Annotated in this window: 55 protein-coding genes and 1 tRNA gene (1 of these 56 only partly in view); 23 read left to right on the forward strand and 33 right to left on the reverse strand. The window is 70.5% G+C overall.

Features of this window, described 5'->3' with window-relative positions; translation table 11 throughout:
* The 5 genes from FLV34_RS03160 to FLV34_RS03180 form a co-directional block, all read right to left on the reverse strand.
* Positions 1-292, reverse strand: partial view of an enoyl-CoA hydratase-related protein gene (locus FLV34_RS03160; RefSeq protein ID WP_142649777.1) — the 5' end (the start) only. 479 nt of this gene lie to the left of the window's left edge; the window shows 292 of its 771 coding nt (coding positions 1-292); it begins with the start codon at positions 290-292; its stop codon lies off the left edge, out of view.
* A 51-nt stretch (positions 293-343) separates the two neighbouring features.
* Complete coding sequence (locus FLV34_RS03165; protein ID WP_260617394.1) at positions 344-1519, reverse strand: nitric oxide synthase oxygenase; 1176 nt, start codon at positions 1517-1519, stop codon at positions 344-346.
* Between the two features lie 485 nt (positions 1520-2004).
* On the reverse strand, positions 2005-2154 hold the full coding sequence (locus FLV34_RS03170; RefSeq protein ID WP_240971780.1) for a hypothetical protein: 150 nt from the start codon (positions 2152-2154) through the stop codon (positions 2005-2007).
* A 767-nt stretch (positions 2155-2921) separates the two neighbouring features.
* Positions 2922-3572 carry a DUF3800 domain-containing protein gene (locus FLV34_RS03175; protein ID WP_147942302.1) on the reverse strand — a complete coding sequence of 217 codons (651 nt, stop codon included), beginning with the start codon at positions 3570-3572 and terminating at the stop codon, positions 2922-2924.
* A 517-nt stretch (positions 3573-4089) separates the two neighbouring features.
* A tRNA-Asn gene (locus tag FLV34_RS03180) sits at positions 4090-4165 on the reverse strand.
* 261 nt (positions 4166-4426) lie between these two features.
* Between FLV34_RS03180 and FLV34_RS03185 the strand changes: the two genes are divergently transcribed.
* Complete coding sequence (locus tag FLV34_RS03185; RefSeq protein WP_142649780.1) at positions 4427-4729, forward strand: YtxH domain-containing protein; 303 nt, start codon at positions 4427-4429, stop codon at positions 4727-4729.
* A 405-nt stretch (positions 4730-5134) separates the two neighbouring features.
* Here the strand turns inward: FLV34_RS03185 and FLV34_RS03190 are convergent, their stop codons facing one another.
* The 3 genes from FLV34_RS03190 to dnaG form a co-directional block, all read right to left on the reverse strand.
* Positions 5135-5638 carry a hypothetical protein gene (locus FLV34_RS03190; RefSeq protein ID WP_261985631.1) on the reverse strand — a complete coding sequence of 168 codons (504 nt, stop codon included), beginning with the start codon at positions 5636-5638 and terminating at the stop codon, positions 5135-5137.
* Between the two features lie 210 nt (positions 5639-5848).
* Positions 5849-6988 (reverse strand): RNA polymerase sigma factor RpoD, encoded by a 1140-nt coding sequence (rpoD, locus tag FLV34_RS03195; protein WP_221889969.1) that lies wholly within the window; start codon positions 6986-6988, stop codon positions 5849-5851.
* A gap of 146 nt (positions 6989-7134) precedes the next feature.
* On the reverse strand, positions 7135-9054 hold the full coding sequence (gene dnaG / locus FLV34_RS03200; protein ID WP_261985632.1) for a DNA primase: 1920 nt from the start codon (positions 9052-9054) through the stop codon (positions 7135-7137).
* 147 nt (positions 9055-9201) lie between these two features.
* Between dnaG and FLV34_RS03205 the strand changes: the two genes are divergently transcribed.
* A complete protein-coding gene (locus FLV34_RS03205) occupies positions 9202-10050 on the forward strand; it encodes a M23 family metallopeptidase (RefSeq protein WP_142649783.1) in 849 nt (282 codons plus the stop codon).
* A gap of 160 nt (positions 10051-10210) precedes the next feature.
* Here the strand turns inward: FLV34_RS03205 and FLV34_RS03210 are convergent, their stop codons facing one another.
* Entirely contained in the window at positions 10211-10954 is a 744-nt protein-coding gene (locus FLV34_RS03210; protein WP_142649784.1) for an SDR family oxidoreductase, read from the reverse strand.
* 71 nt (positions 10955-11025) lie between these two features.
* Here FLV34_RS03210 and FLV34_RS03215 point away from each other — a divergent pair, with 71 nt between their 5' ends.
* A complete protein-coding gene (locus FLV34_RS03215; RefSeq protein ID WP_168066232.1) occupies positions 11026-11883 on the forward strand; it encodes a LysR family transcriptional regulator in 858 nt (285 codons plus the stop codon).
* A gap of 51 nt (positions 11884-11934) precedes the next feature.
* Here the strand turns inward: FLV34_RS03215 and FLV34_RS03220 are convergent, their stop codons facing one another.
* From FLV34_RS03220 to ppdK, 3 genes are all read right to left on the reverse strand, one after another.
* Positions 11935-13239 carry a deoxyguanosinetriphosphate triphosphohydrolase gene (locus FLV34_RS03220; RefSeq protein WP_142649785.1) on the reverse strand — a complete coding sequence of 435 codons (1305 nt, stop codon included), beginning with the start codon at positions 13237-13239 and terminating at the stop codon, positions 11935-11937.
* A 67-nt stretch (positions 13240-13306) separates the two neighbouring features.
* Positions 13307-14788: a M14 family metallopeptidase gene (locus FLV34_RS03225; protein ID WP_261985633.1), complete on the reverse strand. Its 1482-nt coding sequence runs from the start codon at positions 14786-14788 to the stop codon at positions 13307-13309.
* Between the two features lie 150 nt (positions 14789-14938).
* Positions 14939-17575: a pyruvate, phosphate dikinase gene (gene ppdK / locus FLV34_RS03230; protein ID WP_147942304.1), complete on the reverse strand. Its 2637-nt coding sequence runs from the start codon at positions 17573-17575 to the stop codon at positions 14939-14941.
* Between the two features lie 476 nt (positions 17576-18051).
* Here ppdK and FLV34_RS03235 point away from each other — a divergent pair, with 476 nt between their 5' ends.
* Positions 18052-19701, forward strand: a complete 1650-nt coding sequence (locus FLV34_RS03235) for an alpha/beta hydrolase (protein ID WP_261985634.1) — start codon at positions 18052-18054, stop codon at positions 19699-19701.
* 173 nt (positions 19702-19874) lie between these two features.
* On the opposite strand, the gene FLV34_RS03240 is transcribed toward FLV34_RS03235, so the two are convergent.
* The 4 genes from FLV34_RS03240 to FLV34_RS03255 all read right to left on the reverse strand — a co-directional run bounded on the left by FLV34_RS03240 (position 19875) and on the right by FLV34_RS03255 (position 23075).
* The gene (locus FLV34_RS03240) at positions 19875-20477 is read right to left on the reverse strand and encodes an ATP-dependent Clp protease proteolytic subunit (RefSeq protein WP_142649788.1); all 603 of its coding nucleotides are present in this window, start codon (positions 20475-20477) and stop codon (positions 19875-19877) included.
* Between the two features lie 188 nt (positions 20478-20665).
* A complete protein-coding gene (locus FLV34_RS03245; protein ID WP_205830665.1) occupies positions 20666-21043 on the reverse strand; it encodes a YciI family protein in 378 nt (125 codons plus the stop codon).
* Between the two features lie 163 nt (positions 21044-21206).
* On the reverse strand, positions 21207-22592 hold the full coding sequence (locus tag FLV34_RS03250) for a glycine--tRNA ligase (RefSeq protein ID WP_142649789.1): 1386 nt from the start codon (positions 22590-22592) through the stop codon (positions 21207-21209).
* A 165-nt stretch (positions 22593-22757) separates the two neighbouring features.
* The gene (locus tag FLV34_RS03255) at positions 22758-23075 is read right to left on the reverse strand and encodes an antibiotic biosynthesis monooxygenase (RefSeq protein WP_142649790.1); all 318 of its coding nucleotides are present in this window, start codon (positions 23073-23075) and stop codon (positions 22758-22760) included.
* 116 nt (positions 23076-23191) lie between these two features.
* Here FLV34_RS03255 and FLV34_RS03260 point away from each other — a divergent pair, with 116 nt between their 5' ends.
* The 3 genes from FLV34_RS03260 to FLV34_RS03270 all read left to right on the forward strand — a co-directional run bounded on the left by FLV34_RS03260 (position 23192) and on the right by FLV34_RS03270 (position 24715).
* Positions 23192-23614, forward strand: coding sequence for a DUF6703 family protein (locus tag FLV34_RS03260; RefSeq protein ID WP_312845767.1), 423 nt, complete (start codon positions 23192-23194; stop codon positions 23612-23614).
* Positions 23615-23669: 55 nt separating this feature from the next.
* On the forward strand, positions 23670-24077 hold the full coding sequence (locus FLV34_RS03265; RefSeq protein ID WP_142649791.1) for a Fur family transcriptional regulator: 408 nt from the start codon (positions 23670-23672) through the stop codon (positions 24075-24077).
* An 89-nt stretch (positions 24078-24166) separates the two neighbouring features.
* Positions 24167-24715, forward strand: coding sequence for a CGNR zinc finger domain-containing protein (locus FLV34_RS03270; protein ID WP_221889967.1), 549 nt, complete (start codon positions 24167-24169; stop codon positions 24713-24715).
* A 35-nt stretch (positions 24716-24750) separates the two neighbouring features.
* Here FLV34_RS03270 and FLV34_RS03275 read toward each other — a convergent pair whose 3' ends face one another.
* Positions 24751-25548 (reverse strand): isoprenyl transferase, encoded by a 798-nt coding sequence (locus FLV34_RS03275; RefSeq protein ID WP_142649792.1) that lies wholly within the window; start codon positions 25546-25548, stop codon positions 24751-24753.
* Between the two features lie 185 nt (positions 25549-25733).
* The gene (gene recO / locus FLV34_RS03280) at positions 25734-26498 is read right to left on the reverse strand and encodes a DNA repair protein RecO (protein WP_142649793.1); all 765 of its coding nucleotides are present in this window, start codon (positions 26496-26498) and stop codon (positions 25734-25736) included.
* A 266-nt stretch (positions 26499-26764) separates the two neighbouring features.
* Here recO and FLV34_RS03285 point away from each other — a divergent pair, with 266 nt between their 5' ends.
* Together FLV34_RS03285 and FLV34_RS03290 are read left to right on the forward strand one after the other, a co-directional pair.
* Complete coding sequence (locus FLV34_RS03285; RefSeq protein ID WP_142649794.1) at positions 26765-28372, forward strand: CDP-alcohol phosphatidyltransferase family protein; 1608 nt, start codon at positions 26765-26767, stop codon at positions 28370-28372.
* Complete coding sequence (locus FLV34_RS03290; protein ID WP_142649795.1) at positions 28369-29079, forward strand: DUF5941 domain-containing protein; 711 nt, start codon at positions 28369-28371, stop codon at positions 29077-29079. The genes FLV34_RS03285 and FLV34_RS03290 overlap by 4 nt, the downstream gene beginning before the upstream one ends.
* Before the next feature lie 159 nt (positions 29080-29238).
* Here the strand turns inward: FLV34_RS03290 and FLV34_RS03295 are convergent, their stop codons facing one another.
* Positions 29239-29733 carry an ATP-binding protein gene (locus FLV34_RS03295; protein WP_142649796.1) on the reverse strand — a complete coding sequence of 165 codons (495 nt, stop codon included), beginning with the start codon at positions 29731-29733 and terminating at the stop codon, positions 29239-29241.
* A 224-nt stretch (positions 29734-29957) separates the two neighbouring features.
* Here FLV34_RS03295 and FLV34_RS03300 point away from each other — a divergent pair, with 224 nt between their 5' ends.
* A complete protein-coding gene (locus FLV34_RS03300) occupies positions 29958-30857 on the forward strand; it encodes a helix-turn-helix transcriptional regulator (protein WP_142649797.1) in 900 nt (299 codons plus the stop codon).
* A 1-nt stretch (position 30858) separates the two neighbouring features.
* Here the strand turns inward: FLV34_RS03300 and FLV34_RS03305 are convergent, their stop codons facing one another.
* From FLV34_RS03305 to FLV34_RS03315, 3 genes are all read right to left on the reverse strand, one after another.
* Entirely contained in the window at positions 30859-31758 is a 900-nt protein-coding gene (locus FLV34_RS03305) for a LysR substrate-binding domain-containing protein (protein ID WP_142649798.1), read from the reverse strand.
* Between the two features lie 78 nt (positions 31759-31836).
* Positions 31837-32565 carry an ABC transporter permease gene (locus tag FLV34_RS03310; protein ID WP_142649799.1) on the reverse strand — a complete coding sequence of 243 codons (729 nt, stop codon included), beginning with the start codon at positions 32563-32565 and terminating at the stop codon, positions 31837-31839.
* Positions 32562-33305, reverse strand: coding sequence for an ABC transporter ATP-binding protein (locus FLV34_RS03315; protein WP_142649800.1), 744 nt, complete (start codon positions 33303-33305; stop codon positions 32562-32564). The genes FLV34_RS03310 and FLV34_RS03315 overlap by 4 nt, the downstream gene beginning before the upstream one ends.
* A 64-nt stretch (positions 33306-33369) precedes the next feature.
* On the opposite strand from FLV34_RS03315, the gene FLV34_RS03320 reads away from it, so the two are divergent.
* The 3 genes from FLV34_RS03320 (at position 33370) to FLV34_RS03330 (ending at position 36076) form a co-directional block, all read left to right on the forward strand.
* A complete protein-coding gene (locus FLV34_RS03320; RefSeq protein ID WP_147942305.1) occupies positions 33370-34011 on the forward strand; it encodes a TetR/AcrR family transcriptional regulator in 642 nt (213 codons plus the stop codon).
* Positions 34012-34347: 336 nt separating this feature from the next.
* Positions 34348-35487, forward strand: a complete 1140-nt coding sequence (locus FLV34_RS03325) for an acyl-CoA dehydrogenase family protein (RefSeq protein ID WP_142649802.1) — start codon at positions 34348-34350, stop codon at positions 35485-35487.
* 127 nt (positions 35488-35614) lie between these two features.
* Positions 35615-36076 (forward strand): cupin domain-containing protein, encoded by a 462-nt coding sequence (locus FLV34_RS03330; protein ID WP_185949028.1) that lies wholly within the window; start codon positions 35615-35617, stop codon positions 36074-36076.
* A gap of 116 nt (positions 36077-36192) precedes the next feature.
* On the opposite strand, the gene FLV34_RS03335 is transcribed toward FLV34_RS03330, so the two are convergent.
* Positions 36193-36891 (reverse strand): TetR/AcrR family transcriptional regulator, encoded by a 699-nt coding sequence (locus FLV34_RS03335; RefSeq protein ID WP_261985635.1) that lies wholly within the window; start codon positions 36889-36891, stop codon positions 36193-36195.
* A 125-nt stretch (positions 36892-37016) separates the two neighbouring features.
* On the opposite strand from FLV34_RS03335, the gene FLV34_RS03340 reads away from it, so the two are divergent.
* The 4 genes from FLV34_RS03340 (at position 37017) to rocD (ending at position 40736) form a co-directional block, all read left to right on the forward strand.
* Entirely contained in the window at positions 37017-38048 is a 1032-nt protein-coding gene (locus tag FLV34_RS03340; protein WP_142649803.1) for a DMT family transporter, read from the forward strand.
* Positions 38049-38122: 74 nt separating this feature from the next.
* A complete protein-coding gene (locus FLV34_RS03345) occupies positions 38123-38572 on the forward strand; it encodes an Lrp/AsnC family transcriptional regulator (protein ID WP_030506266.1) in 450 nt (149 codons plus the stop codon).
* A gap of 107 nt (positions 38573-38679) precedes the next feature.
* Positions 38680-39534 (forward strand): dimethylargininase, encoded by an 855-nt coding sequence (gene ddaH / locus FLV34_RS03350; protein ID WP_142649804.1) that lies wholly within the window; start codon positions 38680-38682, stop codon positions 39532-39534.
* Positions 39531-40736 carry an ornithine--oxo-acid transaminase gene (gene rocD, locus FLV34_RS03355; RefSeq protein WP_147942306.1) on the forward strand — a complete coding sequence of 402 codons (1206 nt, stop codon included), beginning with the start codon at positions 39531-39533 and terminating at the stop codon, positions 40734-40736. Before ddaH ends, rocD begins: the two co-directional genes overlap by 4 nt.
* On the opposite strand, the gene FLV34_RS03360 is transcribed toward rocD, so the two are convergent.
* Positions 40705-42288 (reverse strand): alkaline phosphatase D family protein, encoded by a 1584-nt coding sequence (locus FLV34_RS03360; RefSeq protein ID WP_147942307.1) that lies wholly within the window; start codon positions 42286-42288, stop codon positions 40705-40707. The genes rocD and FLV34_RS03360 overlap by 32 nt on opposite strands.
* Before the next feature lie 257 nt (positions 42289-42545).
* Between FLV34_RS03360 and FLV34_RS03365 the strand changes: the two genes are divergently transcribed.
* Entirely contained in the window at positions 42546-43868 is a 1323-nt protein-coding gene (locus tag FLV34_RS03365; RefSeq protein ID WP_147942308.1) for a Glu/Leu/Phe/Val dehydrogenase, read from the forward strand.
* A 96-nt stretch (positions 43869-43964) separates the two neighbouring features.
* Here the strand turns inward: FLV34_RS03365 and FLV34_RS03370 are convergent, their stop codons facing one another.
* From FLV34_RS03370 to FLV34_RS03380, 3 genes are read right to left on the reverse strand one after another with little or no spacing between them, the layout of a single operon-like run.
* Entirely contained in the window at positions 43965-44870 is a 906-nt protein-coding gene (locus FLV34_RS03370; RefSeq protein WP_142649808.1) for a Gfo/Idh/MocA family protein, read from the reverse strand.
* Positions 44867-45832, reverse strand: coding sequence for an NAD-dependent epimerase/dehydratase family protein (locus FLV34_RS03375; RefSeq protein ID WP_142649809.1), 966 nt, complete (start codon positions 45830-45832; stop codon positions 44867-44869). The genes FLV34_RS03370 and FLV34_RS03375 overlap by 4 nt, the downstream gene beginning before the upstream one ends.
* Positions 45833-45842: 10 nt before the next feature.
* Positions 45843-46190 (reverse strand): YrdB family protein, encoded by a 348-nt coding sequence (locus tag FLV34_RS03380; RefSeq protein ID WP_142649810.1) that lies wholly within the window; start codon positions 46188-46190, stop codon positions 45843-45845.
* A 112-nt stretch (positions 46191-46302) separates the two neighbouring features.
* Here FLV34_RS03380 and FLV34_RS03385 point away from each other — a divergent pair, with 112 nt between their 5' ends.
* Together FLV34_RS03385 and FLV34_RS03390 are read left to right on the forward strand one after the other, a co-directional pair.
* Positions 46303-47001: a TetR/AcrR family transcriptional regulator gene (locus FLV34_RS03385; protein WP_142649811.1), complete on the forward strand. Its 699-nt coding sequence runs from the start codon at positions 46303-46305 to the stop codon at positions 46999-47001.
* Positions 47002-47045: 44 nt separating this feature from the next.
* The gene (locus tag FLV34_RS03390) at positions 47046-47282 is read left to right on the forward strand and encodes a type IV toxin-antitoxin system AbiEi family antitoxin domain-containing protein (RefSeq protein ID WP_222709392.1); all 237 of its coding nucleotides are present in this window, start codon (positions 47046-47048) and stop codon (positions 47280-47282) included.
* A 25-nt stretch (positions 47283-47307) separates the two neighbouring features.
* On the opposite strand, the gene FLV34_RS03395 is transcribed toward FLV34_RS03390, so the two are convergent.
* From FLV34_RS03395 to leuA, 3 genes are all read right to left on the reverse strand, one after another.
* A complete protein-coding gene (locus FLV34_RS03395; RefSeq protein ID WP_142649812.1) occupies positions 47308-47718 on the reverse strand; it encodes a type II toxin-antitoxin system VapC family toxin in 411 nt (136 codons plus the stop codon).
* Complete coding sequence (locus FLV34_RS03400) at positions 47715-48008, reverse strand: type II toxin-antitoxin system Phd/YefM family antitoxin (RefSeq protein ID WP_142649813.1); 294 nt, start codon at positions 48006-48008, stop codon at positions 47715-47717. Before FLV34_RS03400 ends, FLV34_RS03395 begins: the two co-directional genes overlap by 4 nt.
* A 366-nt stretch (positions 48009-48374) precedes the next feature.
* Positions 48375-50102, reverse strand: a complete 1728-nt coding sequence (leuA, locus tag FLV34_RS03405; protein ID WP_221889970.1) for a 2-isopropylmalate synthase — start codon at positions 50100-50102, stop codon at positions 48375-48377.
* A 276-nt stretch (positions 50103-50378) separates the two neighbouring features.
* Here leuA and FLV34_RS03410 point away from each other — a divergent pair, with 276 nt between their 5' ends.
* The 3 genes from FLV34_RS03410 to FLV34_RS03420 all read left to right on the forward strand — a co-directional run bounded on the left by FLV34_RS03410 (position 50379) and on the right by FLV34_RS03420 (position 53265).
* Positions 50379-50624 (forward strand): DUF2630 family protein, encoded by a 246-nt coding sequence (locus tag FLV34_RS03410; protein ID WP_142649815.1) that lies wholly within the window; start codon positions 50379-50381, stop codon positions 50622-50624.
* A gap of 74 nt (positions 50625-50698) precedes the next feature.
* A complete protein-coding gene (locus FLV34_RS03415) occupies positions 50699-51811 on the forward strand; it encodes a GNAT family N-acetyltransferase (protein ID WP_168066236.1) in 1113 nt (370 codons plus the stop codon).
* Between the two features lie 407 nt (positions 51812-52218).
* Positions 52219-53265: an alpha/beta fold hydrolase gene (locus FLV34_RS03420; RefSeq protein WP_142649817.1), complete on the forward strand. Its 1047-nt coding sequence runs from the start codon at positions 52219-52221 to the stop codon at positions 53263-53265.
* Between the two features lie 38 nt (positions 53266-53303).
* On the opposite strand, the gene FLV34_RS03425 is transcribed toward FLV34_RS03420, so the two are convergent.
* From FLV34_RS03425 to FLV34_RS03430, 3 genes are all read right to left on the reverse strand, one after another.
* The gene (locus FLV34_RS03425; RefSeq protein ID WP_142649818.1) at positions 53304-54491 is read right to left on the reverse strand and encodes a PqqD family protein; all 1188 of its coding nucleotides are present in this window, start codon (positions 54489-54491) and stop codon (positions 53304-53306) included.
* Between the two features lie 162 nt (positions 54492-54653).
* A complete protein-coding gene (locus FLV34_RS42160) occupies positions 54654-54776 on the reverse strand; it encodes a hypothetical protein (RefSeq protein ID WP_260617397.1) in 123 nt (40 codons plus the stop codon).
* A 57-nt stretch (positions 54777-54833) separates the two neighbouring features.
* Positions 54834-55757: a ThiF family adenylyltransferase gene (locus FLV34_RS03430; protein ID WP_147942309.1), complete on the reverse strand. Its 924-nt coding sequence runs from the start codon at positions 55755-55757 to the stop codon at positions 54834-54836.
* Positions 55758-55759 lie beyond the last annotated feature (2 nt).

Genomic DNA, 55759 nt, shown 5'->3' on the forward strand with positions numbered 1-55759 from the left:
CCGCCGCGACCACCGGCGTGCGCAGGGTGGTGGGGAACGTGTTGGGCCGGGGATCCTGCTCGTCTGCGTACTCGCCGGACTGGATGGCCGTCAGGTCGGCGAAGTCGGCCCCGGCGCAGAAGCCCTTCCCCGCGCCGGTCACCACGATCGCCCGTACGGACGGGTCGCGGTCGGCCTCCTCCAGCAGGTCGAAGTAGCGCCGTCCCATCTCGGCGGTCCAGGCGTTCAGCCGTTCGGGCCGGTTGAACGTCAGGATCCGCACGCCCCCGTCGTCCTCGGACAGCACCACCATCGCACGCACTCCCCTTCACCCGAACTATGTTCTACACAGTTCTACACGGTTCTACGCCAGGGGAGGGCGGTGGACGTACGCCGGCGTCAGCGCTACGTCGTCGTAGTAGCGGTGGAAGACCGGCGTCGCGGCGCCGGACATGGGGGGCACGATCCACGACCAGTCCGCCGGGCAGACGCGCCCGCTGCGCTCCTCCCGCTCCAGATGGGTCAGGAAGCGCCGCGCCTCGGTGTGGTGGTCGGTGATGGTGACGCCGTCCTCGGCGAAGGAGTGCAGCACGGCGACATTGAGCTCCACCAGCGCCTGGTCGCGCCAGAGCGTGCGGTCGTGGGAGGTGTCGAGGCCGAGCCCCTCGGCGACCACCGGAAGCTGGTCGTAGCGATCCCGGTCGGCGAGGTTGCGCGCGCCGATCTCGGTGCCCATGTACCAGCCGTTGAACGGCGCGCACGGATAGGTGACCCCGCCGATCTCCAGCGACATGTTGGAGATCGCCGGCACCGCGTGCCATTTCAGCCCGAGACCGGCGAACCACGGGAAGGCCGGATGCCGGAGCGGCACCTCGAGGACCACCTCATCCGGCACCTCGCGCATGATCAGGGCGCCCTTGGCCTCCACGACCAGCGGCAGGACGTCGAACCTCGTGCCCTCCCCCCGCCAGCCCATCCGCAGGGCCCGCCTGGTGATCTCCGCGTTGGCCGGGTCGCCGAGCACCGAGCCGTCCTCGCGGGTGTAGCCGGCGTACCGGATGAGCTGGTCGTTGAGGATCCGCGGCGCCCGTTCGCCCGGCCGGTCGGGGGCGAACACCGTGATCGTGGGGCGGATCCTGCCCTTCCCGGTGGCCGCCCTTAGATGCTCGACGCACTCTTCCGCCACGCCGTCGGCGGTGTCGATGTGCCGCCGGTCGCGCACCTGCAGCGACTTCCAGTACAGGCGCCCGATGCATCTGCTGCTGTTGCGCCACGCCACCCGCGCGCCGAAGGTCAGCTCGCTCGTGGTGTGCGTGTACGTCCCGGTCTGGTCGATCTCCGAGAGGACCTCCCGGAGCCGGAGATCCACCGGGCCCGCACCGGGATTTTCCGCATGGTGGAGCCGGATGAAGTCCTCCGCCTCCCGCCTGTCGATCTCCTCCCCACGCTCCCGTACGGGTGCGGGGGTCTTCCCTTCGGCCTTCTCCCCGCATGCGCGCACGGGCGCCGGGGTCTTCTTCGTCTTTCGCCAAGTCAGCACGACCGCCACACACTTCGCGCTCACGAGCGTCCCGCGCCGGTTCCGGGCCGGCGGTGACACCCTTCCGCAGTGGCCCTCACCCCACTGCGCCGTCGTGGTCCGCGGCAACCGCGGCCGGTACGGCCACGGCGATCACATTTTCCGCGAAGTCTTTGGATTTGTCCGCCAAATCCACACACCGACGGCTTCAGATCTCCAGCGCCGCAAGGCTCTCCCCCACTCGTGCGGTCATCGGCCGGCCCTTGCCCGACCGCTGCCGCGGGGCAAGCACGCAGAGGGCGGCAGGCAGGCCCCGGATCCTCCGCCTCAACGAACAGCGCTTTTATCGTCACCATGCGTGAGACATGCTGGGACGTGCCGTGCTCCCTGGAGTACGGAAGTGAGGCCGGGACTACCGAGGGATATCGGGTGCCCGGCCTTCGCGTTGTCGCCTCATTCCAAGCAGATCAGGTGGATCCAGGCCGGCTCCCCTGTCGTGGCACCACTCACTCGGCAATGGCTTCCTGCTCCGCGATGGCCCGGCTCAGCTCGCGCAGATCGTCGCCGTCGGCCGTACGGCACGCCCCCGCTTCCTCTGCCGCGATCGGGAACGGCCGCTCCCGGCTGGCCCACAACCGCCCGGCGTCACTGTGCATGATCCTCCATCCGGCGAACCCAGAACCGAAGGAAAGCGCTCTACGGTGTGGCATAGGTCAGGAGTCACCTTCCCGATCCAGGACCTGCCGGTGCGCTACCACCGCGGCTGGTCCGTCTCGACCCCATGAAGCCAGATGCCTCACCGCGACGACTCTGTCATGGCTCGGAGATTCGGCGGCCGAGTCGTACGCCCGAGGCGTGTCGCCCGGTTGCAGTCCACGACCGACGCCCCGCCACGACCGACGCCCCGCCACGACCACGCAGAGCCGTGTCGGCACGGCTCGACCTGGCGCTGGCACTCCTCGCCGCCGACCAACCCGAAGAGGCCGGGCATGCGGCCCTCACCGCGATCACGAGCGGGTGCCTGGTGCCCTCGAACTACTGGCGCGCGGCCGAGGTGATCAGGGCGTTGGAAGCGCGACGCCCACCCCGAGGCCGCCGAACTGCACGAGGCGTATCAAGAACTCTGCAGCCCCCGAACGGCCATAGCCGCGCTTCTTGGGCCCAGCGCCTGGCCCTTGGCCGCTCCGCCTTCCTGCTCGCCGAGAGGCTTCCGGGACCCCTTCAGGCTCCGGCATCGTCCTCTCACAGAGTCTCCGCCACACTCCCGTATAAACCATGTCATCTGACCTCCTCAGCAGAAATGATCTATCTGCAGGAATGCCAAAGCGCTTGACGGAGCCGACGGCATGGCATGTACTTGCAGTGGTCGGTGACAAGGGGTCCAGGGGACCTCTTCCCGGGAGACCGGGATAGCCGACCTCATTCATGCGGTGCCCCAGGGGGTCATCAACGAGTGGAGCTGCGGTTCAACGTGGCTCTCGAACCATTTACACGGCCGTTCTTCGAGAACGCGTTGAATCGCCCACAGGCTGTAGTCCGCAACTTGGATTCCCCAGGCGCTCTGCGCATCCCAGACACACAGGACGATTTCCCGATCAGCGGCGAATCGGTGACATACATCCTTCAGCGCCTCGCTGGCGTTTATGAGCTTACGACTCGTCGTCAGGCTGGCGGCGATCACGTAGAGGGTGTCGCCCGGCGCGCTGATCTGACACACGACATGCCTGAAGTGAGAGTGCCAGGCGAGCTTGTAGAGCCACTGCTGGCGGTCCCGCACTGCTGGATGCGCCTTGGCCTTGCACAGGAATGTCGCATCAAGGCGCGGTCTCTGCTGCCCGATCAAGTCGAAGACTTCGTCTCGGGTGAATTGCGAGTCATTCTTCGCATGAAGCCCTCTAGGCAGGTTGACCCCGCGTCGCTCCAAGTCGCAGCGAAGCCTCAACCCTTGCCAGATCTGCTCGCCATGATCACCCCGGAACACAGCCGTACCGAATCCGAAATAGCGACTCACGCCAGGTATTCCCGGGACTCCCAGGTCGCCCGTTTCGTCGACATACATATAGATTTCCGCCATATCGCGCCTCACACAAGCAATAGAACAGCGGAAATCTTCCTAGCACATAGGCAGGACCGCTATCTCACTATCAGCAATCACCCAGCCTGCACCTCATTGCGAGATCCGCACGGAACGTGTGGCCGGTCTGGCGCTGCACGCCTCCCGCCGCGGGGCAAGGTGCGGCAAGTGGCGGCTCGGACGGCAGGCTTCCCTTGAGACGCCCTCAGATCGAGGAGGCCGCCCACGGCCTGTATGTGGGCGATGCGGCGGGTTTCCGGCATCACCGCCAAGCCGTACGCAGTCTGGCCGCCCAGGCGGCAGGCGGCGGCCTCGGACAGGGTGATCCGGGATCGATGGCCAGAACTCGTCCGGGCGCGCAGACGGGTCCGTTCGGGGTCGTGCCGACAGGGCGCGGCGGCCTGCGGCAGGTGCGAGGTGAATGGCCGTGAGGGGTGCGCCGTCACGGGCGAGGCACCGACCAAGCGCCTACACAAACAACCCGGGGCGGTGGTCTGTGACCACCGCCCCGGGTGAATGGCTCCCGCGATAGGACTCGAACCTATAACCTGCCGGTTAACAGCCGGCTGCTCTGCCGATTGAGCTACACGGGATCGTGCTGTGTACTGCTGGTACTGCCTGCTCCGCTCGTTCCTGCCTTTCGGCTTTCCTTGCGGCGCGGAACTAGATTAGCGCACTCCTGGGGGTGCCTGTCACATCGAATCCGTCCGCGAGTCGTCGGGTCTTGATCGGCGTACGGCAAAGAGCGCCGGGACGGCCCCGGAGCCCACCCGGGCGGGGCCGGGACGGCTGCGGTTGGATAGAGACAGGCCCTCGGGGTAGGGGGCCGGGGAACACGAGCGCGGAGGTGGAAGATGCGATACAAGGCGATGTTCGCCACCGGGCTGGCCATCGGCTACGTCCTCGGCACGCGGGCCGGGCGTGAGCGGTACGAGCAGATCAAGCGTTTCGCGCAGCGGTTCGCGGACAGCCCCACAGTCCAGGAAGCCGCCGGGCTGGTCGGCGCCCAGGCGTCGAAGGTGGCGGGCAAGGCCAAGGACCTCGCGAGCGACAAGGTGCCGTTCCTGAGGCGAACGGAGACCTGGGAGCAGGCCGACAGGAACGACCGGGTCGGGACGGCCACCGGCTGGCCCGCCGGCTCCGACCAGATCCCCTGAACCGTCCCCCGGCAGACCATGCCCTGACCACGGCCTGCGGGCCTCAGGAACGGACGACGGGCCCCGTTGCGGGCCCCGGAGGCCCGTCGCCTGTCCCCCGCCTCTCCAGGGCGCGAGCGCGCGCCGTGAGGCCCTCCCGCGACCCGCATGCCGCGCTGTAGGCCCCTTCCGCACGTGCCGCACCGTGAGAACCCTTCCGCACGCGTGCAAGGCCCTTTCCGCGCGCACGGCCCGCTCCGTAGACCCCATACCGCACGGCCCACGCCGTAGGCTCCTTCCGCACGCCGGCGCAACGCCGTGGGCCCCTTCCGCACGCACGGCCCGCGCCGTAGAGCACGCCGCCGACGCCGCGCACCCGATGCGTCGCCGAGCCGAGCATGGCAAGGTCTCCCGGCTCCGGCGGCGTCAGACGCCGAGGCTGCGCCGCACCTCTTCGAGCGCCTGTTCGGCATGGGCGCGCAGGCCCGGGTCGTCGGAATCGAGCCCGGGGTCGAAGATGAACTCCCAGCGCGGGGTGTCGTAGCCGGGGATCCGCCGGGCGACCAGGCGCACTCCCCCGCGGCCGTCGATGGTGACGTGGCGGCTCGCGACGATCGTCGAGGTCACCCGCTCGCGGATCGTCTCCGGCAGCCTGCCCGGCTCGGTCAGGAGAGCCCGGTGGACGGCCCCGTCCGTCATCGTGACCGTCACGCCCTCCTCGTCCCACACGGCCCTGTCCATCAGGTGCCACGGCAGGCGCGGCCCGTCCGGCAGGTGCAGGGCAAGAGTGGTGGCGACGATGTGGCCGCCCCCCGGCGTCACCGCGTGGCTGACGGGACGCTCGCCACGCTCCAAAGCGAGGGCCGCGCGGGCCTCACGGGGCAGCCGGGAGCCGAACAGGCGGGACAACGAGGGCTTCTGATAGGTCAAGGGAGCACCGCCAGCGTACGACGACCGTTAACACCCCCGAGGCTATCCGGCGCCCCGTCCCTCCTGTCGTACGGCTCCGCACCCGGGAGCCCCGGGGGACCGTACGCGAGCCGCTTCGCGCTCAGGAGAGCCACCCAGCGCCGAATCGGGGGCATAAACGGCGACGAGCGCCTCCCCGGGGGCGGGAGGCGCTCGTTCGCGGTCGTGCCGTCAGTCCAGGTAGTCCCGGAGCATCTGGGCGCGGGTGGGGTGGCGCAGCTTGGCCAGCGTCTTGGACTCGATCTGGCGGATGCGCTCACGCGTGACGCCGAACTCCCGGCCGACCTCCTCCAGCGTGCGGGGGTGACCGTCGGAGAGCCCGAAGCGGAGCTGGATGATCCGCTGCTCGCGCTCCGACAACGTGGCCAGGATGTCGTCGAGCTGGTCCTGCAGCATGATGAAGGCCGCGGCCTCCATCGGCACCACCGCGTCGGCGTCCTCGATGAAGTCGCCGAGGTCGGAGTCCTCCTCGCCGATGGGCGCCTGGAGCGAGACCGGTTCCTGCGCGATGCGCTGGATCTCCACCACGCGGTCGATCGGGAGGTCCATCTCGGCGGCGATCTCCTCGGGGGCGGGCTCCCGGCCGAGATCCTGGTGGAGCTGCCGCTGCACGCGGACCAATTTATTGATCGTTTCGACCATGTGCACGGGAATCCGGATCGTTCTCGCCTGGTCGGCGATCGCCCGGGTGATCGCTTGGCGAATCCACCAGGTCGCGTACGTCGAGAACTTGTATCCCTTGGTGTAGTCGAATTTCTCGACCGCCCGGATGAGACCGAGATTGCCTTCCTGAATGAGATCCAGGAACAGCATTCCGCGGCCGACATAGCGCTTGGCGATGGAGACCACGAGCCTGAGGTTGGCCTCGATGAGGCGCTGCTTGGCGCGGACGCCCTCCCAGACCAGGTCTTCCAGCTCCGGCCGGGCGAACCTGGCGGCCGGGCTCTCGCAGAGCTTGTCCTCCGCGAACAGACCGGCCTCGATGGCCTTGGCGAGCTCCACCTCCTCCTCGGCGGTGAGCAGCGGAACCCTGCCGATCTCTCTGAGATAGATCCTGACCAGGTCGCTGGTCGGAGCGCGTTTGCCGAGATCCTCCTCGTCCGGCTTGCTGGGCTCCTCGTCGCCTTGCGGCTCGAGGACCTCAACCCCGTTCTCGGCGAGCATCCGCACGACGCGCTCCAGCGCGTCGGCGGGAAGCTCGGATCGGTCGAGCGCGGCGGCCACGTCGTCAACCGTGACGCTCCCGCGTTCCCTTCCCTTCGCGACGAGGTCCGCCACCTGGTCTACCGATGGCGGCCTGCTTGGCAGCACCGATGCACCCACGCAACACAGTGTGCAGGAAAGGCACCACTAAATGGCAGGCCTATTTTTGTCACCCAAGGTAAGGCGGAAGTCAATACCGAATCGAGATCAAAACATATGTTTGGCGACTGTGAGATCTGGAAAGGGACGTTTATTCAGGCCCCGCTGGCGCGTTCTCGCAACACGCGTCGCTGCTGTTCCAGCGCCACGAGTTCGCCGAACAGCCGGTTGTACTCCTGCTGCTCCTCGACCGGGTTGAGCCGCTGCAGCCGGGACTTCACCTGGGCGATGGCCCGGCCGACCGCGACCTCCTGGATCTTGGCCAGGACGGCCGCGCCGTACCGCTCCTCGATGTTGACGTCGGCGCGGACGGCCTCGACGGCGAACCGGGTGACGAGCGACCTCAGATCGACGCCGGTTTCGCCGGGCGCCGCGGCGTCGGCCTGCTCCAGCAGCCGGTCGACCCACTCGCGTCCGCCGGGCCCCCCGGCGACGGTCCCGCCCGCCGCCACGATGAGCTCGTAGAGCGCGACATGCTCGGGCAGGGTGAACGTCGCCGCGCCGAGCGCGTCGAACTCCGGTCCGAGCAGCGCGGGCCGCTGGACGGCGAGCTTGAGCGCCTCCGCCTCCAGGCGGACCGCGGGGTCCAGGGGCTCCTGGCGTGCCGGGGCGGGCCGCGCGGGCGCGGCCCCACGCGCCGCCTGCCGGCGTCCGGGAGCGTGGCCGCCCTCCTGCGCCCGCCCAACGACCTGCTGTACGCGCTGGATGACGAAGCCCTCGTCGATGAAGCCGAGCCAGCGGTCGAGGTCGACCACGTAGGTCTTGCGCAGCCCGGGGTCCTTGATCGAGGCCACGATGGGCGCGGCGGCGTCGAGCGCGGCCAGGCGTCCCTCGTTGGTGTCGAGGTCGTAGCGCGACAGGGTGCTGCGGATCGCGAAGGCGAACAGCGGCTCGCGGCTGGCGATCAGGTCGCGCACGGCGGCGTCGCCCTGCTTGACCCGCAGGTCGCAGGGGTCGAGGCCGTCGGGCTGCACGGCGACGAAGGTCTGCGTGACGAACTTCTGCTCGTCCTGGAACGCGCGCAGGGCGGCCTTCTGTCCCGCCGAGTCGCCGTCGAAGGTGAAGATCACCTCACCCCGGAACTCGGCCTGGTCGAGCAGCAGCCGGCGCAGCACCTTGATGTGGTCCTCCCCGAAGGAGGTGCCGCAGGTGGCCACCGCGGTCGGCACACCCGCCAGATGGCAGGCCATGACGTCGGTGTAGCCCTCCACGATGACGGCCTGCGACCTCTTGGCGATCTCCCGCTTGGCGAGGTCGACGCCGTAGAGCACCGAGCTCTTGTGGTAGATCGGGCTCTCGGGGGTGTTCAGGTATTTGGGACCGTCGTCGGAGTCGAGCAGCTTGCGCGCGCCGAACCCGATGACGTCGCCGGTGATGTCGCGGATCGGCCAGATCAGCCGGCCGCGGAACCGGTCGACGGGGCCGCGCCTGCCCTCGCGGGCCAGCCCGCCCTTGATCAGCTCCTGGGAGGTGAACCCGCGGCCCATGAGGTGCCGCGACAGCGCCTCCCACTCGTTGGGGGCGTAGCCGACGCCGAAGTGCTCCGCGTCGGCCCGCTCGAAGCCGCGCTCGGACAGGAAGCGCCGGCCGGGCGCCGCCTCGGGGGCGGACAGCCGTTCGGCGTAGAACTCGGCGGCGGCGCGGTGCGCCTCGATGAGCCGCAGCCGCTCGCCCTGCTCGCGGCCGGGCACGTAGCCGCCCTGCTCGTAGCGGAGCTGGATGCCGGCGCGCTGGGCGAGCCGCTCGACCGCCTCGGTGAACGTCAGGTTCTCGATCTTGCGGACGAACGTGATGACGTCGCCGCCCTCGGCGCAGCCGAAGCAGTAGTAGTAGCCCCGGGCCGGGGTGACGTTGAAGGATGGAGACTTCTCGTCGTGGAAGGGGCACAGCCCCTTGAGGTTGCCTCCGCCCGCGTTGCGGAGCTGGATGTGCTCGCCGACGACGTCGGCGATCGGCGAGCGCTCCCGCACGAGCGCGATGTCCTCGTCACTGATCCGACCGCTTCGCCCTGCCACGCTCGCGAGTCTAGAGCCTGCCCCCGACAGCCCGGGCGCCCCACCACGGATGGCCGAGGACATGTCACGACTTTTCGGAACCGGTCGTGATGTGCGGCTTGGTCCGTTAGAAAGGAAAGGTTCGGTAACGTCGACCAGGTGGAGATCATGCGATCGGGGAGACTGGCCGCCCTCGCCGGCGCCGCGTTCGTCGCGGCGTCCTGCGGAGCGCCCGCCGGGGTCGCGGGAGTGAGCACGCTGCCGCCCACGCCGCCGCAGGGAAACGGCATCACGGCCGCCATGGACGACGCCCAGCCCGGCCACATCGTGCCTCCGCCCGGCGACGAGCCGGTGCGGGTCCCGCCGCCGAAGGTGTCTCCCTACACGTACGCCTTCCCCATCAAGGGCTGCAGGGTGTCGTACTCCCGCAAGCTGCTCGTGCTGCCCAAGACGATCATCTGGGCGGCCAAGGGCTGCGCGTTCGTGTCGCCGGTCGACGGGGTGGTCCAGGAGGTCAACCTCAGGAACCTCTGGTCGCCCTCCACCGACCGCGGCCCCGACCGCGAGGGCCGGTTCGTCACGATCAAGGGCGAGGACGGCGTGCTGTACCTCGGCGGCCACCTCGACTCCGTGGAGGAGAGCGTCACGCCGGGCACCAAGGTCAAGGCCGGGCAGTTGCTCGGCCGGGTGGGCAACACGGGCAACGCGCGCGACACCGCGAGCAACCTCTACTTCGCCATGTCGTGGCCGGTCGCGCCCCAGTATTGGTGGATACGGCGGGGCGTGGTGCCGCCGTGGCCCTTCCTGGACGCCTGGGACGACGGCAACCGCACCGTCTCGCCGCGCAAGGCCATGCTCACGCTGCGCAAGAAGATGGGCGAGACCCCGCCCTGCACGCAACTGTGCACCTCCAAGCAGGTCACGCCCGTCCCCGAGGAGACCAAGCCGCCCACGAAGAAAAAGAAGAAGAACCGCGGCGGTGGCGGTGACGACGACGTCGTGGTCATCCCGCTCTAGACGAGCGGGCCCCGCGCCGCGGAGAACCGCTTCCGGGCCTCGTGACGGACGGCCGGACCGGCCGTGCCGCCGAGGGAGCGGGGCGGCGGGCTTCGCACGCGGATGACCGTCGCGGCGGGGGGGGGCGTCGCACACGGCCCCGCCCGCGGGACGAGGACGGTCACCAGGGCACCGGGCCGTCCTCGGCGAAGAACCCGCCCGACGGTCCGTCGGCGCCGAGCGTCGCGAGCGTGACCGCGACCGCCGCGCCCTGCGCCGCCGTACGCGGCAGGGACATGCCGAGGTCCCTGGCGAAGTCGGTGTCGCACGCCCCGGGGGCGATGGCGTTGACCAGGATGCCGAGCGGCCGCAGCTCCTTGGCGTACTGGATGGTGAGCATGTTCAGCGCGGCCTTCGACGGCGGGTAGCCCGCGACGGTCTGCCTCCGGGCGAAGTAGTGATCGGGGTCGGTCATGTGCGTCATCGACGCCGTGCCGCTGCTCACGTTGACGATCCGCCCGGCCGGCGACCGCCGCAGCAGCGGCAGCATCGCGTCGGTCACCCGGATGACGCCGAACACGTTGGTCTCGAACACCTCGCGCACCGCACCGAGGTCGACCGAGCCGGGCGTCTGCCGGGCGCCGCCGGAAATGCCGGCGTTGTTGACGAGCACGTCGAGACGGCCGAACCGCTCCCCCACCTGTTGCGCCGCCGCCCGCACGCCCTCCTCGTCGGTGACGTCGATCGTCAGGGGGTGGACCTCCAGGCCCTCCGCCCGCAGCTTCGCGGTCGCCTCGTCCCGGCGCCCCGGATCGCGCGCCCCGAGCAGCACGGTCATGCCGAGCTCGCCGAGCTGCCTGGCGATCTCGTGTCCGATTCCCTTGTTCGCGCCCGTGACCAGGGCGATGGTGTCAGTGCCGTTCATGGAGGCAAGCCCCCCATCCCGTCCCTCCCGGTGCCCAACCCCGTCTCGGTCACGGGCGATACCCTCGCGGTATGACCGCCGGTGACGACACCGTGGAGACGCGGGAGCTGACCTATTTCGTGGCGGTGGCAGAGGAGCTGCACTTCGGGCGGGCGGCCCAGCGGCTCGGCATCGCGCAACCGCCGCTGTCGCGGGCGATCCAGCGGCTCGAACGCCGCCTCGGGGTGCGGCTGCTGGAGCGCGACCACCGCACGGTGGAGCTGACCGAAGCGGGCGAGACGCTGCTGCGGGAGGGCCACGCCGCGCTCGCCGCGGTGTCGGCGGCCGTACGCAGGACCCGGCGGGCCGGCCGCGACACGCCCTCGCTCGTGCTCGCCGCCAAACCGGGCGGGGACGCCGACCTGCTGCCGGAGATCCTCGCGGCGTACGCGGCCACGCCGGGCGCGCTGCCCGTCGACATCGTCTTCAGCGCCCGGGAGCGAGGGGCGATGGTGCGGGACGGCCGGGCCGACGCCGCCCTGCTGCACGCGCCGCGCGAGGATCTGACCGGCCTGGCGGTCGAGGAGCTCCTGGTGGAAAGCCAGGTGGCGGTGCTCCCCCGGGGGCACCGGCTCGCCGGCCGCGCGGAGCTGTCGATGGCGGATCTCGACGGCGAGCCGCTGCCGCGGTGGCCCGAGGACATCGCCGGGGGCTCCTTCGGCATCGTCGAGAGCGGCCAGCTCATGCATCTTGTGGCGCTCGGCCGGGCCGTGGCGGTCGTCCCCCGGTCGATCCGGGGGAACCTGCGTCACGACCTCGTCGGCGTGCCCGTGCCCGACGCGCCGCCGACGACGCTGGTCCTGGCCTGGCCGCAGGACGCGCGGTCGCGCGCGCTGGCCGCCTTCGTGCGTACGGCGGCGGAGGTGGCGCGGCGGGCCGGACGGCCCTGAGCCGGACACGGTGATCCCCACGCGTCGGCCCGGGGACGGCTCGGGCAGGGGTCAGCCTGCCCTGAGGCTGTGGGCGCCCGCCGACAGGCGGCGGTGCCAGCCCATGGCGGAGGCGTCGGTCAGCGAGGCGATCTGGTCGACCACCGCGCGCAGCCGTCCCGCGTCGTCGGCGGCCTGCTCGAACTGCTGGCGCAGCGCGGGCTCCAGGGTCGCCGGGGCGCCACGCAGGACGAGGTCGCCCAGCTCGGCGATGATCTCGCGCTGGCGGGCCTGGACGGCGTGGTGGTCCTCCCTGGACATCACGTAGCGGGCCGTCACTCCCTTGAGCAGCGCGCACTCCAGGCGGGTCGTCCGCGGCACCACCAGGTCCGCGTCGTACCGGCTCCGGCCGCTCCTGCCGCCCGGCGCGGGGCGGCAGCCGTACGCCTCCCGGGTGGCGTCCTGGGCGGAGCGGCACAGCCGGCCGATGAGGGCGCTGGTGAGCCGCTTGAGCGCGGCGAGGTCGGCGAGCCCGGCGTCGAACGCGGACGGCCACAGCGGCTCGGCGAGCAGCCGGGCGAAGGTCTCCGACAGCTCCTCCAGGGCGGCGTCGGGCGCGTACCACTCCCTCGTCAGGCGGCACACCTCCAGCCGCTCCTCCGGGTCGCGCAGGGCCGCCATCGTGACGTGACCGCACGTCAGCGCGTCCTCCAGATCGTGCACCGAGTAGGCGACGTCGTCGGCCCAGTCCATGACCTGCGCCTCGAAGCCGACCGCGTAGTCGGGCGCCCCCTCCCGCGCCCACAGGAAGACCGCCAGGTCGTCGGGGTAGACGCAGTAGGGCCTGCCCTCGTCGGCGAGCGGGACCCCGGGGATCCGGCAGGAGGACCCGGCCCAGGGATACTTGCAGACCGAGTCGAGCGCGGCCCGGGTGAGGTTGAGCCCGGCGCTGCGGCCGTCCTCGGTGAGGACCTTGGCCTCCAGCCGGGTCAGCAGGCGCAGGTTCTGCGCGTTGCCCTGGAACCCGCCGCACGGCGCGGCCAGCTCGTCGAGTGCTGCCTCGCCGTTGTGGCCGAACGGGGGATGGCCGAGGTCGTGGGCGAGACAGGCGGTCTCCACGAGGTCGGGGTCGCAGCCGAGCACCTTGCCCATCTCGCGGCCGATCTGCGCGCATTCGAGGGAGTGGGTCAGCCGGGTGCGGGGACTGTGCAGGCCGGTGCAGTCGGCGGGGGTCACCACCTGCGTCTTGGCGGCGAGCCTGCGGAGCGAGGCGCTGTGGAGCACGCGTGCCCGGTCCCGCTCGAACGCGCCGCGCTCGGGGTTGCCGGGCGGTTCCGGCACCCACCGTGCCTGGTCGTGCTCGTCGTAGCGGGCCATGCGTCCTCCTTCCTTGTGGCAAACCCCGTGGCTGCGGGGAATGGAGCGTACCCGCGAAGGTCCGGTTTCACGACAGATCCAGTAGTCCGATGGGAGATTGCCCCCTTGCCCGGTAAGCGGCCACGGGTGATGCGCGTCGGCGCCGCCCGGGGACGCCGGTGAGCTGCCCGTCGACGGTGCCGCAGTAGGCGGACTCCTTGCCGATGACCCGGTAGACGCAGTCGGCGTTCTGGACGAGCAGCAGCGCGGCCGCCCGGTTGCGGGAGGTCTCCCGGTCGATCACCTCGTCGGGCGGGTAGAAGCCGGGGTTGCTCCCCCGGGGATACATCTCGAACGTGTACGTGAAGATCTTGTACGTGCCCCACATCCAGTCGTCGATGGAGCCGTCGGTGATGTAGAGGTCGCTCGACTGCTCGGCGGTGTAGCCGTTGGTGGCCGCCATGCGCCGGCCGAGCGCGGCGTGCGCGTCCCGGTCGTCCTGCGTCATGCCCGGGGCGGTGTCGGCCGTCGTGTACCCGTACGGCCAGAGCACCAGCTCGCTGTAGGTGTGCCAGTCGATGGCCGCCTTGATCTGCTGGACGCCGCCGACCACGCGGCTGCGCACGAAGTCGGCCGCCGCCCTGACCTCCGGGGCCGACTCGGCGGCCGAGCCGCGGTAGGTCTCGCTCGACGGGGTGCCGGAGGAGCCGCCGCAGCAGCCCCACCGGTAGGCCCAGTTGCGGTTGAGGTCGGTGCCCACGCCGGAGGACCCGGAGGTGGGCTGGCGGTTCTTGCGCCACGACCGGTAGGAGCCGGTGGCGATGTCGTACTCGCCGCCGTCGGGGTTGAGGTCGGGCAGGATCCAGATCTCCCGCGTGTTCACCAGGTCGGTGATCTGCGCGTCGCCGCCGTAGTTGTCGGTGAACAACCGCAGCAGATAGATCGCCATCTCGACGGTGAGGTGCTCGCGCGCGTGCTGGTGGGCGGTGAACAGCACCTCCGGCTCGTTCTCGTCGATGGCCACGTTGTCGCTGATCTTGACGCCCATCAGGTCGCGGCCCTCGTACGAGCGGCCGTAGCTGAACCTGCGGGCGATCGTGGGATGGGCGGCGACGACCTGGTCGACCAGCGCGCTGAGCTCGGCGTAGTTGTGATAGGCGGAGTCACGCGAGGGGAAGTCGAACGTCTGCGGCCCACGGTCCTCGGCGGGCGACACCAGCTCGGTGACCGTGAACCCGAGCCTGCGGATGGCGTCGGCCTCCTGGGGCGTCGCGGTGACGACCATGCTCCGGCCGTGCACCTCGTCGACGGCGGCACCCGTGCGGGCCACCGCGCTGCGCTGCGCGACGTTCGCCGGGCCGTCCACCTGATACTGCCGCGACGGCGACGGCTCCCGGCCCACCTGCCGAGCCTGCCCCACCTGCCGAGCCTGGCCCGCCTGCTCGGCCGACGCCGCGGGCGCCGCGCCGAGCGGTGTGGCTCCGAGCGGTGTGGCTCCGAGCGGTGTCGCGAGGGTGCACAGCAGCGCCGCGGCGACCCCCAGCGCCGGCAGACGGCGACGTCTTCTCACTCCACGCCCTCCCTCTCGGTAGGTACGTAGAGTGATCAGTCAATCGCCCGGCTTCAACATCCACCGGGCCGTGTCGCACGACCCGGTGAACCGCCCGCACTCCGATCTGGTCATTCCACAACCAGTCCGGATGCTCTATGGAATTTCACCTCATCTCGTGTCGGACTGCGCGCAGGTCAGCGCGGCACGGCCCGCCTCCAGCCGGGCCACCGGAATGCGGAACGGGGAGCAGGAGACGTAGTCGAGGCCGATCTCGTGGCAGAAGTGCACCGAGTCGGGGTCGCCGCCGTGCTCGCCGCAGATGCCGAGCTTGATATCCGGCCGGGTGCGCCTGCCCTCCTCGACCGCGACTCGCATCAGCCGTCCGACGCCCTCGCGGTCGATCGACTCGAACGGCGAGACCCCGAAGACGCCCAGGTCGAGATATCTGCTGAAGAAGGCGCTCTCCACGTCGTCGCGGGAGAAGCCCCACGTCATCTGGGTGAGGTCGTTGGTGCCGAACGAGAAGAACTCCGCGGCCTCGGCGATCTGACCGGCCGTCAGCGCCGCCCTCGGCACCTCGATCATCGTGCCGATCGCCGCCGCCACGCCCGCCTCGGCGAGGATCCGCTCCGCCTCCTCCTTGACGATCTCCAGCTCCTGCACCGCGCCGACCAGCGGAATCATGATCTCCGCACGCGCGTCCTCCACCTGCCGGGCCGCCGCGGCGATGGCCCGCACCTGCATGGCGAACAGGCCGGGGATCGTCAGGCCGAGCCGTACGCCGCGCAGGCCGAGCATCGGGTTCTGCTCGTGCAGCCGCTTGACGGCCTCAAGCAGCCTGCGGTCGCGGTCGTCGGCCGCGTCTCCCGCGACGGCCACCTTCACGGCCAGGTCCGTGAGGTCGGGCAGGAACTCGTGCAGCGGCGGGTCGATCAGCCGGATCGTCACCGGCAGCCCGCGCATGGCCGCGAAGATGCCGGTGAAGTCGCCGGTCTGCAGCGGTTCGAGCGCGTCGAGCGCCGCCTGCCGCTCCTCGGGCGTCGCGGCCAGGATCAGGTCTTCGACGAGCCGCCGCCGCTCCCCCAGGAACATGTGCTCCGTACGGCACAGCCCGATGCCCTGGGCGCCGTAGCGCCGGGCTCGGGCGGCGTCCTCGGGGGTGTCGGCGTTGGCCCGTACGGCGAGCCGGCGCACGGAGTCGGCATGGGTCATGATCCGGTCGACGGCCTCCACCAGCTCGTCCTCGGCCGGCTCGCCCTCGAAATACCTGGCGACCGGTGAGGGGGTGACCGGCACCTCGCCCAGGTAGACGGCACCGGTGCCGCCGTCGATGGAGATCACGTCGCCCTCGTTGACGACGATCCCGCCGGGCGCGGTGAACCGGCGGGCGCGCGGGTCGACCTCCAGCTCCTCGGCCCCGCACACGCAGGTCTTGCCCATGCCGCGCGCCACCACGGCGGCGTGGGAGGTCTTGCCGCCTCTGGAGGTGAGCACGCCGCGGGCCGCGATCATCCCGGCGAGGTCGTCGGGGTTGGTCTCCCGCCGCACGAGGATGACCGCCTCGCCCTGCCCGGCCAGCTCGACGGCCCGCTCGGAGCTGAAGACGGCCCTGCCCGCGGCGGCGCCGGGCGAGGCGTTCATGCCGGTGGTCAGCCTGTGGTTGCCGGCCGTCGCGGCGAAGCGGGGGAACATGAGCTGGGCGAGCTGGTCGCCGGTGACCCGGGTGACCGCCTCGTCCATGTCGATCAGGCCCTCGTCCACGAGCTGGGTGGCGATGCGGAAGGCGGCTGCGGCCGTGCGCTTGCCGACCCGGGTCTGCAGCATCCACAGCTTGCCGCGCTCGATCGTGAACTCGATGTCGCACAGGTCGCGGTAGTGCCGCTCCAGCGTCGCCATGATGTCGAGCAGCTCGCGGTAGGCCGCCGGGTTGATCTTCTCCAGCTCCTGCAGGGGGACGGTGTTGCGGATTCCGGCGACGACGTCCTCGCCCTGCGCGTTGCACAGGTAGTCGCCGTAGACGCCCTGGCGTCCCGAGCCGGGGTCGCGGGTGAAGGCGACCCCGGTGCCGGAGTCGGGGCCCATGTTGCCGAACACCATGGCGACGATGTTGACGGCCGTGCCGAGGTCGGCGGGGATGCGCTCCTGCCGGCGGTAGAGGATCGCGCGCGGGGCGTTCCAGGAGTCGAAGACCGCCCTTACGGCGAGGTCCATCTGCTCCCGGGGGCAGGCGGGGAAGTCGCGGCCCGTACGCTCCCGGACGATACCCTTGAAGATCTCGACCAGCCGCTGGAGGTCGCCGGCGTCGAGCTCGGTGTCCTCCCGCTCGCCCTTGAGGTCGTCCATGGCGTCCTCGAACAGCTCGCCGTCGATGCCCAGGACGGTCTTGCCGAACATCTGGATGAGCCGGCGGTAGGAGTCCCACGCGAAACGGTCGTTTCCCGACTGCTTGGCCAGCCCGATGACGGAGTCGTCGTTGAGGCCGATGTTGAGGACGGTCTCCATCATGCCGGGCATCGAGAACTTGGCTCCCGACCTCACGCTCACCAGCAGCGGGTCGTCCGCCTGGCCGAGGCGCTTGCCCATCCGCGCTTCGAGGGCGGCGAGGTGCTCGCCGATCTCCTCCTCCAGCCCCTCGGGCATGCGGCCGTGCCCCAGATAGTGGCGGCACGCCTCGGCGGTGATCGTGAAGCCGGGAGGCACGGGGAGGCCGATGTTGGTCATTTCCGCCAGATTGGCGCCCTTGCCACCGAGCAGGTCTTTGAGGTCCTTGTTGCCCTCGGTGAAGTCGTAAACGTACTTGGGCATGCGACGCTCCTTCGCCGACTTCAATAAAACCGCGTGTGCGGTCCGCAACCGGACTGTACCTAGGAAAAGCAGCACCAAACCTCACCCTTCACCACATATGGCGTCTAAGCAGGTAGGAGGCATTGCAGAGGTCTAATCCAATCAAAGAACGGCCATTTTTCCGGTGATCGCGAACTGGTATAAACCAATTCGTCACCAAGGGCGGCATGAAGGTTCCGGAGCGGCCGGGAGGAAATGGTTTAGACCATTGTCCGGTAAGGCGGAGTTCCGGTGAGTCGGCGATGCGGCGCCGAGTGCATGCGATATAAACGAGGCACCCTCCGAACAGAGTCGAACACGGAGGGTTGTCGGTGTCGCGAGCGTTGTCGCGAGGGGTTCTGGAGCAAGGGGTTCTGGAGCAAGGGGTTCTGGAGCAAGGGCTTCCGGAGCAAGGGCTTCCGGAGCGAGGGGAATCGGCGCGAGTGACGGCGCGGGGAATGACGGCACGAATGCGGGCCGCACGGGTTCTGGCGGCACGGGTCCTGACGGCACAGGTCCTGACGGCACAGGTCCTGGCAGCACAGGTCCTGGCGGCACAGCGTACGGCGGCGCGGCGCACGGCGACACGGCGCACGGCGACACGGCGCACGGCGACACGGCGCACGGCGGCGCGGCGGGTCGGGCCGGTGATGGCGGCGGTGGTCGCCGGGCTCGGCACGATGGCGGCGACCACCGGCTGCGGGGCCGCGCGGGTCACCCCGGTGGCGTACGTGTCGAGCACGCCGTCCCTGGCCTGGAAGGCGTGCGAGGAGACGGCGTCCGCCTCGGGCTTCGAGTGCGCCACGCTGCAGGTGCCCCTCGACTACGCCGAGCCGGAAGGCAAGAAGATCGGCATCGCCCTGGTCCGGTTGCGGGCCACCGACCCCAGCCGGCGGATCGGCTCCCTGGTCTTCAACTTCGGCGGTCCCGGCGGCTCCGGCGTCACCACGCTCATCAACGCGGCCCACGCGTTCTCCACCCTGAACACCCGCTATGACCTGGTCGGCTTCGACCCGCGCGGCGTGGAACGCAGCAGCGGCATCCGCTGCCTCACCGGGCCCCAGATGGACCAGTACATGAGCGAGGAGCCCAGCGACGACACCGCGACCGAGACCAAGCTCGTCACGGGATTCGCCCAGGCGTGCGAGCGCAACGCGGGCTGGATCCTCCCCTACGTCGGCACCGTCAACGCCGCGCGCGACATGGAGATGCTGCGCACGGCACTCGGCGAGCCGCACCTCAACTACTTCGGCTTCTCCTACGGCACCCACCTCGGGGCGGTGTACGCCACGCAGTTCCCGAAGAAGGTGGGGCGGATGGTGCTCGACTCGGCCGTCGACCCCTCGGTCAGCATGCTCGAAATGGCCAAGACGCAGACCCTCGGCTTCCAGAAGGCGTACGAGGACTACCTGGCCGACTGCGCCAAGACGCGGACGAGCTGCCCGCTCGGCGCAACCCCCGCCGAGGCGAACGCCACCGTGCTGAAGCTCCTCGACACCCTGGCCCGCACGCCGGGGAAGGTCGGCTCGCGCACGGTCACCGAGGACATCGCCAGGGCGGGCATCACCCAGGCGCTCTACAGCAAGCTCACCTGGCCGCTGCTCACCGAGGCGCTGGACGAGGGCAGGAAGGGCAAGCTCGACGGCCTGCTCGCCCTGGCCGACCAGTACGCCGGGCGGCAGCCGAACGGCACCTACTCGACCCTGCAGTTCTCGCTGCCGTCGGTGCTGTGCGTCGACAGCACCGACCGCCCCTCGGTCGCCCAGGCCAAGGAGCTGGCCCGGCAACTGGAGAAGAAGAGCCCGATCTTCGCCTCGACCGCGATCAGCGCGGGGTCGTGCAGCGTCTGGCCTGTGCGCGGGAACGACGCCGCCCGGCACGTCGACGCCACCGGGTCCAATCCCATCCTGGTCGTCGGCGTCACGAACGACCCGGCCACGCCCTACCAGTGGGCGCCGCGGCTGGCCGAGCAGCTCCGCACCGCCGTGCTGCTGACGCTGAACGGCGAGGGCCACGGCGCGTACGGCCAGGACCAGTGCATCGACGAGAAGGTCAACGCCTACCTGCTGGAGGGGACGGTCCCGCCCAACGGAACGCGCTGCGGCTGAGCACGCTCCCCCGCTCGCTCCGACGCCCTCCACAAGCGGCCCCTCCACAAGCGGCCCCTCACAAGCGGCCCCTCACAAGCGGCCCCTCACAAGCGGCACAGTGCGGCCGGCGTCGGCGCTCACCGTGCCGCCGACGCCCTGCCGCTCAGTGTGTGCCTGTAGGGGGCCCGCTTCTACCGGGCCGTCCGTACGGCGCCGAGCCCGGCCACCACGTGGTCGACGATGCCGTACGCCTTGGCCTCCTCGGCGGTGAACCACCGGTCGCGGTCGGCGTCCGCCTCGATGCGCTCCAGCGGCTGGCCGGTGTGGAAGGCGGTGCGCTCGGCCAGGGTCTTCTTCGTGTGGCGCATCTGCTCGGCCTGGATCGCGATGTCGGCCGCCGTGCCGCCGATGCCGCCGAGCGGCTGGTGCATCATGATGCGCGCGTGCGGCAGGGCGTAACGCTTGCCCTGCGCGCCGGCGCACAGCAGGAACTGTCCCATCGAGGCGGCGAGGCCCATGGTGACGGTCACGACGTCGTTCGGCACATATTGCATGACGTCGTAAATCGCAAGACCGGCCGACACGGAACCACCGGGGGAATTGATGTAAAGGCTGATGTCCCGCGTGGAGTCCTCCGCGCTCAGCAGCAGCAGTTGGGAGCAGATCCGGTTGGCGATGTCGTCGTCGACCTCCTGGCCGAGCACGACGATGCGGCGTTCCAGCAGCTTGTGGCCGAGATCGCCGAAGCCGAACCGGTCGGCGGCGCGGTCGCCTGAGCGCGCGAAGTGGTCCATGTGGTCTCCCTGTTCCGGTAGCCGGGTTATGCCGCGGCATTAGTCCCGGAACCCCGGAACAGGACTGCTTATTTCACTCTCAGCACATTTTCGCCGCCGGAAATTACGCTACAAGCATATTTCTCGCGATTAGCCGCGATCTTTCGTGCCGCGAGGCCGGGAGCGGTTCCCGGCGAGCCCGCGGCCCGTCAGACGGCGGGGTCGTACTGGAACGCGCGGACCTCCTGCGCGCACCGGCACGCGACCGCCATCTTCGCGGCCCACTCCAGCGCCGCCTCGCGGGACGGCAGCTCCAGGATGCTGTAGCCGCCTTCGAGCCGCCGCGTCTGCGGGTAGGTGCCCTCGGTCACGGTCCCGTCCCCGTCCACCATGACGGGCGGAACGCTCTCGTCGATGCCGCCGCCGAACACCCAGACACCGGCGTCCTTCGCCTCCTGCACGACGGCGTGCGCCGCGGTCGCGGCCGCCTGCAGCTCCTCGCCGGAAAGGGCCATGGCGGCACTCGGAAACGAGATCAGGTATTTCGCCATCGCGTCGGCTCCCTGGTCGCTCTGCACAGACGGCACCCATCCTCGCCGACGCCGGCGTGCCGCGCAGGATCTTCTCGGGCCGATGAGCCGTCCGTCGACCACAACGGCGAACCGGCGATCAACCGATCGCACCACTCACCGATCAATGACGAAAGGCGCCTGTCCGGGGATTTCCGGGCAGGCGCCTTGTCGTGGTGATCTAGTCGTTGAGGTGCTGACGCAGGTACGACTCGACCTGGTCGAGCGCGACCCGCTGCTGGGCCATGGTGTCCCGCTCGCGGATCGTCACGGCCTGGTCCTCAAGAGTGTCGAAGTCGACCGTGATCGCGAACGGCGTGCCGATCTCGTCCTGGCGGCGGTAGCGGCGGCCGATGGCGCCCGCGTCGTCGAAGTCCACGTTCCACCGGCGGCGCAGCTGGGCCGCGAGGTCGCGGGCCTTCGGCGACAGGTCGGCGTTGCGCGACAGCGGCAGCACCGCGACCTTGACCGGGGCGAGCCGGTGGTCGAGGCGCATCACGGTCCGCTCCTCCATGACGCCCTTGGCGTTGGGCGCCTCGTCGACCGTGTAGGCGTCGAGCAGGAAGGTCAGCGTCGCGCGGTCCACACCGGCCGCCGGCTCGATGACGTACGGCACGTAGCGCTCGCCCGACTCCTGCTCGAAGAACGACAGGTCGGTGCCGGACGCCTTGCCGTGCGCGGTGAGGTCGAAGTCGGTGCGGTTGGCGATGCCTTCAAGCTCGCCCCACTCGCCGCCGGCGAAGTTGAAGCGATACTCGATGTCCACGGTCCGCTTCGAGTAGTGGGACAGCTTCTCCTTCGGGTGCTCGTAGAGCCGGAGGTTGTCCTTGTTGATACCGAGGTCGACGTACCAGCGCAGGCGCTCGTCGATCCAGTACTGGTGCCACTCCTCGTCCGTGCCGGGCTTGACGAAGAACTCCATCTCCATCTGCTCGAACTCACGGGTGCGGAAGATGAAGTTGCCCGGGGTGATCTCGTTGCGGAACGACTTGCCGATCTGGCCGATACCGAACGGGATCTTCTTGCGGGCCGACTGCTGGACGTTCAGGTAGTTGATGAAGATGCCCTGGGCGGTCTCCGGCCGCAGGTACGCCAGGCCCGACTCGTCCTCCACCGGGCCGAGGAAGGTCTTCAGCAGGCCGCTGAACTGCTTGGGCTGGGTGAAGGCGCCCTTGTTTCCGCAGTTGGGGCAGGTGATGTCGGCCAGGCCGCCCGCCGGCTCGCTGCCGTGCTTGGCCTCGTACGCCTCGATGAGGTGGTCGGCGCGGTAGCGCTTGTGGCACGACTGGCACTCGGTGAGCGGGTCGGTGAAGGTCTCGACGTGACCGCTGGCCTGCCAGACCTCACGGGCGAGGATGACGCAGGAGTCGAGGCCGACGACGTCGTCGCGGCCCTGCACCATGGCCTTCCACCACTCGCGCTTCACGTTGTTCTTGAGCTCGACACCGAGAGGGCCGTAGTCCCAGGACGCCCGCAGGCCTCCGTAGATCTCGCTCGACGGGAAGACGAGCCCGCGGCGTTTGGCGAGGCTGACGATCGTTTCCAAGACGTCGGTGCGACGTGCCATCAGTGGAACTCCATCCGGCTGGGTGTCGGCGTTGAGATCGGGGTCAGCGGCGCGATGCTTCGCTGAAGCGGGCGGGCCGGCCCGGCCGCCGTGTCGCGGCTGCGGGACGTCCGGCCACCTGCCAGGATCCGTGCTCAAGCTTAGGGGAATCCGGCGCCCCCGCGCTCAAGCCTTGCCCACGGTCCCGGCGCTCGCCCCCTCGCCCGGCAGCGTGTAGACGCTTTCGAAGGCGCCGGGCTCGTTGATCATAAGGGTCATCAGGGGATACATCACCATGCGGGCCGCGGACAGGGCACGCCGGTAGTAGCCCGCGCCCTCCCACTCGCTGACCACGGCCCACAGGGCCGGCTCGTCCACCGACCTGCCGATCTGCCCGCGCAGGTATCCAGGCTGCGCGGCCAGCAGGTCGAGGATGTCGCGCGCCTGGGCGGCGAACTCGTCGGCGCGGGCGCCCGGCACCGAATAACGGATCACGGCGAGCATGCCGCCCAGCATGCCACCCCTCTCGTACGGCCCGCCGGGGAGGGGGCGGCCCCGGCCGGAGCGGCATAGCCGGCGACAGGGCCACGACGGGGCCGATGCGCACTAGGCTCGAACACGTGGGAAGCGAAACCGAACCGCCGCGCCGTCAGGTGCCGGCCCATCCCCTGGCGAGGAAGGCCCCCGCCCGGGAGAACGCGGCGCCCCCTCGCATGCGGCGGCCGCTGCCGCAGGGCGAGCAGTTCTTCACGCCCGGCGCCACCGGGCTGCGCGCGGAGGTCGAGCGCAGGAGCGCCGCGCCGCTGGTCTTCCTGTTCCAGCAGCCCCGCTGGGTGGTCCCTCTGGTCATGGTGGCCCTGCTGATCGCCGGGCTGGTGGTGGCCGACTGGCGTGGCGGGGTGGCCGTGCTTCCGGTGCTCGCGTTCATCGTCTGGCTGGCCTACCTGTCCTGGCCCTCGCTGCGTCCGGTGGGCCGGCTGCTGCGCGTGGCGGTGGCGACGTTCCTGGTCCTCCTCGCCGCCACCCGTTTCGGCCTGATCTGACGCGAACCGGCCTAACCTGGTAGGTCGTAGGGCGAAGCCGTACACAGGAGTCCTGATGACGAAGAGCCGTGACGCCGTTCACGAGATCCTCCGGCAGAGCCGGGGGTTCCGCAGCGCGCAGGACGTGTTCGCCGAGATGCGTGCGATCGGCTCGAAGATCGGCCTGACGACCGTCTACCGGGCGCTCCAGTCGCTCTCCGACGCCGGCCGGGTCGACGTGCTGCGCACCGACGAGGGCGAGTCGGTCTACCGGGCGTGCCAGACCGACTCTCACCACCATCACCTGGTGTGCCGGGACTGCGGGCGTACGGTCGAGGTGGCCGGGCCGGACGTCGAGCGCTGGGCCGAGGTCGTGGGGGCCGAGCACGGCTTCATCAACGTGACGCACACCGTGGAGGTCTTCGGCACCTGCTCCTCGTGCGCGGAGGCGGCGTCGCGGGCGGAGACGGCCGGAAAGGGCTGACCCCGTCCCACGCGGGCCTTATGAGAGGTACGCTGCGGGCGCCGCGACAAAGGACACGATCCCGCCCGCCGCGACTAGAGGGAGATGGCGTGCCGTTCAGCCATGACATGGTGTACTCGCTGGGGACGGTGGTGGACCTCATCAACACCGGCGCCGGCGAGCGCGACACGCTGGCCGAGGTCGGCGACCTCGAGGAGTTCGTCCGCAGGCGAGAGGTCAGCGGAGTCGAAGCGGTGACCCGGCGGGACCTCGCCGAGGTCCGCGCGCTGCGCGAGGAGTTCCACGCGGTGTTCACCGCGCCGGACCAGCCGACGGCGGTCGGCCTGCTCAACACGCTGCTGCAGCGCACCCGCATCACGCCGCACCTCGCCGAGCACGACGGCCACCCTCTCCACGTGCACTACTTCGCGCCGGGCTCGTCGATCGCCGAGCACCTGGCCGCCGACTGCGGGGTCGCGCTCGCCCACGTGCTCGTGGAGAACGAGCGGGATCGCCTGCGCACGTGCGCGGCGCCCGACTGCTCCCAGGTCTTCGTGGACGAGTCGCGGAACCGCTCCCGGGTCTACTGCGACAGCCGCACCTGCGGCAACCGCATGCACGTCGCCGCGTATCGGGCCCGCCGCCGCGACGCCTCCTGACGACGCCGGGCCCGCCGCGTTCGAGCGCCGTTCCGTCAGCCGCGCGCGGCGCCGGAGTTCGCGGCCGTCTCGTTCGGCATGGCCCCGCCATACCTGCGGTCGCGCTTGGCGTAGATCTCGCACGCCTGCCACAGGTCGCGCCGGTCGAAGTCGGGCCACAGCTGGTTGAGGAAGACCATCTCGGCGTACGCGGACTGCCAGAGCAGGAAGTTGGACGTGCGCTGCTCGCCGGACGAGCGCAGGAACAGATCCACGTCAGGGATCTCCGGCTCGTCCAGATAGCGGGCGAAGGTCTTCTCCGAGACCTTGTCGGCCTTGACCCTGCCCGCGGCGATGTCCTGGGCCAGCCGCACGGCGGCGTCCACGATCTCCGCGCGACCGCCGTAGTTCACGCAGAACTGGAGGGTCAGCGTGCTGTTGCCGACCGTCATCCGCTCGGCGTCCTCCAGCTCCTTGATCACGCTCTTCCAGAGCCGCCCGGGACGCCCGGCCCAGCGGACCCGTACGCCCATCGCGTTGAGCTGGTCGCGGCGGCGGCGGATGACGTCGCGGTTGAACCCCATGAGAAAGCGCACCTCGTCGGGCGAGCGCCTCCAGTTCTCCGTGGAGAAGGCGTACGCCGACAGGTAGGGGATGCCGATCTCGATGGCGCCCTCGATGACGTCGAACAGCGACGACTCGCCCATCTTGTGCCCCTCGGTCCTGGGCAGCCCGCGCGCCTTGGCCCATCGGCCGTTGCCGTCCATGACGATCGCCACGTGGCGCGGCAGCAGGTCGCGGGGAATGGCAGGCGGGGTGGCACCGGACGGATGCGGAGTGGGAGGACGGACCATGTACCGAGGGTATTGCGTCCGGGCCGGTCCCACGCTCGCGAGAGGTGTGGATCCCGTGCGGATTCTGTGCGTTTTGGACGACCCCCCAGACCCCCGTGAGGGCCGCTCAGACGATCCTCGCTTCGCTTGCGGTCACCTGGCAGCGCCAAACCGGGGCACGCCCCCCGGACCCCCGGAGTGCCAGGTCAAATGATCCGCACTTCGCTTGCGGTCGCCTGAGGCCACTCCCTCTCCACATGACGCAGGGAGCGGATGCCGTGCTCCAGGTGCCACTGCAGGTAGGCGGCGACCAGGCCGCTGCACTCGGTGCGGTGCCGGGCCTCGGAGGCGTCGGCCGCCGCCCAGTCGCCGCGCAGCAGGGCGATCATCAGCGCGATCGTCTCCGCGGCGGGTACGGCGGCGCCGGCCGGGCGGCACGCGCCGCACACCACACCACCGGCGACGATCGCGAAGGCGCGCACGGCCTCAGCGCCGCACCGCGCGCACTCCGACAGGGCGGGCGCGTAGCCCGCGACGGCCAGCGAGCGCAGGAAGAACGCGTCGAGCACCAGCCGGGCCTCGTGGCCGCCCTCGGCGAGCGTGCGCAGCCCGCCGACCAGCAGCAGGAACTGGCGCAGCGCCGGCTCCTTCTCCCCCACCGTCAGCCGGTCGGCCGTCTCCAGCATCGCGGTCCCCGCGGTGTATCTGGCGTAGTCGGCCACGATCGCCTCGCCGTACGGGTGCAGGGTCTCGACCTGGGTGATCACGTCGAGCGACCTGCCGCTGTGGAGCTGCAGGTCGACGTGGGAGAACGGCTCCAGCCGCGCGCCGAAGCGCGACTTGGTCCTGCGCACGCCCTTGGCCACGCCGCGGACCTTGCCGGTGCGCCGGGTGAGGATGGTGATGATGCGGTCGGCCTCACCCAGCTTCTGGGTGCGCAGCACGACGCCCTCGTCCCGGTAGAGGCTCACCCCGCCATCGTATGGGTGAGCGCGGGCGCCCGCCCCGTCAGTCGGGCATTCGCCCCGTTGAGGCGCACGAACGGTGAAAATTCGGTAATGATCCGGCGACGATGCCCTGTGACGAACCCGTCCCAAGCTGTACATCCAGGGGCCGTACGGTAAACCTGGGGTGCATCGGTTCAACCGAAAGGTCACTAAGCTTTGGCTTCCGGCGGACTTCCCCGCGCCGGTCAAGCCTGAGGGCCTGATCTCCCCCCGTTGCGTGAAAGGTTGCCATGACCCGCGTGGTCCTGCTGGGCGCCCCGCCCGGCCCGATCAGTCCCCCGCCGCTCGGCGGTCAGCCCGCCCTGCCCGCGGCCATCACGCTGAAATCGCTGCCCGGGGCCCCCACCGCGTACGACAGGCTGCTCGCGCAGGCCGCCGCGCTGGACCCGGAGCCGACGACGATCGCCCGCCCGGGGGACGCCGCCGCCTACCGCAGGCCGTACGGCCGCGTGGTGGAGAGCCCCGACATCGCAGGCGACCTGCGTGCGCTGGCCGACGCGGTCGAGGGCGCCGAGGACAACCTGCTGATCCTGCCGGCCGACTCGCTGATCCACGACGAGCTGATCTACCAGATCACCAAGGCCAAGCGCGGCGCGCTCGCGCTGGTCGCTCGGGAGCAGCGCGAGGAGGGGGACGAGCAGGACGAGAACGCCCAGGAGACCGAACTCGTCCCGATCGAGGAGGCAGAGCCCGAGATCGGCCAGACGGTCGTCGAAGGGCTGCCCATGCGCACCCGCATCGGCCGCAGCCGCATCGTCTCGGTCGGCACCGCCTACCACGCGGTGACACGGCCCAACGCGGTGCTGCTCGGGCCGCTCCACCTCCACCAGCGGCACCTGCAGACCCTCGCCGAGGTCGCCCGCGAGCTCGCGGACATGGCCCACCTGTTCGGCCCCGAGGACGACGTGACCGAGCTTCTCACGCTCGGCCTGGTCCGGCGGGGCGTGTCGGTGGGCCGGCGGGGCCGCCGCGACCTGTTCTTCCGCCGCATCCGCAGCCAGGCCGAAGCCGACGAGGCGCAGGCGGAGATGGCGGGGTACAACGAGGACCGGGCCCGGCTGAACAACGCCGTGAAGGGCGCCGACGGCTTCTTCACCACGTTCTTCGTCAGCACCTACTCGCGCTTCATCGCCCGCTGGGCGGCCCGCCGGGGGCTCACGCCCAACCAGGTGACGCTGATCTCGATCGCCCTCGGCCTGCTGTCGGCAGGCGCGTTCTCCACCGGCACCCGCTGGGGAGCGGTGGCCGGCGCGCTGCTCATCTACTTCGCGTTCGTCTTCGACTGCGTGGACGGCCAGCTCGCCCGCTACGCGCGCAAGTTCGGCGTGCTCGGCGCCTGGCTCGACGCCACCTTCGACCGGTTCAAGGAGTACGCCGTCTTCGTCGGCCTCGCGGTCGGCGCGACGGTGTCCGGGCAGTTCGGCGACGGCGAGGGCGTCTGGACGCTGGCGCTGGTCGCGATCGCCCTCCAGTCGGTCAAGCACCTGCTGGACTTCTCGTTCGGTGCGGCCAACCGGCGCAAGGCGCCCATACCGCTGCCCACGCTGGACCTGACGGTCGCCGACGACCGGCCGCTGCGGGAGGCGCTGGAGGAGCGCCGGGCGAGCCGGAACACCGGCGTGCGCGGGCTGCTGAAGCTCTGGACCAACGCCGGCAAGTTCCGCCCGGTCCACTGGGCCCGCAAGATGATCGTGTTCCCGATCGGCGAGCGTTTCGCCGCGATCGCGATCACCGCCGCGTTCTTCAACCCCCGGGTGACGTTCCTCACGCTGATCGTCTGGGGCGGCGTCGCGGCCACCTACACCCTCACCGGACGTCTCCTGAGGTCGCTCGCATGATCACTCAGCCGCAGGTCACCACGCCGCTTCCCGACCCGGACGAGGAGCGCCGCCGCATCCAGACCGCGCGCCTGCTCGCCTACCGCGACGACGGCCCGCTCGCCACCGCGCTGAAGGGCTCCCTGGGCCGGCTGCTGCCGCCCGTGCCCGCGACCGTGGTGGCGCTGATCGCGATCGTGGCGCTGACCGTCGCCGGTTCGCTCACCGACGGCCCGATCCTGATCGTGCCCGTCGCCGTGCTGCTCGTGCTGGTCCTGCCCACCGCCGGACGCGACCACCTGGGCCGCTTCGACTGGCTCACTCCCCCGCTGCTGCGGGCGGCCGAGTTCATGACGATCATCGTGCTCGGGCTGGCCGAGGACACGCCCAAGTGGCTGCTGTTCGTGCTGCTCTACGTGATCGGCTACCACACGTACGACACCGTCTATCGCACCCGGCAGGGGATCTGGCCCCCCGCCTGGCTCTACCAGGCCGGGCTGGGCTGGGAGGTCCGGCTGCTGGTCCTGGGCGTGGCCGCCGCCGCCGGATGGCTGACCCCCGTGGCGGCCGTCCTCACGGCGTACCTGCTCGTGCTGTTCGCGATCGAGAGCATCACGAGCTGGGTGCGGCTCGACAAGGCCTCCGCGCAGGCCCAGGCCGACCAGGACCTGGAGCAGTCGCCCGAGGAGGCGGCCGAGCAGGTCACCGGCGAGGCCGAGCAGGGCTGAGCAGGGCCGACCCGATCCGTTCCCGAAGGTCCACCCGGGCCGGCGGGACCACGACGACACAGGTCACCACGACGACACGGGTCACCACGACAAGAGGCGGGCCGCCGCCGGCATCCGATGCCGGCGGCGGCCCGGCCGCTTTCCGGGGGCGGATGCCGCTCAGGAGGCGGGCGAGGCGTCGAAGAGGGCCCAGACCACCTTGCCGCCGCCGCGGGTGAGGATCCATCCCCACGCCGCCGTCAGCGCCTCGACCAGATGCAGCCCCCGGCCCGACTCCGATAGATCGCTCCAGGGCGAGATCGCGGGCACGCGGGCGCTGGCGTCGCTCACGCCGCAGCCGATATGAAACCGGTGCCTCACCAGCCTCAACCGGATCTGCGGGGCGTCCGCGGGGTCTCCGGGAGCGTGCCGCAGCGCGTTGGTCACCAACTCCGACACCACGATCTGCGCGTCCGGCACGAGGCCGGGCAATCCCCAGCCGCACAGCGTCCTGGCGGTGAAATCGCGCGCGGCGGCAGCGGACGTGGTGCGCCCATGAAAGGTGCACGTCGCAGACGGAGGCAGGGACAAGCCGGCGACGTCGTCCCGCTCGAACATCGAGGTCAACCACGGAGGCGCTGTCGCGGCTCCCGGGCCCGCCAGGTCTGCTGTCATCGCCGATCCCTCAGGTCTCACCCATTACATGATGTGAATTTCCCTGCCGTCGTGTATCTTGCCCTGTGCCTTGCGGATGCAAGCACGCGTGCACGTGCAAATGTCACGCGTCCCCGACTTTCGTGGAAGTCCCCAGAAAAGACGGCCTCGCTCCGGTCCGGTAGGATGATCAACTCGATTGGTTCACCAGGAATCCTTCCGGGAGCGCCGCCGATGGAGCGATCGTGAACGCACAGGCGGGAAACACCGCCCCCGCACCGGTCTGGACCGCCCGCGGCGGCCCGACGGCCCTGCGGCTCCTGCTCGGGGCCCAGCTCAGGCGGCTGCGCCGGGAGAGCGGCATCACGCCAGAAGAGGCGGCCCGTGCCATCCGCGGGTCGCACGCCAAGATCAGCAGGCTCGAGCTCGGCCGGGTCGGCTTCAAGGAGCGGGACGTCGCCGACCTGCTCACCCTCTATGGCATCACCGACCCCGACGACCGAGCCGTGCTGCTCGACCTGGCGCGGCAGGCGAACATCCCCGGCTGGTGGCACAAATACAGCGACGTGCTGCCGGGCTGGTTCGAGTTCTACGTCGGGCTGGAGGAGGCGGCGTCCGTCATCCGCTGCTACGAGCTGCAGTTCGTGCCCACGCTGCTGCAGACGCCCGAGTACGCGCGGGCCCTCGTGCTGCGGAGCAACGTGGGGCGGTCCGCCGACGACGTCGACCGGCGCGTGGACCTGCGGATGCGCCGGCAGGAACGGCTGACCGGGCCCGAGGCCGCGACCCTGTGGGCCGTGATGGACGAGGGTGCACTGCGCCGCCCGATCGGCGGCAGGAAGGTGATGCGGGCCCAGCTCGAACACCTCATCGAGGTGACGCGGCAGCCGAACATCACGCTGCAGATCGTGCCGTTCGACCATGGCGGGCACGCCGCGTGCGGCGGTCCCTTCACGATCCTGCGCTTCGACGCACCCGAACTGCCCGACGTCGTCTACCTGGAGCAGCTCACCAGCGCCCTCTACCTCGACAAGCCCGAGGACACCGAGGCGTACACGCAGGTGATGAACGCGGTGTGCGTGGACGCCCGGCCGGCCACGCAGACCGGCGCGTTCCTGGAGGAGCTGCTCGCCGACCTCGGGTGACCTACTTCCTGGCGAAGAACGCCTGACAGGTCTCGGCGAAGGCGACCGCCCGGGCGGTGGGCCGCACGCCGCGCACCGAGGCGAGCACGACGTCGAGCGCGGGCACGTCGTCGCTGATCGGGACGCAGGCGACCCGGCCGCCGTCGTAGGTCTGGTCGCTTTCGGCCCGCTGGTTGAGTATCGAGTAGCCGTGCCCGCCCGCCACCAGCGAGCGGGCCGTCTCGTAGCTCGACGTACGGAACCGGACGCGCGGCTCGGTCGGATAGATCGCCCGGAAGTAGTCGCGGCTGCGCGGCAGGTCGAGCAGGATCATCGGCTCGGACGCCAGGTCCGACAGCGACACCGCCTCGGCCTGGGCCAGGGGGTGCTCCGGCGGCAGCAGCGCGTACGGCCTGGCCCGGGTGAGCGTCCGGATGTCGAGGTCGAGGGCGAGATCGATGGCGTAGACGAGGGCGACCTCGCACCGCCCGTCGAGCAGCGCCGCCTCCATGGCGGAAAGCTCGCCCTCCGCGACGCTGACCCGCACCCCGGGGTACTTCTCGGCGAACTCGCGCAGCAGGCGGGACAGGTAGAACGGCGCGAGCGTGGTCAGGCAGCCGACGGCGAGCTCACCGGTCAGCGAGCCCGCGAGGCCGCGCGCCGACTGGGCGAGCGCGGCGGCATGGGACAGGAACTCCCTGGCCTCGACGAGGAAGCGCTCGCCCGCGCGGGTCAACGACAGGCCGCGGGCATGGTGGCGGATCAGGAGCTGGACGCCCAGCTCCCGCTCCACCTGGGCGATGGCGGCCGAGATCGCCGACTGCGCCACCATGAGTTCCCTGCTGGCCGCGGTCATGCTGCCGAGCTCGGCCGCGGTTACGAAGTAACGCAGCTGGACGAGGGTGAAGTTGACGTCCGCCACGCCCCCATTGTGACCGCCTCCGTGCCTGGCGGCGCCCGCAAACCGGTATGAACTTCGAATGCCTTTTACTACCCCTGATCAGGCGTTTTCCGTTTGGAAACGCCTGGTGCCCAAGGTAACGCCCAGGACGGCGAAGGCCAGGGACACGACTACGCCCCACACCAGGGCCGATGACGTGTAGGACCCGGCGAACAGCGCGCGCAGCCCCTCGACCGCGTAGCGGAACGGCGTGAGCCGCGACAGCACGTCGAGCCAGGCGGGCGCGAGCGACATCGGCAGCAGCGCGCCCGACAGCAGCATCAGCGGGACCACCACGGTGGACATCACGGGCGCGAACAGCTCCTGCCGCATCGTGAGCGCCGCCGTGTACGACAGCGACGCCAGGCCGACCGCCAGCACGGTGATCAGCAGCAGCGCCCCCAGCGCCCCCGCGAGCGGCGCCCGCAGGCCCAGCGCGTAGCCGGCCGCGATGATCGCCACCGCCTGCACCAGCAGCACGACGCTGTCCCTGAGCACCCGGCCGAGCAGCAGCGTCACCCGGCTCACCGGCGTGACCCGCATGCGTTCGAGCACGCCGAACCGGTGGTCGAAGACGATGCCGAAGCCCGCCATCCCCGCGCTCGTCAGCCCGAGCTGCACCAGCAGGCCGGGCACGAGGACGTCCCACGAGCCCACGCCGCTGCGGTCGAACAGCGGGCCGAACAGCACGAGATACAGGAACGGCTGCAGGGCGCTGAAGACCAGGCTGAACTTGTTGCTGAAGGACGCGCGCAGGTAGTGCCCGGTCAGGGCGGCGAGGGCGGTCACGCGGCGGCCCCCTCGCGCAGCTCGCGGCCGGTGACCGCGAGGAAGACGTCGTCGAGCGTGCTCGCGCCGTGCTCGGTCTTCAGCTCGTCCGGCGTGCCCGCGGCGACGATCCGGCCGTGGTCGATGATCAGGACGCGGTCGCAGAGCGCGTCGGCCTCCTCCAGGTAGTGGGTGGTGAGAAAGACCGTCAGGCCGTCCCGCTCGCGCAGCCGGCGCACGTGGTGCCACAGGTTGGCGCGGCTCTGCGGGTCGAGCCCGGTCGTGGGCTCGTCGAGGAAGAGCAGCTCGGGCCGGTGGAGCAGGCCCATCGCGATGTCCAGCCGGCGCTTCTGGCCGCCCGACATCGTGACCGTCGTACGCTCCTCGACCCCGGGCAGGTCCAGCTCGGCGAGCAGGGTGGTGACGCGTTCGCGGGCCTGCTCCCTGCTCAGGCCGTACAGGCGGGCCTGGAGCACGAGCTCCTGGCCCACCGGGGAGAACGGCGCGAACGCGCCGCCCTGGGCGACGTAGCCGATCCGGCGGCGTACGGCCGCGGGGTCGGCGAACAGGTCGGCGCCCGCGACGGTGGCGGTGCCGGACGTGGGGCGCAGCAGCGTGGTGAGCATGCGCAGCGTGGTGGTCTTGCCCGCGCCGTTCGGCCCGAGGAAGCCGACGATCTCCCCTCGGGAGACGTCGAGATCGATCCCCCGGACGGCCTCGACCGGGCCGAAGGTCTTGGTGAGCCCTCTGGCGTGAATCATGCCGGTTAGAGTAACACCAAATTTGGAGTCACTTAAAGTTTGTGCTCACCCTTACAATCGGAGCATGGAAGAGGGCCTGCGGGAGCGGAAGAAGCGGGAGACCCGGCAGCGCATCGCCGACGTCGCGATGGGGCTGTTCTTGCAACGGGGGTTCGACAACGTCACGGTGGCCGAGGTGGCCAGGGCGGCCGACGTGTCGGTCAACACCGTCTTCAACTACTTCCGCACGAAAGAGGACATGTTCCTCGACCGCAGCGAGGAGACCGAGGACCTGCTGGCCCGGGCCGTGCGCGAGCGCCGCGCGGGCGAGACGGCGGTCGAGGCGGTGCGACGGGACTTCTTCGAGGCACTCGACGCCGGCGACTGGCGTTACGGGATGAGCGAGGGCCTGGACCTGTTCACGCAGCGGGTGCGGGAGAGCCTGGCGCTCCAGTCACGGGTGCGCATGCTCGAGGTCAACCGGGAGGACCGGCTGGCCCGGACGCTCGCCGAGGAGACCGACGCCGATCCCGACGACCTGACCCCCCGTCTGGTGGCGGCGCAGATCTGCGCCGCCGTCCGCACGCTGACCCGCCACTTCGCGATGCGGCAGACGGCGGGCGAGGACGCGGCGCTGATCAGGGCGGACGTCAGGGAGCACGCCGAGCGCGCCTTCGACCTGCTGGAGCACGGGATCGGCGACTACTGCCCCCGCCCCGAGCCGTAACCGCCCGCCACAACCACCCACCGCAAACACCCACCGCAAACACCCGCCGTCCCCGCACACCGGCGGGCGTTTCGCAGCGCATTTCCCTACACTCTTGACTGGTTTTTAGGGGAAATTTACCATCGAAGGGCGATCTTGCGGCGTGGGATCCCATCCCGCCGTTCTCCGGACCCCCGACTGTCTCCGTCCCCTTCGGAAGCCGTGGGCGCCGGGGCGTGAGCCGGGCTTGTCCGGGGGCAGGCCGGCCACCTCGTCGTGGTCCGGATGGAGCGCCGCCGCGACCGCACCATCGCATCGCATGACCGCCGCATCCTTCGACCGCTGGGAGGTGGACCGATGACGGGTCTCGACGAGGTGCTGACCGGGATCGCGAGCCGCGCGGAGCGGCACGACCGGGAGGGCGACTTCGCCTTCGAGGCGTTCGAGGACCTGCACGCGGCCGGCGTCCTCGCGCTCACGCTGCCACGCGAGGCGGGCGGGCGCGGCGCCGGCCTCGCCGAGACGGCGGCGGTCGTGACGGCGGTCGGCCGGGCCGACCCCTCGGTGGCGCTGGTGACCGCGCAGTATCTGATGACCCACGCCGCGCTCGCCCGCCCGGACAACCCCTGGCCCGCCCACGTACGCGGGCGGGTGCAGAAGTCGGCGATCGAGGGCCCTGCCCTCGTCAACGCCCTGCGGGTGGAGCCAGACCTGGGCACGCCCGCCCGGGGCGGCCTGCCCGCGACGGTGGCCGCGCGGGAGGACGGCGGATACCGGCTCACCGGCCGCAAGACCTACTGCACGGGCATCCCCGGTCTGCGTTGGATGCTGGTCTGGGCACGCACCGACGACCCCGAGCCCCTGGTCGGGTCCTTCCTCGTGGAGGCCGGCGGCGGTGGTTACCGGGTGGAGCGGACCTGGGACCACCTGGGCATGCGTGCCACTCGCAGCGACGATGTGATTTTCGAGGGGGCGTGGATCCCCGGGGATCACGCGGTGGAGGTCGCCCCGGCGGGGATGCCGCCGACCGGCCGCGGCGCGACCTTCATGGGCTGGAACAACGTGCTGATCGGGGCGGTGTACCACGGCGTGGCGCAGGCCGCCAGGGACTGGCTGATCGAGTACCTGGGCGAGCGCACACCCGCGAACCTGGGCCGGCCGCTGGCCACGCTCCCCCGTTTCCAGGCCGCCGTCGGGGAGATCGAGGCGTGGCTGCTGGTGAGCGACCGGCTGCTGGAGTCCGCGGCCCGCGCGGTGGACGACGGGGACGAGGCGGCCATGGCCCGGTCCGGGCTCGCCAAGCACACCGTCACCGGCAACGCGATCAGATCCGTCGAGGCCGCCCTGGCGCTCGTCGGCAATCCCGGCCTGTCGAGGGCCAATCCTCTGGAGCGCCACTACCGCGACGTGCTGTGCGGCAGGATCCACACGCCGCAGGACGACACGGTCCTGACCGGTGCGGGGGTGGCCGCGCTCGGCCCGCGCGCCCACTCGTGACCCGCGCCGGGCACGGGCAGGCCGGTACGAGGACGGCCGCTACCCGGCTGGGGCCTTCCGGGCAGGAAGACGTCGTGAGAAGTGGACGCCCCGTCGGCCGGGCCGTCGCGAGAATCAGGAGAAACAGGTGAGCATCGTTCTACCCGAGGATCCGTTCCACCGCAGGCTGCACCACGTGGTGCCCGCGGGCCTGACCTCGGAGACCGCGCAGACCGGCGGCATGCACCGGCGGGCCGCCATCAGCGGCGGGACCGTGGGGTCGAGCCGGCTGTGGATGGGCCAGACCCACGTGGCTCCGGCGACCGTCTCCGCGAACCACCACCACGGCGACTCGGAGACCGCGATCTACGTGGTCAGCGGCACGCCGTCGTTCGTGTTCCTCGACGTCGACGCCGAGGAGCCGCACGAGGTGCGCATCGACACCAAACCGGGCGACTACATCTTCGTGCCGCCGTTCGTGCCGCATCGGGAGGAGAATACCCACCCCGATCTGGAGGCCGTCGTGGTCATCGCCCGCAGCACGCAGGAGGCGATCGTGGTCAACCTGCCCGAGCTCAAGTGGACCGGCCCGGTTCGTACGACGGCGTGACCGTGGAGGTCGTCGAGCACACCGGCCCCGGCCGCGTCTGATCCTCGGCCGCCCGCCCCGTCCTGGCGCGGCGACGGCGCCCGCCGTCCCCGCGCCTCGCGCGTCCTGGCGAGTCGTCAGGGTTCCGGCGGCGCCTCGCCGCCCGCGAGCCGGTGGGCGTTCCACACCAGCGACTCGGTGACGCGGGCCTGCGACAGGCCCAGGGTCCGCCGCTGGAACTGGTAGACCTCGGGCGCGAGCGGCGCCAGCACGGCGTCCGCCTTGCCCTCCGGATCCGGCACCCCCGCCTCGGTCAGCAGCATCCGCACGTGGGTGCGCCAGAAGCGGTAGGCGCCGGTGCCGAACCGCGCGCTGCCCGTCTCGGCCCCCAGCACGAGGTGCAGGTGACGCTCCAGCAGATCGATCATCGCGACGTAGAACGCGGCGAGCCGATCCGCCGGTGAGGCACCGGGGCCGAGCGGCGGCGGGCCGTTCAGGATGTGTCCCTGCACCTGCCGCTCGTGCTCGTCCAGGAGCGCCGTCGCGATCGAGGCGGTGTCCGGATAACGCCGGTAGAGCGTGGCCCGCCCCACCCCCGCCGCCTTGGCGATCTCGTCCATGGTGACGTGTCGCGCGTCCCTGGACGCGAAGAGCTGTTCGGCCGCCTTCAGCACGCGCATGCGGTTGCGCGCGGCGTCCGCCCGTTCGCGCACCGGCGCCGGGCGGCCCGGTTCGAGATCGAGCACGGGCAGTTCCCGGCCGGCAGGCATGGTCCCCCCTGATGGAACGCGGCCGTTCTTCACGTTCCCGCCGGGATCCACAAACCCGTTGTCCATGAGGCCATCGTAGCCCCCGGTCGAACTATGTGGACATCGCGTCCACTTTGTCTTACGCTCATCCGGACACCATGTCCGGTTCTGATCCGGCTTTTCGAATCCGGTTCTCTAGAAGAGGGATCGCGATGCATGCCCTGTTCCTCGCCTCGGCGCTGCTGGCCGGCTGCCTACTGGCAGTGCAAGCCTCGGTGAATCTCCAGCTCAACAAGGCCGTGGGGACGCCGTACGGCGCCTCGACCCTGCAACTGGGCGTGGCGACGGCCCTGCTGGCGCTCCTCGCCGCCGCCGTCGGCGCCATCGGCGCGATCCGCCTCGCGCCCGGCGTGCCGTTCTGGCACCTGCTCGGCGGTCTGGCCAGCCCGCTCTACATCACCAGCGGGATCCTGCTCTTCCCGCGCCTCGGCGCGCTGGCCGCGGCGGGCCTGTTCGTTACCGGTCAGATGTTCGCGTCGCTGGGGCTCGACCTGTTCGGCCTGCTCGGCATCGCGCGCAGGCCGCTCAGCGTCGGCATCGTGCTCGGCGCGCTCGCGGTCCTCGCCGGCATCACGGTCATCATCCGCGGGCAGCGCCCGGCGCAGACGCCGCCCGCGGCGGGACCGGCGACCGGCGGCGGGTCCGGCGGGTCCGGCGGTCCCGGCCGCGGCGCGACGGCCACCGCCACCGCCCCGGCCGCCACCGCCGTACGCCGGACCCGCGGCCTCGGCCAGAGCGGCTGGATCCTGCTGGGCATAGTGGCCGGCGCGGTCCTGCCGGTGCAGGGAGCGGTCAACGCCGCGCTGCGCAAGGACATCCGCGAGCCGGTGACCACCGCGATGATCAGCTTCATCGTGGCCACGATCACCATCGCCGTGGTGCTGCTCGTCCTGCTGGCGACGCGCCGCACCCCCCGGCCGCAGCTCGGCGGGCTGCGCACGATGCCCTGGTGGGGCTGGCTCGGCGGCGCCTGCGCCGCGGCGTACGTCACCGCGACCTTCACGCTCATCCCCACGATCGGCGCCGCCACCACCGTGGCGCTGACCGTGACCGGCCAGCAGGTCGCCTCGGCCGTGATCGACAACTACGGCTTCCTGCGGCTGCCCCGGCGCCCGCTCACGGCGCCGCGCCTGTCCGGCCTCGCCCTGCTCATCGTCGGCTCGGTGCTGGTCCAGCTCACCTGAGCCGTGCCCGGCTCGGGGCGGCGGCGGGCACGGCGCGGGGCATGCCGGGCCCCGGCGGCTGTATACAGGTCCACGTGAGGTTGGACGAGCTCGATCGCGCCATAATCCGGGCCCTCGTCGAGGACGCCCGGGCGACGTACGCCGAAATAGGCGCTCAAGTGGGGCTGTCGGCTCCGGCCGTGAAGAGGCGGGTCGACCGGCTCATCGCCAGCGGCGCGATCACCGGCTTCAGCGCCCGGGTCGAGCCGTCGGCCCTCGGCTGGACCACCGAGGCGTACGTCGAGCTGTACTGCCGGGGGAAGACCTCACCGGCGGAGATCGGCATGGCCGTGTCCCGGCATCCGGAGGTCGTCTCGGCCTGCACGGTCACCGGCGAGGCCGACGCGCTGCTGCACATCCGCGCGACCGACGTGCGGCACGTCGAGCGGGTGATCGAGCGCCTGGCGGCCGAGCCGTTCGTGGTCCGCACGAAGAGTTCGATCGTGCTGTCGCGGCTGATTAACGGATCGCTGCAAAACGGGTGATAGACGCAACCGATCCACATGTGATCGCAACGCGGGCGCATTGGATTGTCGCCTCCGGATTCCTACGCTGAAGTCCCGTTCACCCGGTTTTCCGCTTGGAGTCGACGATGACGCTTGCGCCCGCCACCGAGGCCACGGACCGTGGCCGTACGGGCACTACCCGGCATTTCCTGATGTGCCGGCCGGATTTCTTCACGGTCTCGTATTCCATCAACCCGTGGATGCACCCGGAGAAGGACACCGACACGGCCAGGGCGGTGCGGCAGTGGGAGAGCCTCCGGCAGGCGTACGAGAGCCTGGGCCACACCGTCAGCCTGATCGACCCGATCGAGGGCCTGCCGGACATGGTGTTCGCCGCGAACGGCGCGCTCGTCGTGGACGGACGGGTCTACGGCGCGAAGTTCGCCCACCCGCAGCGCGCCGCCGAGGGCCCCGCCTACCTGCGGTGGTTCGCCGAACGGGGATACGAGACGCTGGAGGCGTCCTTCACCAACGAGGGTGAGGGCGACTACCTGACGCTCGACGAAGTTATCCTGGCCGGGACAGGATTCCGCACCGACGTCGCGGCGCACATGGAGGCCCAGGAGTTCCTCGGCCGCCCGGTCGTCACGCTGCGCCTGGTCGACCCGAGGTTCTACCACCTCGACACCGCCCTGTTCCCGCTGAACGGCCACAACGTCGCGTACTATCCGGAGGCGTTCAGCGAGGGCAGCAGGAAGGTGCTGCGGCGGCTGTTCCCCGACGCCGTGATCGCCACGTCCGCGGACGCGGAGGTGCTCGGCCTCAACGCGGTGAGCGACGGCCGCAACGTCGTCCTCAACGCCGAGGCCACCGGGCTGACCCTGGAACTCAAGCGCCGGGGTTTCGAGGTCGTCCCGGTCGACCTCAGTGAGCTGCGCAAGTCGGGCGGCGGTCCCAAGTGCTGCACCCTCGAGATCCGGCCGAACAGGGAGACCCGATGAACAGCGAGGAACTGATCCGGCTCAGCGAGAGCCACAGCGCGCACAACTATCACCCGCTGCCCGTCGTGATCAGCTCGGCCGAGGGCGCCTGGGTCACCGACGTGGAGGGCAAGCGGTATCTCGACTGCCTGGCCGGCTACTCGTCGCTGAACTTCGGCCACGGCAACCCCGCGATCCTCGCCGCGGCCCGGGAGCAGCTCGACCGGCTGACACTGACCAGCCGGGCGTTCTACCACGACCGGTTCGCCGCGTTCGTGACCGGCCTTTCCGAGCTGTGCGGCAAGGACATGGTCCTGCCGATGAACACCGGCGCGGAGGCCGTCGAGACCGCGATCAAGGTCGCCCGCAAGTGGGGCTACGAGGTCAAGGGCGTCGCTCCCGACCAGGCCAACATCGTCGTGATGGAGGACAACTTCCACGGCCGCACGACGACGATCGTGGGCTTCTCCACCGACCCCGACTCGCGCGACGGCTTCGGCCCCTTCACCCCCGGCTTCCGGATCGTCAAGTACGGCTCGGCCGAGGCGGTCAGGGAGGCGATCGACGAGAACACGGTGGCCGTGCTGCTGGAGCCCGTCCAGGGCGAGGCCGGCGTGCTGGTGCCGCCGGACGGCTACCTGGCCGCGGTCAGGGAGATCTGCACCGACAACAACGTGCTGTTCGTGGCCGACGAGATCCAGTCGGGCCTCGGCCGCACCGGTGACACGTTCGCCTGCGACCACGAGCGCGTCGTCCCGGACATGTACGTCCTGGGCAAGGCCCTCGGCGGCGGCGTGGTCCCGGTCTCCGCGGTCGTCGCGAACACCGACGTCATGGGCGTGATCGGCCCCGGCCAGCACGGCTCCACCTTCGGCGGCAACCCGCTGGCCTGCGCCGTCGGCGACGCGGTCATCGGACTGCTGAAGACCGGCGAATACCAGGCCAGGGCCCGCGAGCTCGGCGCGTTCCTGCACGCGCGGCTGGCCGAAATGGGCCCCGGCGTGGTGGCGGTGCGCGGGCGCGGCCTGTGGGCGGGCATCGACATCGACCCCTCGCTCGGCACCGGACGGCAGATCAGCGAGGCGCTCATGCGCCGCGGCGTGCTGGTCAAGGACACCCACGGCTCGACGATCCGCCTCGCGCCGCCTCTGGTCGTCTCCCGGGACGACCTGGAGTGGGCGCTCGACCAGCTCAGCGCGGTGCTGCGGGAGGCTCGGGCCTGATCCGCACCGCGTCCTGATCGCCGGTGTCGGTGAACCACGTCACCGCGGCCTCCCCGGGCGCCAGGTCGATGGCGGTCATCATGTTGGGGAACCAGGGTCCCTTGCTGATGCGCCATCGCAACGGCGGCCGGGGAAGGCCCCCGGCCCTGGCCAGCACCCCGCCGAGCACGCCCGCGAGCCCGAACGACGCCACGATGTTGGCGAAGCGCAGCGTGCGACTCAGCGGGTTGCGGATGGGCGAGCAGACGATCTGGTGGACGCGCCCGCCGCCCCGGCGCCGTACGGACGCCATGTAGGAGTAGTGGACGTCGCCCGACAGCAGCAGGACGGTCGCGGGCGGCCTGCCCCGGCGGCCCGAGGCGACCTCCAGCACCACTCGCGCGAGGTCCTCGAACGACCGGCGGAAGGCCCCCCAGTGCTCCAGGTCGAGGAACTGCCGAATCCGCTCCCCCAACCGGGCCGCCCGGCGGCCCCAGATGCCGTCGCAGACCGCCTCGTTCCAGCTCTCCACGTGGTGGATCCCCGCGGGCAGCAGGATCGGCAGCGACGACCCGACGAGCAGGTGCTCGAAGTCGCCGGTGGCGTGCTTGTCGAACCAGTCCCACTCCCCCGGGTCGAGCATCCTGCGGCGTCCCGGCTCCAGCACCCGGGCGCTGCGGCTGTCGAGCACGATCAGCCGGGTGCCGTCCAGGTCCCTGTGATAGCTCCAGCGCACCGAGTCGGGCTCCCGGTCGGCCCGCCGGGCGAAGGCGTCGAGCGCCTCGTCGCCGTCGCCCGCCCGCAGTGCGGCGAGCACGGGATCGGCCGCCCGGTCGGCCGGGGGCAGGTTGCCCAGGTGCTGGTAGACGTAGTAGGAGCCGAGCGCGGAGACGATGCGCCGCTCCCACCAGGGCACCTCGGCCATCTGCTCACGCCAGGCCTTCGAGGTGTTCCAGTCGTCCCTGACGTCGTGGTCGTCGAAGATCATCAGGCTGGGCACCGTGGCCAGCAGCCAGCGGACCGGCGGGTCCGACCACGCCTGCCGGTACAGCTCGGCGTACTCCTCGAAGTCGACGACCTCCTCGGGTCCGTCGTCCCTGCGCCCGGCGATGAACTGCTTCATGTCCGGCGTCAGCTCGTCGGCGTACACCTGGTCGCCGAGCAGCAGAATCAGGTCGGGCCGCTCGTCCGGCGACTCCATCAGGCGCAGGCCGTACGCCCGTAGGACGTCCGGGCCGTGCGTGCGCACGTACGGCTCCTCGTGCGGGACGCTGGTGCGGCAGGAGCCGAAGATCAGCCGGTCGAGGCGGGTCAGCGGGCGGATCACGCTCGGCGGCAAGCCGTCGGCGGGCCACCCCCGCCGGTCGTCGAGCTCCACCTCGTAGGCCACCGGGCTCTCGACGCCGACGTCGATCAGGGCATAGTGGTGGCCGTGCACAGTGAAGGTGCGCTCCTCCGAGCAGGCGTCGCCGGCGCGCACGCGGACCGTGCAGGGTTCGGAGGTCTCCACCCAGACGGTCGCGGCGGCCGCGTCCACGTGGCGCAGCAGCGGGCCCAGCACAAGTTCCGGCACGAGACCTGTCTACTGCAAACGGACGGCAAAGCGCGACTTACGCCCATGTGTCCTGCGCCGTTCGCGGTCCGTGCGCCGCCTATGCGCCGGAACGGCGAAATCCCGCCCGGTGATCTCCGTATTGGCCTATATCGCGATCACCCGGCACACGGTTTGATCCAGATGTCGCTCCTCCGGCCCGCCTTCCGTGCCCGTCAACGACGACGGCGCGCGGGGGCCCGGGGGGACGGCCCCCCTTCCGACAGGAGAACAACAGAATGACCATCACGGACTTCCCGACAACGGCGTCGGGGGTTCGGTCTCCGATCCCCGATCATCCTGCCCCCACACCGGGTGAGCGCGCCCTGGCCGCCGCCCGCTTCCACCTCGCAGAGGCGTCCCGCTTCCTCGGCCTCGAGGACGGCCTGCACCACATGCTCGCCACGCCCCGCCGCTCGCTGACCGTCTCCGTGCCCGTACGGCGTGAGGACGGCCGCCTTGAGGTCGTGCAGGGCCACCGCGTGCAGCACAACCTGTCGCGCGGACCGGCCAAGGGCGGCATCCGTTTCCACCCCGACACCGATCTCGCCGAGGTCACCGCCCTCGCCATGTGGATGACGTGGAAGTGCGCCCTCGTCGGCATCCCGTACGGCGGGGCCACGGGCGGCGTCGCGGTGGACCCGGCCACGCTGACCACCCGCGAGCTCGAACGCGTCACCCGGCGCTACGTCAACGAGATCCTGCCGCTCCTCGGCCCGGAAAAGGACATCCCCGCGCCCGACGTGGGCACCGACGAGCAGACCATGGCCTGGATCATGGACACCTACAGCGCCAACGCGGGCTACTCCGCCCCCGGCGTGGTGACCGGCAAGCCCACGGCGCTCGGCGGCTCGCCGGGCCGCGCGGGCGCGACCTCGCGCGGGGTGCGGATCGCCGCGCTGCAGGCGCTGACCCGGACCCTTGGTGCGAGCTCCCCCGAGGGCACGACCGTGGCGGTGCAGGGCTTCGGCAAGGTGGGCGCGCTCGCCGCGCAATACCTGGCCGACGCCGGCTGCCGCGTCGTGGCCGTCTCGGACGCGGGCGGCGCGGTCGTCCGGCCCTCCGGTCTCGACGTCGCCGCGCTGCGCGCCCACGCCGCCGAGACCGGGACGGTCCACGGCTACCGCGACGCCGACGCGCTCTCCCACGAAGAGCTGCTCGAACTCGACGTGGACATGCTGGTGCCCGCCGCGCTCGACGGCGTGATCACGGCCGGCAACGCGCCGCGCGTACGGGCCCGCCTGGTCGTGGAGGGCGCCAACGGGCCCACCACGCCCGAGGCCGACCGGATCCTGGCGGGCAACGGGGTCACGGTGGTGCCCGACATCCTGGCCAACGCCGGCGGGGTGATCGTGTCCTACCTGGAGTGGGTGCAGAACACCCAGGCGTACTCCTGGAGCGCCGGTGAGGTCGAGGTGAAGCTCCGCGACCTGATGGAGAACGCCTACCGGGCGGTCGCCGACCTGGCCGCCGAGCGTGACCTCACGCTCCGCCAGGCCGCCCACGCGATCGGCGTGGAGCGGGTGGCCGAGGCCCACCGCATACGGGGCCTCTACCCGTGACGCCCCTCTGAAAGACGGCGATGACGACCGCCTCCCGGGAATATGCGGCTTCCGGGAGGCGGTCAGGCCGTCTTGGGAGAGGCTCCTGGGGGGCTGTCAGGCCGTTTCCACCGTCTTCGTGGCGGCCAGCACGATCTGCTCGCACAGCTCGTGGGTCTCCAGGGCGTCGGCGGCGTCGAGGACGCGGCCCTCGCGGACCGCGTCCAAGAATTCCCGGCAGACCTGCTCGATGCCGCGCTGCCGCGTCGCGGGCACCCAGTCGCCGCGCCTCGTGAGGGTCTCGTCCCCGGCGAACTCGACCACGTCGCCGAGGTTGACGACCCGCCGCTTCCCGCCGCCGCCCATGACCTCGCAGGTCTCCTCGGCCGCGCCGCTGGTGCGGCTCATCACGCCGACGGCGGTGAAGTCGTCCCCGCCGAGCGTCAGCACCACGTGTTCGAGCAGGCCGTCGCGCAGCCGGGTCCTGATCACGGTGTCGGTGACGGGCCCGGGGGCGAGGAAGCGCAGCGTGTCGGCCACGTGGACGAAGTCGTCGAAGATCACCGTACGTGGGTCGCCGGGCAGGTCGCGCCGGTTCTTCTGCATCACGATCACGTCGCGCGGCAGGCCGCGCAGGGCCGCGTACGCGGGGGCGTGCCTGCGGTTGAAGCCGACCATCAGCGACCTGTTCCGCTCGCGGGCCAGCCGTACGAGCCCGGCGGAGGAGGCGGCGTCGTAGGCGAGGGGCTTGTCCACGTAGACGTGCACGCCCGCCTCCAGCAGCGTGGTCACGATCGGGACGTGCGCGCCGGTGGCCGCGTGCACGAACGCCGCGTCGATCCCGGCCTCGGCGAGCGCGTCCACGGAGGTGAAGCGCGCGCCGATCCGGTACGCGTCGCCGAGCCGGTCGAGCGTCGCCCGGTCGCGGGTGCACAGCAGCGGCTCGATGCCCGGCGTCGCCGCCAGAACGGGCAGGTAGGCCTTCTCCGCGATGTCGCCCAGGCCGATGATTCCGACTCTCATGCCGGGGAGACTACCGCCGCCCGTCCAAGGCCGGTGCGCCCCCGCCACCACACCACCGTCTCCTTCACCGCGTCCTCGACCGGTGTCGGCGTGAATCCGAGGACCGCCTGGGACGCCGCGGAGTCGAGCACGTACGGCCGGTCGAACTGATAACGGGTCTCCCCCAGCTCGCGCAGGAACGGCGACCCGAGGCCCGCCGCCTTCAGCGCCCACGACGGCAGCCGCCGCAGGCGCGGCGCCGGGAGGCCGGCCGCCTCGCACACCCGCACGGCGTACTCCCTGATGGTGAAGGGCGGCGCGGTCGGCACGTGCCAGGGCCGGCCCCACGCGCGTTCCTCCTCCGCGGCCGCCGCCAGCGCGCGCACCACATCGGGTAGGTACGTGTAGCTGTGCGGGATGTCGGGGTCGCTCAGGACGAGGCCGGTCTTGCCCGCGAACAGGGGCTCCAGGAGCCGGGGGCCGAGGTAGGACTGGTCGGACGACCGCGGCCCGTAGTAGTCCGAGGCGCGCACCTCCGTGGCCCGCACCCGGCCGGCCTCGTGCGCGGCCCGCATCTCCTCCCACATCCGCGCCCTGACCCTGCCCTTCGTGCCCGTCGCGGCGAGCGGCAGGTCTTCGGTCATCGGCCCGTCCACCGGGCCGTAGCCGTACAGGCAGCCCAGCGTGACCAGGACGGCCCCGGACGACTCGGCGGCGGCCAGCAGCGAGGCGGCGACCGGCGGCCAGTCGATCGGCCATCGGTGATAACGCGGGTTCATGCAGTTGTAGAGCACGTCGGCCCCTTCGGTGACCCGCCGCATCACGGCGACGTCGGCCGCGTCCGCGGCGACCCGCGAGATCCCGGGGCGTTCGGGGCCGGAACCCGAGCGGGTGACGAGGGTGACCTCGTGTCCGCGCTCCGCCAGAGTCTCGGCGAGCCCGCCGCCGACCTGTCCCGCTCCGACGATCACATGCTTGCCCATCACTCCTCCTTCAGACCTGATCGGTCAGCAGCCGCAGCACACCGTCCACGACGTACACGATCGCGAACACAACACCCGCGGTGACGAGCCCGGAGGCCGCCAGGGCCGCCGCCCCCGCGCCGAACCACACGACTTCGAAGACGGCCCTGGCGATCCCGTGGAGCTGGTGCGGCGCCTTGCCTCCCGCCATGAACAGCCCCCACAGCGTGGCGAACACCGCGGGCGTGCCGAGCCCCAGGAGGATCTTCATCAGGATGTTGACCTCCCGCGTGAACCCCCAGTAGCCCAGCGCGAGCAGCACGCCCAGCTCCAGGAAGAACATCACTGCGGCTACCGCTCCCTTGGCCACGGTCAGCATCGGCACTCCTTGTGTTCATTGCTCTCTTGCGAGAGCAATGCTCTCGTATCGGCATGCACTTCGTCAAGAGCAGTGCTCTCTGAACACTGCGGTGCTCTGTTAGCCTGGGCTCATGAATGCGAGCAGGACCGCGCGGGAGCGGGTGAGGGCGGAGCTGATCAGGGAGATCACGGACATCGCCCGGCGACAGCTGGCGACGGAGGGGGCCGGGGGCCTGTCCCTGCGGGCGGTGGCACGCGAGATGGGGATGGTCTCCTCGGCGATCTACCGTTACTTCCCCAGCCGCGACGACCTGCTGACCGCGCTGATCATCGACGGATACAACGCCCTCGGAGAGGCCGTCGAGCAGGCCGACGCCGCCTGCCCGACCGACGACTTCGCCGGGCGCTGGCTCGCCGTCTGCCGCGCCGTACGCGAGTGGGCCCTGGCCCATCCGCACGAGTACGCCCTGCTGTACGGCTCGCCCGTGCCGGGCTACGCCGCTCCGCAGGACACCGTGGGGCCGGCCGTGCGCGACACGGCCGTGTACGGACGGATCATCGCCGAGGCCCACCAGGCGGGCAAACTCACCCCTCCCCCGGTCTGCCCGCCGCCGCCCGCGGTCCTGGCGCAGGACGCGGACGTCGTGCGGGCACTGATGCCGGGCGTGCCGGACGACGTGGTCACCCGCGCGATCATCGCCTGGACGGGCCTGTTCGGCATGGTCAGCTTCGAGGTCTTCGGCCAGTTCAACAACACGATCACCCACCGGGCCGAGCTGTTCGACCACAACATGACCTGCCTCGCCCGCCTGATCGGCCTGCCCGGATAACCGCCCCACCCCCGCCTCATCTCACCGAGGCGCAGTGCGGCCTGGTGACGACACGCCAGGCGGAACTGAACGGTGCGCACCGCCGCGATCTGAGCCGCCTGGTGCAGGCCGGGATCCTCGAACACATGGCACACGGCGTTTACCGCCTGGCCGGCACGCCGCACCCGGATCTGGTGGATGACGCCGACGCTGACGTGGACCTGAAGCAGGACGAGGAGTTCGCCGAGCGGGTCCTCCAGCTCTTGCCGCAGGTCGGTGCCTATCGCGGGCATGTCTCGTAGGGTGGCCGGCGCGACAGGAAGCGGTTCATCCGGGCCCGACCCCTTGCAAGCCCGGTGCGGCGATGGGAAGGCCCGCCTCTTCGGCCGCGGCGAGCAGCCGCTTGTCGTACGCCACGAACCAGTCGAGCGCGCGCTCCAGCAGCCGCGCGGCGGACAGGTGAAGGGCGTCGAGAGTCCGCAGCCGGGCCGGCCCGATCTCTGCGGCCGCGTCGAGAAGCGGTGTGTCCACGGGCACCATCCTCAGCCGGGCCATCAGCGCCTTCGCCGTGGAGACCGCCTGAGGTCCGCAGGGTCGTACCGCCCGGATCACCTCGGCCCGGGCCAGTTCGCAGGCGACCACCGCCCCGCTCTGCGCCGCCAGCCATTTCTCGAGCGCCGCCGTCTCCTCCTCCCGGACGACCAGCTTGACCAGTGCCGAGGAGTCGAGGTAGATCACCGCTCGTCCGCCCTGAGATCCGCCAGCACCTCGCTGGGCACGGGCGCTCCGGGTTCGGGGGGCAGGGCATGCCAGGCGGTCCAGTCGATCTCCACCTCGGGCGGCTTCATGCGGCCCTCCGCGACGAGCCGGTCGGTGACGACACGTTCGTGTGGCAATGCGGTGAGCTGCGCCACCGGCCGCCCCCTCTCCGTGATCTCGACCGTGTTTCCCGCCTGGACCAGCTCCAGGTAGTGCGCGAGCCGGTCGCGCAGTTCCCGGACTCCCACGCTGACGACCTCGTCCGACATGTCCTCAGGCTAACCGACACGGTCCTACCTGTCTGTCAACGGTACACCACTCTGCGTATGCGTACCCTCTGTTTCGGTAGCGGTACACATTCAGCGGTGAACACAAAGGTCGCAGGTCCGGCCGGCGGGCCGCCCGAGATCGACGACGTCGGCGAGGCCATCCGGGACCGGCGGGGGTAGCCACGCGGCTCGAACGCGTCGGTCACGGGACATGCGAAAGGCGGCAGTCGGGGATCTCCCGGTTGCCGCCTTTCGCGTGTTTCACGACAGCTTTGTGGGCTGTTCAGGGCGTACGCTTGCGATTTTGTGCAAGGTCAGGGCAGTGAGGCCGCGGGTCCCGCCGGATCACTGCAAGCTTGGGAGCCGTCAGACGCGGGTGGCGCGGTTGACGGCGGAGATGATGGCCTTGAGCGAGGCGCTCGTCGTGTTCGCGTCGATGCCGACGCCCCACAGGACCTGCGTGCCGTTCGGCCCGCCGACCTCGCACTCGACGTACGACGCGGCCTTGGCGTCGGCGCCCGCGCTCATCGCGTGCTCGGTGTAGTCGAGGACCCGCACCGGCACCCCGATGCTGTCCAGCGCGTCGCAGAAGGCCGAGATGGGGCCGTTGCCGACGCCCTCGATCTCCCGGATCTGGCCGTCCACCCGTACGTCGGCGCTGATCGCGTCCTTGTCGTCCACGGTCGAGGTGTGCCGGTGGGCCAGCAGGCCCAGGCGGCCCCAGGGGCTCGCCGGGTTGGGCAGGTATTCGTCGGCGAACCGCTCCCACATCTCGGCGGCCGTGACCTCGCCGCCCTCGGCGTCCGTACGGGCCTGGATGACGCGGGAGAACTCGATCTGCAGGCGGCGCGGCAGGTCGAGCTGGTGGTCGGCCTTCATGATGTAGGCGACGCCGCCCTTGCCCGACTGGCTGTTGACGCGGATCACGGCCTCGTACGTGCGGCCGATGTCCTTGGGGTCGATCGGCAGGTACGGCACGGCCCAGGTGAACTGGTCGACGGGCACCCCGGCGGCGGCCGCGTCGCGCTCCAGGTGCTCGAAGCCCTTCTTGATCGCGTCCTGGTGGGAGCCGGAGAATGCCGTGTAGACCAGCTCGCCGCCCCACGGGTGGCGGGGGTGCACGGGGAGCTGGTTGCAGTGCTCGACCACGCGCCGGATCTCGTCCATGTCGGAGAAGTCGATCTCCGGGTCGATGCCCTGGGAGAACAGGTTCATGCCCAGCGTGACCAGGCAGACATTGCCGGTCCGCTCGCCGTTGCCGAACAGGCAGCCCTCGATGCGGTCGGCGCCGGCCATGTAGCCCAGCTCGGCGGCGGCGACGGCGGTGCCGCGGTCGTTGTGCGGGTGCAGGGACAGCACGATCGAGTCCCGGTACGCCAGGTTGCGGTGCATCCACTCGATCTGGTCGGCGTACACGTTGGGGGTGGCCATCTCGACCGTCGCCGGCAGGTTGACGATCACCTTGTGGTCGGGGGTGGGCTGCCAGACGTCGTTGACGGCGTTGCAGACCTCGACGGCGTAATCCAGCTCGGTGCCGGTGAAGGACTCGGGCGAGTACTGGAAGTAGATGTCGGTGCCCTCCATCTCGGCCGCCAGCTTCTTGCACAGCTTGGCGCCCTCGACGGCGATCGCGGTGATGCCTTCCTTGTCCTGGCCGAAGACGACCCGGCGCTGGAGGGTGGAGGTGGAGTTGTACAGGTGGACGATCGCCTGACGGGCCCCGCGCAGCGACTCGAAGGTCCGCTCGATCAGCTCGGGCCGGGCCTGCGTCAGCACCTGGATGACCACGTCGGAGGGGATGCGCTCCTCTTCGATGATCTGGCGGACGAAGTCGAAGTCGGTCTGCGACGCGGCCGGGAAGCCGACCTCGATCTCCTTGTAACCCATCCGGACCAGCAGGTCGAACATCTTCAGCTTGCGGTCGGCGTCCATCGGGTCGATCAGCGCCTGGTTGCCGTCGCGCAGGTCCACGGCGCACCAGCGGGGCGCCTTGGTGATGACCTTGTCGGGCCAGGTGCGGTCGGTCAACCGTACGGGCTCGAACGGCGTGTAGCGATGGAAGGGCATGGGGCTGGGCTGCTGCTCGTTCATGATCTGCTCCTCGTCGGGCGCACGGCGATCCCCGGGCACGACGCAACCGTCGGGTTCGTGAGAGAGGGGCGCCGTTGGATGAAACCAGGGCGGCCGACGCGCATGACTCTCGCACCGCGGCGAGGGAGCCGGCCTCTTACAGGCCCTCGCCGCGGCGGATAAGAAGGAGTCCGCGCAGCATGCCAAGCAGACTAGCAGACCCCCTCAACCGCATGAGACACCCGATCACATTTCGAGACGGAGCCCCAGGTTATGGTGACTCGTGACGAAGGAGGCGACATGAAGGACGACGAGATCCTGAGGCGGATCAGCGACCTGGTCGACGAGGAGCACGCCCTGCGCGAACGGCTGGTCGCGGGCAAGCTGACCTCGGAGGAGGAGCACAACAGGATCGCCTCGCTGGAAGAGCAGCTCGACCGCTGCTGGGACCTGCTGCGCCAGCGCCGCGCCCGGCGCGACGTGGGCGAGGACCCCGACTTCGCCTCTCCCCGTCCGGCCGACGAGGTCGAGAACTACTTGCAATAGCGCCCTCACCACCCCTGTTCCACGATGTGAAAATCAGTCGCGCCCCTGACACTGGGCGCGAAATCCTTGTCGGCATGCAAACGAAGCGCGTCGGCCCCAACGAGAACGACGCCGCGCAGGAGGAAGACGACCCGGACGGCCCGGCAGACCACTCTCCTCTGGCCGGTCTGCACGCCATCGCGCGGGCATGCGACCATCCGGGCCCGGCTATGTCGTGGCGGCAGTTCACGGCGAGCGTACGGAGCGGGCCCGGCGGCGAGCGGGGCGAGGCGTGGGTGGCGGACGACAGCGGCCGGATCGACCGCGCCCGAACCGACCGCGCCCGAACCGACCGCGCCCGAACCTACGACGGCCGAACCAGCAGCGGGCAGGGCGGCGGTGACGAGGTCACCGGTGGTTACCTCCTCCACTTCCCGCAGGACGACAACACCCACCTCGCCCTGCTCCGGCTGATGACGCGTCCGGACCGCAGGCGCGAGGGCATCGGCGGCGCGCTGCTCGACCACGCCATCGGCCGGGCACGCGAGGAGGGCAGGCGCGTCCTCGTCGGCGAGGCCGCGGCCGGCGGGCCGGGCGCGGAGTTCGCCAAGGCCCGCGGGTTCTCCCCCGCCTCCACCGAGACCCGGCTGGTGCTCGACCTGCGTACGGCCGACTGGTCCGGCCTCGAACTCCTCCGGGCCCGGGCCGTACGGCACGCCACTGACTACTCGCTCGAACGGTGGGTCGGACCGACGCCCGCCGACCTGCTCGGCGACATGGCCCGCCTCACGGAGGGCATGAACGACGAGCCGCTGGGCGACCTCGCGATAGAGCATCAGCGGTGGACGGCCGGCCGCGTACGCGCCCGCGAGGAGATGCTCGCGCGGGCGGGCCAGCGGACCTACACGATGATCGCCCGGCACACGGCCAGCGGGGAGCCCGCGGGGTTCACCCAGCTCATTGTGGACGCGGAGCGGCCGGAGGGATGGGGCCGCCAGTCCTCGACGACCGTCCTCGCGCCGCACCGCGGCCGGCGGCTCGGCCTGGTGCTCAAGCTGGCCAACATCACCTGGTTCCGCGCCTGCGAGCCGTCGGTCGAGCGGGTCATCACCTGGAACTCCGTCGCGAACCCGCACATGCTGGCGATCAACGAGGCGATGGGCTTCGAGGTCTTCGACACCTGGCACCAGTGGCAGCTCGACATCTGACCGGGAGCGCGGGCCGGCGGTGACGTCTGCCAGGCTCGGAGGCGAACCGCGTGAAGCGTCTCGCCGCCGGGCCTACCTGATCTTCCGGATGAGACGACCCGGTCGGCCGACCGTCCGGGCGCCCCGAGAAGATATCGGGAACGTCGGCTCGGAACTGGTCGAGGCGCTGCTCGAGGCGGGCCGTTCACTTTGCGGACAGCGGGGACTCACGACTCGGCCAGCGTGCCGTCGGGCGCAGCGCCGGAAGAACGCATCGGCCACTGCGCGGGCCCACCATGGCCGATCAATCGTCATTGATTTGGCGGCCGGACTCGCTGTACGAATGACGGAGGCGAGGTGATCCACGGCGCGACCGCCGCTCTCGTCCCTCCTCGGAACCATCGAAGAACCGGCACAACTGGAGGGTGATGAACCGCTCGATCGGCAGCAGGGGGATCATCGTCAAGGCACTGACCGGGCTCGTCTCAGGCGCGATCGCCGGGGCCGCCATGAGCGCCGCGTACCAGACTTACGGAGCACGGCGTGATCGGCGCCGGTTTCCTCCCCCCGGACGGACGGTCGACGTGGGCGGACGTCGGATCCATCTGTGGATCGCGGGCACGGGCTCACCGACCGTTGTCATCGTGCCGGGGCTGGGCGAGCCGGGCTTGAACTGGGCCGCCCTGCTACCCGAATTGGCGGTGGAGTCATCGGTTGTCCTATACGACCGCGCCGGTCTCGGGTGGAGCGACCCGTGTCCGTGGTCGGGAACGGCGCTGGGAGCCGCTCGTGACCTGCGACGCGCACTGGACGGGGCGGGGATCGTGCCGCCATATGTTCTGGTGGGGCATTCGGCCGGGGGCAACATTGTCCGGTTGTTTGCGGCCGAAAAGCCCGACGCCGTCGCAGCGGTCGTCCTCGTGGATTCCAGCCATCCCGAGCAGATCCGCCTGCTGCACGGGACGAGAGTCGCCATCACCCGAGAGATGCTGCGCTCGCGCCTGACACCGCTGGGGCTTCGGCGCCTGGCCTTCGACGCGGGATGGAGCGACCGCGCCCGCTGCGAAGCCGAGGCCCGGCGCCTGCCGGCGAAGCTCCTCTCCACCAGAATCGCCTTCGACCTCAGCGACCGGCAACGGCGCGCTGAACTCCGTGAGGCTGCGGCCGCGATCACCGTCAATCCCTGGCAAGTCCGGCGCAGAGCGCCGAGCCTGGGGCCGATCCCGCTCACGGTCATCTCTTCCTGTCCCGACGAACCACCGGGAGCCGACGTCGAGGCGATCGCGGAACAACGCCGCTTCTATTCTGTCTGGTCTCCGCTCCAGGCCGACCTGACCCGTCTGTCCTCGAACGCCGAACACGTTGTCGCGGAGCATGCTGGGCATCACATCCACAGGGACCGGCCCGAGCTGGTCGTCAAGGTGATACTCGACCATCTCCAGCGAGCCCGGACCGAGGCAAGGCGCGATCGATGACCGGCGCCGTGAGAGGGTCGCCTACGAGAACAGATTGATCAGGCACTCACCACTGCGGCTCCGCGGCGGCGAAGGCGACGACCGTGACGACGCCACCAGGCACGTAGCCAGAGGAACTGCGTCGTCGCCAGCAGCGTCAGAACCACCACCGCGTCCACCGTCCCCGACGGCCCGCCGGGTGAGATCAAGGTCCGCACCGCCCCGACGACCAGGGCCACCGTCACCGGAAGAGTGATGGTCGCGAAGACAGCGAGGCAGGCAATCGTCCCGCCCACCAGCACCACTCCGTACACGGCCAACCAGCGGCGCTCGCGGCGGCTCACGTGGACGATCGGACCGGGACGCCTCCGTCCCATCAGCCGCGCCAGCCCGTACCGTACGTAGGTGACGACGTCGCCGTACATGTTGCGGCAGCCCGTGAGATCCTGCAGCACGAAGTACAGGTCCGTGCGCATGAACACGCAGGCCTGGGTGGCCAGCATGGACATGCCGGTAAGCAATGCGATCGAGTACGCGGGATGTGGACCCGTCAGGACGCTGAGGATCACGCAGGCCGCGCATAAGGCGATGTCCACCGCTATCCCGGAAAGATAAACGGTGAGCCGCACTCGGCGCGGTGCGAGCCAGATGCCCGAAACATCTGTCTGCACCGCCAAAAACTGCAGCCTCGTGCCGAAGGCGACCCGTCCGGGAACCCCTGCCGCGCGAGCGGTAACCAGATGCGCCATCTCGTGGACGAAAAGCATCAACCAGCCGACAGCAATCCGTGTGAACAGCACGGCCGCCCCGCTCGGGCTCCACAGGATCGCGCGCCAGTTCGGCAGCAACGCGGGCTGCCTGATGAGAAGGACCACGCCGACCGCGATCAGCGCCACGACACAGATATGCAGGACAGGATTCAGCGTCCAGCGAACACTGCCTGGACGTAACCAAGGAAAGGTCGGACGCGGCGGGTCTGGCGCCGGGACGGGCCTGCCGTCGATGGCGGCCACCAGCCCCGCGTCCGCCAAGTGCCGGACGAAGGAGTCGATGTCCAGCTTGGCGCCAGTCTCCTGCCGAAGCCGCGTCTGGATGTCCTCGACGGGAAGACCGTCGCCCAGCAGGCGCAGAACCCGCATGCCGACCTCGGGCAGCGCCACAAAATCGCCGGTCGAAACACGCCCGACGATCCACTCCCCCCGGTCCGGGCGTACGCCGAGCTCGCGCAGCACAACCCTGCTGGTCATGTTCCCTCGGAGGTGAAAAGAACAGCAGCGGAATCCCTGCATATGCGGGAGGGTCGCGATTCCTGTCGCAGGTCCGGCATGTGCGAACGCTCCCTGCTCATCGTTGTGCCCAATGACGTGCGGCTGAGCCGGAATATACCGGCTCAGCCGCGACGGCCCCGCCTATTGGCCGTGACTGTTGCTCTCCAGCATTGTCGTCTCGATCTTGTCGAGTTTACGAATCGAGATGGCCTGCAACTCCTCGGCCTCGTCCAGTGCAGGATGCGTTTCACGTTCCTCTGCCACGAGAACTTCCTCTCAATCATGTTTGGGCCACGAGGTTTCGAAGCCCCGACACGAGCATCATGATCGATCCATAGGAGATGTCAAGGGATGACAATTGGTACAGCCGGCGCGCGGCGGAGGTTTGAAGAGGTCGTGGTGTCCGAGCACGGCGAGATTCATGGCTCGTATTGTCCCCGGCATCGGATCCGGCACATCCGTAATAAGAGAGACAACGGATTGTGCGACCATCTGGCCACTGATTCCCGCCGAGAAGGCGATAACGCCGGGACCGCCGAGATCGACGTCTATTCCGGATCGTCGTTTGGCTATTGCCTGCGCGCTTACGCACTCGTAACACGCGCCCCGAGGTGGCGCGAAGACGCCGCAGGTGACGACAGGACCGGAGTAACCGCCACCGGCCCACGGGACTCCCGCGGCGGCGCAGGCTCGGCTGGCCCAAACCTTGATGTTCTCCGAACCTCGGGGCTCGTCCGCACAGAGCGCCAGGACGTCGTAGCCCTCCACAAGTCGGGAAAGATCGGCCTGGCTCGTAACCCTCGCTCGTGAGCACGTGACGGTGACGTCGGAGTTCACCCGGCTGATCCGATTCGCAGCGACCTCTGCCTTGAACCGGCCGAGGTCGTCCTCCGTGTATAGGATCTGGCGGTTCGGATTTGACAACTCGACCCGGTCCGGATCGACGCAGTGAATCTCCCCGACTCCCGCCGCGGCCAGTGCCCACGCAACGTGCGAACCAGTGCCGCCCAGCCCAAGTACGACTGCACGGGAGCGCTTCAATCTGAGCTGAATCTCCCAATCGTGGGCCCGTGGGGTGAGATCGACACGCCGGAAGAACGCGCGGCTTCTACTGTAGCGTTCGAGTTCGCGTTCACTGAGTTCTGCCGGTATGGCGGCAGCGGCATCCTCGATATAACCCGAGGCCGTCAGAGCCGAAACGATCCGACAGCAGCGTCGCGATAGCATCCGGGTCTCGACTGCCATCC

The organism is Microbispora sp. CSR-4 (genome assembly GCF_008033685.1).
Taxonomy (GTDB): domain Bacteria; phylum Actinomycetota; class Actinomycetes; order Streptosporangiales; family Streptosporangiaceae; genus Microbispora.

Excerpts from the sequence above, each read along its gene's own strand:
- FLV34_RS03275 (WP_142649792.1), bottom strand. The coding sequence starts at position 25,548 with ATGGTCCGTCCTCCCACTCCGCATCCGTCCGGTGCCACCCCGCCTGCC.
- FLV34_RS03430 (WP_147942309.1), bottom strand. The coding sequence starts at position 55,757 with ATGGCAGTCGAGACCCGGATGCTATCGCGACGCTGCTGTCGGATCGTT.
- FLV34_RS03265 (WP_142649791.1), top strand. The coding sequence starts at position 23,670 with ATGACGAAGAGCCGTGACGCCGTTCACGAGATCCTCCGGCAGAGCCGG.
- FLV34_RS03215 (WP_168066232.1), top strand. The coding sequence starts at position 11,026 with ATGACCGCCGGTGACGACACCGTGGAGACGCGGGAGCTGACCTATTTC.
- FLV34_RS03375 (WP_142649809.1), bottom strand. The coding sequence starts at position 45,832 with ATGGGCAAGCATGTGATCGTCGGAGCGGGACAGGTCGGCGGCGGGCTC.
- FLV34_RS03320 (WP_147942305.1), top strand. The coding sequence starts at position 33,370 with ATGGAAGAGGGCCTGCGGGAGCGGAAGAAGCGGGAGACCCGGCAGCGC.
- FLV34_RS03325 (WP_142649802.1), top strand. The coding sequence starts at position 34,348 with ATGACGGGTCTCGACGAGGTGCTGACCGGGATCGCGAGCCGCGCGGAG.
- ddaH (WP_142649804.1), top strand. The coding sequence starts at position 38,680 with ATGACGCTTGCGCCCGCCACCGAGGCCACGGACCGTGGCCGTACGGGC.
- FLV34_RS03170 (WP_240971780.1), bottom strand. The coding sequence starts at position 2,154 with ATGCACAGTGACGCCGGGCGGTTGTGGGCCAGCCGGGAGCGGCCGTTC.
- FLV34_RS03370 (WP_142649808.1), bottom strand. The coding sequence starts at position 44,870 with ATGAGAGTCGGAATCATCGGCCTGGGCGACATCGCGGAGAAGGCCTAC.
- FLV34_RS03175 (WP_147942302.1), bottom strand. The coding sequence starts at position 3,572 with ATGGCGGAAATCTATATGTATGTCGACGAAACGGGCGACCTGGGAGTC.
- FLV34_RS03415 (WP_168066236.1), top strand. The coding sequence starts at position 50,699 with ATGCAAACGAAGCGCGTCGGCCCCAACGAGAACGACGCCGCGCAGGAG.
- FLV34_RS03400 (WP_142649813.1), bottom strand. The coding sequence starts at position 48,008 with ATGTCGGACGAGGTCGTCAGCGTGGGAGTCCGGGAACTGCGCGACCGG.
- FLV34_RS03420 (WP_142649817.1), top strand. The coding sequence starts at position 52,219 with ATGAACCGCTCGATCGGCAGCAGGGGGATCATCGTCAAGGCACTGACC.
- FLV34_RS03410 (WP_142649815.1), top strand. The coding sequence starts at position 50,379 with ATGAAGGACGACGAGATCCTGAGGCGGATCAGCGACCTGGTCGACGAG.
- FLV34_RS03285 (WP_142649794.1), top strand. The coding sequence starts at position 26,765 with ATGACCCGCGTGGTCCTGCTGGGCGCCCCGCCCGGCCCGATCAGTCCC.
- FLV34_RS03220 (WP_142649785.1), bottom strand. The coding sequence starts at position 13,239 with ATGGCCCGCTACGACGAGCACGACCAGGCACGGTGGGTGCCGGAACCG.
- FLV34_RS03210 (WP_142649784.1), bottom strand. The coding sequence starts at position 10,954 with ATGAACGGCACTGACACCATCGCCCTGGTCACGGGCGCGAACAAGGGA.
- FLV34_RS03235 (WP_261985634.1), top strand. The coding sequence starts at position 18,052 with ATGACGGCACGAATGCGGGCCGCACGGGTTCTGGCGGCACGGGTCCTG.
- FLV34_RS03340 (WP_142649803.1), top strand. The coding sequence starts at position 37,017 with ATGCATGCCCTGTTCCTCGCCTCGGCGCTGCTGGCCGGCTGCCTACTG.
- FLV34_RS03385 (WP_142649811.1), top strand. The coding sequence starts at position 46,303 with ATGAATGCGAGCAGGACCGCGCGGGAGCGGGTGAGGGCGGAGCTGATC.
- FLV34_RS03250 (WP_142649789.1), bottom strand. The coding sequence starts at position 22,592 with ATGGCACGTCGCACCGACGTCTTGGAAACGATCGTCAGCCTCGCCAAA.
- FLV34_RS03380 (WP_142649810.1), bottom strand. The coding sequence starts at position 46,190 with ATGCTGACCGTGGCCAAGGGAGCGGTAGCCGCAGTGATGTTCTTCCTG.
- ppdK (WP_147942304.1), bottom strand. The coding sequence starts at position 17,575 with ATGCCCAAGTACGTTTACGACTTCACCGAGGGCAACAAGGACCTCAAA.
- FLV34_RS03255 (WP_142649790.1), bottom strand. The coding sequence starts at position 23,075 with ATGCTCGCCGTGATCCGTTATTCGGTGCCGGGCGCCCGCGCCGACGAG.
- FLV34_RS03425 (WP_142649818.1), bottom strand. The coding sequence starts at position 54,491 with ATGACCAGCAGGGTTGTGCTGCGCGAGCTCGGCGTACGCCCGGACCGG.
- FLV34_RS03205 (WP_142649783.1), top strand. The coding sequence starts at position 9,202 with ATGCGATCGGGGAGACTGGCCGCCCTCGCCGGCGCCGCGTTCGTCGCG.
- FLV34_RS03365 (WP_147942308.1), top strand. The coding sequence starts at position 42,546 with ATGACCATCACGGACTTCCCGACAACGGCGTCGGGGGTTCGGTCTCCG.
- FLV34_RS03335 (WP_261985635.1), bottom strand. The coding sequence starts at position 36,891 with ATGGACAACGGGTTTGTGGATCCCGGCGGGAACGTGAAGAACGGCCGC.
- FLV34_RS03290 (WP_142649795.1), top strand. The coding sequence starts at position 28,369 with ATGATCACTCAGCCGCAGGTCACCACGCCGCTTCCCGACCCGGACGAG.
- FLV34_RS03295 (WP_142649796.1), bottom strand. The coding sequence starts at position 29,733 with ATGACAGCAGACCTGGCGGGCCCGGGAGCCGCGACAGCGCCTCCGTGG.
- FLV34_RS03315 (WP_142649800.1), bottom strand. The coding sequence starts at position 33,305 with ATGATTCACGCCAGAGGGCTCACCAAGACCTTCGGCCCGGTCGAGGCC.
- FLV34_RS03185 (WP_142649780.1), top strand. The coding sequence starts at position 4,427 with ATGCGATACAAGGCGATGTTCGCCACCGGGCTGGCCATCGGCTACGTC.
- FLV34_RS03240 (WP_142649788.1), bottom strand. The coding sequence starts at position 20,477 with ATGGACCACTTCGCGCGCTCAGGCGACCGCGCCGCCGACCGGTTCGGC.
- rocD (WP_147942306.1), top strand. The coding sequence starts at position 39,531 with ATGAACAGCGAGGAACTGATCCGGCTCAGCGAGAGCCACAGCGCGCAC.